This is a genomic window from uncultured Microscilla sp., assembly GCF_947493425.1.
In the GTDB taxonomy this organism is placed as follows: domain Bacteria; phylum Bacteroidota; class Bacteroidia; order Cytophagales; family Microscillaceae; genus Microscilla.
Genome location: NZ_CANLRP010000003.1, coordinates 1 through 57671, shown reverse-complemented (window position 1 = coordinate 57671; position 57671 = coordinate 1). Strand labels below are relative to the sequence as shown.

The following is a 57671-nucleotide window of genomic DNA, read 5'->3' as shown; positions in this document are numbered from 1 at the left end:
AAGTGCCGTACCTGCAATGCCCTGCCCTACAATCAAATAATCTACCTTCATTATATTTTCAAAAAACTACACGATGTTGTAAAAAGTTTAAAACTTATTGCTACAATTCCGCCATCAAGGGATGTATGCCAGTACAAGTTTTCGTTCGTTCAACAAAAGTACAATAAATAGAGTGAGTTGACAGCAATCACAAGATTAATTAAAGCAGGGCTACCCCTATTGTATAAAACACTGGCAACTTGCCAAGCTAGCAAAACCCCTGTTTTGTCTGACTCTATTTCCCTGATTCTATTTCTGTTGGTTTCATTTTTTGGGTTTCCACTTCTTTTTTTGTTTAAGGATGGCTCTCGACACAAACTCTGCTGAGGTACTTGCCGATTGTACTTCGCCATAATTCACCCCTTCGCCTTCGTTGTTGTACTGTGCCATGGTCTCAGAGGTAGCCCCTTTCGACATCGCATAAGTCGATGCTGTCCCTGTTTGTTTGGCTTCGCGGGTTTCGGTGCGTTGCAAATAAAAATGAGACAACATATGGTACACTACCCCATCGCCGTGGTTAAAGCGTACAATTACCGGATCATCGCCATATTTCTCGCCTAGTTCTTTCGACTTCATCAACACTTTTACTTTTTCTTTGTCCAATATTTTAATGGGGTAAGACGATCCTTCCAGCCACCATACCGGCTCGGTTTCTTCATCCAAAAAACCCGCAATCACAGGGTCTTCACGATCTAACAACTCAATGCGTACTACTTCGTCGCCAGTAGGTTTGCCATTGTAAGCTACCGTATTAGGGAACCCCACCTCCAGCACGTTTTTAAGCGCCCAATCGGTGGTAATCAATTGTCCTCCTTTTGCCACAAAAGTAGCCAGTTTACGCGCACCTTCTGGCGGAAAATCTGCGGCACAGTTTACAAATACAGTTTGATCTCCTTTGAGGTTTAGTTCCAAAAACTGCGAATGGTTCACTTCTATAAAAGGTAAGTTGAGGTGGGTAAGTACAAGGTGAATATGATCGTAGGTACCACTGACTACTACCACATCTGACTGGTCTATGTTTTCGAGCAACTCTTTTTCTTCGTTGTCCAAGCGGTCTTTGAGCAAACTTTTGGCAAGTTTATACGCCTTTTTCATTTTTTCGTCACCTGCCTTATTGTTTGGCTGGTCATTCATTTGGTTCTGAATCATTGGATGTAAGTTTTTGATTTAAAATTAAGATACAACAATCCAGTAAAAATCCCGATTACACTGTCAATTTTCACTGAATTAAAGAGGAGTTGTCACTAAATCCTATCCATCAAATGACCAAAACCAGGCTTTGGAGGATTGTAATCTAACGAACCTGTTATTATTTTTTAAACTTCTTTTCTCCTGCTTTTATGGCTATGTTTAGGTGGTTGACAGGGGGTGGAATGGGGCAGGAATAACTAGAGTTGTAAGCACAATAAGGGTTGTATGCTTTGTTAAAATCGATGATAAAACTGGAGGTGTTTTGAGTAGGAATGCGCAGGTCAAGGTAACGCCCCGCACTATAGGTATGCTGGCCGTTGGTTAAGTCAGTAAAAGGGGTAAACAAATACTTTTTGTATTGGGGTAATCGCATCAAGCGTTGGCTTTGGTATACAGGTAAGGTAAGTTTTTTGCCTTGTAGCTCAAAGTGCAAGATTCCATATTGACGATATTTTTGCTTTTTGCCATTGGAGGTCATCATATCAAAAAAATCGGTGTCAGGCGTCAACTTTATTTTGGCAAGTACTCGATAAGTAATATCTACCTTGTAGTATTTGAGCCGTTTAAACTTACGCCGATCAACCTTGCTTAAGGGCGATTGCTCCCCTTTTTTCATTTCTTTGTCCTTGGACTTTCGCTCGCGTTTAATTGCCTTTTTATATTTTTTGGGGTTAAAATCACCTTGCGCCTGGCTATATATGTGAAGACCTAGCAATAAGGTGAATACAAATAATAACTTATGCTTCATTGTATAAAAAAAATGAGTGGATATTGAATCTATTCAGGTTCAATATCCACTCATTTATGATAAATATCAAGCCGAAGTAAACCAAATAAATCAGGTTTCTACTACTAAATGAAATAAAGCCCCTACTGATTTGTTATGGGTTAAGCAGTGGCTAATGTAGGCTGTGACGTATTCTTTTTAGGTGTTTTTACACCTTTGATCAACAACCACAAGCACATCGAAAATTCGGCAATATCTACTGGCAAAGTAATGATGGGCGACAATGTTCTATAATTGTTTGGCAACAAAAAATAGATAAAAAAGTCGGTAAGGTAACTCACTGCACCTAGCATAAGCAAGATGCCTAATACTTTAGGGAAATAAGACGACTTGTAAGTCAAATATCCCAAAGGAAACAGCCAAGCTCCGTAAAATATTTGGGCAATCATGTAGCCGTTTTTATGCATATCTAAGAAAAACAACACTTGTTCTTCTCCTTGGCTGCCACTAAATGCTGCCATATAATTGCCCTTTGTCAGCATCAACAAAGGCGCCAAATGATTGAGCATATTCAGGCATAAAATAGCCGTGCTAATCACTACCAACAACAAAAACAGTAAAGAGAGGCTTTTGCTCAAACTCTTGAATAATACATAAAGGGTAAAAGCCAATAATAAAAAGGCAGATAACATCATTAAGTCACTCACAAAACCCAAACGAAACAAGTCAGGCGATGCCATAATGTTTTGAGTGGTGGCGGTGGCATTGCCTGAGACCATCAACTTGCCTCGAACAAAAAATTCGGCAAACACGCCACATACAATTACTGCTAAGTAAAACAGTCCAGCAACACGGGCAATGGTTTTTGGTGAATATCTTTTCATGGTTCTTTTTTTTTAAAAGTAGCAAGCCATTAGCTGCAAGTTGTCTTTTTGCATTACAAGCAACTAAAAGCTGTTTATCTACTGATGGTTATATGGTTTTTAAATTAATTGCCTCAAAAGGCGGACAGTTTCTAACAATTGATAAAAACTGGTTACTCATCAACAGGCTTTACCTGTAAGTACACAAACTCATTGTTTCTACCTGTAAAGCTGGCTTGTGGGCTAAGCCTTACCGCGAGCGAGTCTACTTTGAAGTTTTGCAGCACCACTGTGGTACCATTGGCAAGACGCAAGTACTTAAGTGTAGGCAAAGTAATACGTGCCTTTAATACTGGGCTGGCTTTTGTAACCTTGAGCCGAATGGTTTCCTGGGTATTTGTGATCACAGGGGGCACATCAGATTTAGCCAAACTAAGTTTTGCCTGGCTACCTTGCTGTATGGTCACTTGCCACCTACCCCTGAGCTCTAGTTGGGGTGCTTGGCTCAGGTCTATAGTTCGATATTGGTGTCGCTTTTGGGCAACCCTGGCTTTTACCTCAAGGCGTAGCATCCACCCACCTACTAAAGCAAACAGCCCCACAAAACCCACCACAATTAATAATATTTTATGACTTGTTTTCATGGGACGTCATCGGTTTGGTTATCGAGGTATTGTTGATAATACTGCCTAATGTCTTCGATGCTCAAATTGAGCAAGCTCATAGCCTTAAAAAAAGCGGGCAGCTCTTGAGTGATAAAGTCTTTCTTTTTCAATGCTTTAGTTTTTTCAAATCCATCATCCGCCACAAAATAGCCAATGCCTCGTTTATTGAATATAATACCTTGCTCTTGCAAATAGTTAAAAGTACGCATGACAGTATTCGGGTTTACTTCTATGTTTACCGCTGTTTCGCGCACCGAGGGAATGCGGTCGCCTGCCTCCCATTTTTTGAGCAATACATGTTCACAAAAATGATCGGCTATTTGCATATAAATGGGTTGGTTATCATTAAACTCCACGCTATACCTCCTTTTCTTTTAACCCAAAAAATGTAACTACCCAACACAAGGGGGCAAACAACCACCAAAATACCCATTGAACGCTTTGCCAAAACCCATAGAATAAAGTACCCGGCTTGTTTTCCAGATTAGTTAAGCACTCGTTTTCGGCATTGCTCAAACCCGAAATCATCAAATACCCTAAGCCTACACACAAGCTCCCAAACAGCACCAACACCAACAGTGTTTTAACAAATACGTAGCCCCTGAAATGCGCTGCGCCTACCAAAAATGCACCTTGCAATACTAAATAATAGTGAATGCTACGCAACGAAAAACTACCCAATGGTTGGTATGCCTCAAAGGTAACTTGTGGAAAAAGCAACTGCCCTAATGGGTTGGCAATGAGGGTATATACATAATACATCAATGAAAAGCTCAACACCCAGCCCAAAGTAGTGAGCAACCACATTGTGAGTAGCTTTTCGAGGGTAGACGCTGGCAACGCCAAGTAATGGTATTGCTTTAGATGGTTACCCAAATCGCTAAAAGCCAGGCTACTGAGGGCAAAACCACCCATAAACAAAGCCAAGGCATAGTTTTCCGGGTGTGCGTCATATACGGGGCTGGTGCTTACCAAAGGTTCTAGCCACAAGTTGAGCAACAATAAGCCAAACGTGATGGCAAAGGCCATGATGATTCCTCGCTTGCTTCGGTACAATTCTGCTTTCAAAAGCCACCCAAACCTCGCTATGTCAAAAAGTTTTTTCACGGGCTATTTATTAAATATTTGATTGATTTTTTCTTGATTATTAATCACTGCCTTAAACAATAGCTCAAGGCTAAGGTTGGTTTCGGCTTGTGTGGTATTTTCTTGTACTACAGTATAGCCCCCCAACCCCGACTCGGCATATATCAGGTGGTCGTCACTGGGCAAGTTTTTCTGCTTGCTCATAGTGAGCTTTTGTGCCATACACTCATAACTTTGATGAAACACCAGCTTGCCTTGCTCCAAAATAATAATGGGGTCTATCAAGGCTTCCATGTCTCTTATTTGGTGGGTCGAAATCACAAAACTACGTTGGTCATGAATGGCGCTTGCCAACACTTGCCTAAACTGGCTTTTGGCAGGAATGTCTAAACCATTGGTGGGTTCGTCTAAGATCAACCACTGGCAATCGGTAGCCAACCCAAAAGACAATAAAAACTTTTTCTTTTGCCCGTATGACAACCCTGTTAGCTTTTGGTTGGGCTGCAACCCAAACTCTTGTAAATAATTACTCAACGCCTCGTGGCTAAAGCGTGGATAAAAGGGGCTATACAACGCTACAAATTTTTGGATAGAAAAAGGGGGCAAATAGAACTCTTCAGTCACCAAATACACTTCGCGCAAAAATTGTGGTGCCCGTGCTTTTGGTGTTAAGCCACCCACATAGATATGCCCCTTTCGGGGAACAAGTAAGCCTGCCAATAGTTTGAGTAAGGTTGATTTACCCGCCCCGTTTTGCCCCAACAAACCATAAATATTGCCCAACGACAAACTAAGGTCAAATTGGTTGAACAGGGGGGCTTGCTTGCGTTTATACCCAAAAGAAAGTTGTTCTACTTTTATCATTGTTTGAGTAGTGATTTAGTGTACTACTTAACTAATACACTACAATACTACTCAAATGTTTCAAAAAATACAAGTTTTAAAAAAAATAGCGGGAGCAAATAACGGTTTATCGCTGTCTAGTGACCATATTTAAAAGATTAAGGGGTGACAAGACGGTGAAATAGGTGTTTATTTGTGGGTGGTAAAGTAAGCCAGGCATTTGATCAATTATTGGTGGCAATTCGTCAATTGCGTCAAACAAAACCATTGCTTTTTTATAAATTACACTTTATGATCAACATTGGCTCTATAGACTTCAATATACTGTTTTTTTCACTATAAAAATTACCACTTTCTTTTTTGGGGGTATATCATCTCAGGTTGGGGATTGTGCAGTACTCTACCCTACTATTTTTTCACCTCGGTTTGTGTCTTCACAAATCGCCTCATTACAGCGCCTGGGAACAGTGTTTTTCAAGGTTTCGATCAGCTCGTGGAGACACCATAGCCGTCAGACTAAGCAGAAAACCATAAAAACTAAGTGTTTCTTCTCTTTTACACAGAAATATTTGGAACTAAAAAAACAGCTTGCGCACGTCGTCCTCGCGTGTGCCATCGTAAAATTTGCTGGGCACGCGCGAGGACGCAGCGCGCCATCTTCAAACACTGATTAAAACATCAATATCTGGCCATGAAAGACAGATTAAATCACTAAAAAATATTAGCCTGACGGCTATGGTGGAGACACGAGCTGAAGCGATGAAGGTGCTTATTTTTAATTGAAGGCATTGTTTATCAAATACTTAAAGCCCTCAGTTAATACATTCATGGGGTAATCACGTTCCTAAATAAGTCTCCTATTGCATGAGTTTTTAGTTCAATACAGTTTCTTTCTTAAGCCACTCACGGGCTTCTTCAATAGAGGCGAAATGCCCACTAGAAAAGCTTCTCATACCAGACTCAACGCTTCTGACAAACTTTTGGCTATTAATATCTTCCGACTTTACAATAGCTGCCTTGGCAATGCCTGCCGCTATCCCCTTTGGAATCATCACATTTTTCATCCATTGTTGGTCTTCCATTGCTACTACACTTGCATTGGTCATATCCGACAACCAACCAGTCACATTATATTCTACAATTGCCTGATACGCTGTTTCTATAGCCTGGCGATATTGTCTACTCATGGCAAACTTTCTCCAGACTATCTCAATTATATTATGTTCTTCATCTAATTGTACAAGTACATAGTGTTCATCAAGTAGCTTTTTCATTGTGTGTGTGTTTAAATTTTTTAAGGTTTTTAGTGTGACAAGATGACAACAAAAACGCAAAGAAGGTAGATGTTGTTGCCAAAAAAGTGCTTTAAAAGCATAAAAAAGAAGGTTATTGGATAAGCCGATGGTGAGTTATGAATATAAAAGGCTCATTAAAAGGATAAACACGAATGTCGTGGTGCTTTTGCAAAAACTGCAAGTCAGCAAAACCACAAATCTTTATTTAATTATAATTAAAACCCTTCATTTTATCAAGAATATATAAGCTTTTTTTTGTTAAAAAAATATCATTACCTTTGCATTAACGAAACCTTTCAGTGCGCTTGTCGTAGTTTTGAAAGAAGAAGTTTAATTTTAAATTAGAAATGTCAAACCCTTACATACATAATCACATAGAAGCCATTGCTTCGGTACGCATTATCTGGATAGATAATGATGCACTCCGATTATGCCTAAAATTGTAAGGTTCAAATCAATAGATATCAAAACAACACACACACTATTGAAGCCTTTCCTTTTTTGGGAAAGGCTTTTTTTGTGTAAAAAAGACAAAATTATATATACCTCTAAAAAGTGGTTGTAGTTAACTGATGATGATTGAGTCAGTTCTACTTTTCGCTTATAGCGTATTACTGTTGTAAAACGCGTGAAAATACTGTATAAAATGATGTATCGACAATCTGTTCAAACGCTTATTCAGATAAGCAAATTACTTTTCATGACTTTGCCTCTTAGGGATTTACCCTCTAAGAACAGATGCCTATTGCCGATGCTAAACTGGTGATTCAACACACCTGTAAGTCATTGTCAAGAGCCTCTCTATTCTTAGGGAGGCTTTTTTTGTGCCCTTTCATCAGCTTTGCTATCAAATTTTAGTTCAATTTTTAAAATCAATTATCTTATGAAAAAGTTAAGTAACCTTCGTAACCTGGGTATAATGGCGCATGTAGACGCTGGAAAAACTACCACTACTGAACGCATATTGTACTACACTGGAATGATTCATAAAATGGGCGAAGTGCACCACGGTAACACTACCATGGACAGTGACCCACAAGAAGAAAAACGAGGCATTACTATTTCTTCTGCCGCCATTACTACCTTTTGGCAGCATCAGGGGCAAAAATATCAGTTCAACCTGATAGACACTCCAGGGCACGTAGACTTTACGGTAGAGGTAGAACGTTCACTACGAGTACTCGATGGAGCAGTCATGTTGTTTTGTGCTGCTTCGGGGGTAGAGCCCCAATCAGAAACTGTATGGCGACAAGCCGACCGTTATGGAGTACCAAGGTTGGCTTTTGTGAATAAAATGGATCGCAAAGGAGCTAATTTTTTGAGAGTAGTGGCTGAAATGAAGCAACGTTTGAAAACGAATGCTGTGCCTTTGCAGCTTCCAGTGGGGGCTGAAGACAACTTTAGGGGCGTAATTGATTTGTTAAATATGAATTTTATTGTCTGGAACGATGATGACGTAGGGCAAACCTTCCAACGACTTCCGGTTCCTGAAGAGTGGCAGGCAGAAGCGTTGCATTGGCGTGAACATTTGCTGGAACAGGTAGCTGAGTATGACCAGGTGTTGTTGAGCAAATATGTAGAAAATGCCGAAAGCATCACAATAGCTGACCTTATGCGCGCCATTAGACAAGCTACTTTGCAAATGCACATTACCCCTGTTTTGGCTGGTTCGGCATATAAAAACAAAGGAGTACAACCCTTACTTGATGCTGTCATTGACTACTTGCCTTCGCCTCAAGACAAAAGCGAAGTAGTGGGTATAAACCCTGAAACCGAACAAGAAGAAGTACGTCAAACAACCGTTAATGCGCCATTTTCAGGGCTGGTTTTCAAGGTGTTGGTAGACAAGTTTGTGGGTAAAATGGCGCTCGTAAGGGTATACTCTGGTGTCCTTAACCGGGGCGATTTTGTAAACAATATGCGTACAGGGCAAAAAGTCAGGGCAAGTCGTTTGCGGCAAATTTTGTCTGATAAATATGAAGGCATCGACCAAGCTTCGGCTGGTGATATTTGTGCTGTTGTGGGGCTCAAAGATGCCCGTACTGGGGATACTTTGACTGCCCAAGGGCAACCTATAGTGTTGGAAGCCATGCAGTTTCCTGAGCCAGTCATTGGATATGCTATAGAAGCTCAAAACCAAAAAGAAGCCGATAAATTAGGCAAAGCGCTTGAAAAAGTAAAAGAGGAAGACCCTTCGATAAAACTGGAGGTAAACCACCAAACCGGACAAACTATTTTGCGTGGAATGGGCGAATTGCACCTTGAGGTAGTGATAGATCGTATGCAAAACGATTTTGAGCTTAGTATCCGAAAAGGGGCGCCTCAAGTAGCTTATAAAGAAGTACTTACTCAGTCGGTAAAACATACCTATTTGCTTAAGCGACAAAACGGTGGCAGTGGTAGTTATGCCAAAATAGCCTTTGAATTATCGCCACGCGAAGATGGTAAACCTGGACTAGAGTTTATAAGCAACATCAAAGGAGGGGCAATTCCTCAGGAGTTTATTCCTTCGGTGAGAAAAGGCTTTGAGCTCGGCATGCAACAGGGTATATTAGCGGGTTACCCCATAGAATCGATGCAAGTACGTTTGTTTGATGGTGGTATTCATGAGAATGACTCTACTGCCCAAGATTTTGAACAAGCAGCACTAGAAGGATTCAAAGAGGCAGCACCCCTGGCAAAACCTTGTTTGCTTGAACCTGTGATGATGGTAGAAGCTACTACTCCTGAAGAATATACTGGGGTGATTAATGGCGACATTAACCGCCGTCGGGGTATGATTGTAGGCTTGGAAACCAAAGCCGGATCACAGATTGTCAAGGCAGAAGTACCTTTGAGCGAATTGTTTGGTTATGTACCTGCCATCCGTGGTTTATCTTCGGGGCGTGCGTCTGCCAGTTTGAGCTTTTTGCAATATGCCAAAGTGCCTAAACAACTTGAACAAAAAGTGTTGGAGCAATTGAGTATTATTGCCTAAATCAAAACCTCGTTTCTTGTACAGAAGCGGGGTTATTTTTTTGTGGTGAAGCTACAAATTTGCTATTACACTTCCCATATCTATTTTCCTTTGGGTAGATTTTTTGATTTTCTTCCCATATCTATATCCCTTTGGGTAGATTTTTTGATTTTCTTCCCATATCTATTTTCCTTTGAGTAAAATTTCCACTTTTATTCTAATATGAGTATTCAAAAACTACCATTACCATACGACTTAGAGACTAAACAAGTATTAAAAAAAGTAAATACTGCAAACAAAGCACTAGCTGAATTAAAAGGAGTAGTATCTAGTATCCCTAATGCAGCTATTTTAATTAATGCATTGGTACTGCAGGAGGCAAAAGATAGTAGTGCTATAGAAAACATTATCACTACACACGACGATTTATACAAAGCCGAATTAAGTTTAGAAGGTATTAAATCACTAGAAGCAAAAGAAGTTCAGAATTATATTGCGGCACTAAAACATGGATTTGATTTAATATCTACACACAAGGTTTTAACAGTTAATCAAATACAAAAAATACAGGAAACTCTTGAAAAAAATAATGCTGGGCTCAGAGCAAACCCTGGGACTACGCTCACAAATGCTACTACAGGTCAGGTAGTATATACGCCACCACAAAACGCCCAAGAAATACAAGAATTGATGACAAACCTAGAGAGGTTTATTAATGATGACGACTTATCAGATTTAGATCCATTAATAAAAATGGCTATAATACATCATCAATTTGAAAGTATTCACCCTTTTTATGATGGCAATGGACGGACTGGACGTATTATTAATGTGCTTTACCTAGTAATTAAAGACCTACTCGAATTACCCATTTTATACCTTAGCCGTTACATTATTGCAAATAAGGCTGAATACTATAGATTGTTGCAAGATGTAAGAGAAACAAACAACTGGGAACCTTGGCTTCTCTACATTATAACAGGCGTAGAAAATATTGCTAACGAAACAATTCAAGTAGTAAAAAATATACAACAATTAATGTCTGAGTACAAACATTCAATTAGAGCACAGTATAAAAAATTTTATAGTCAGGATTTATTAAATAACTTATTTAAACACCCATATACAAAAATTGAATTTATGGAAAAAGACTTAGGTGTTTCACGAAAGACTGCAGCCAATTATTTAAATACTTTAGCTAATGATGGTTTTCTCAAGAAAGCCAAACTAGGGCAAGCTAATTATTACATAAATGAACGCTTATACAATATATTGCTACTTTAAAATTTATACTATCAACCAATCACACATTTGTGGTATATGTGCCTTAGTTTGATACAACAAATATCCTTGTCTTTCTATCCACTCTACATGTATTTGCATTTGATCAAACCAACAGGCTTCGGGAGTAAATAAAAAAACACCTAAAGCTTTGCTCAAGAGCCGCTTTAGGTGTGGGACAAAAACTTATTGAATACTTCCTAATTCAAACAAGGAAGCGTTTAATGAATGATGTACTTTAGTCTGCCATGAGGCGAATAAACTCGTCGAACAAGTAGCGAGAATCGTGTGGACCCGGCGAAGACTCAGGGTGGTATTGTACCGAGAATGCTTTCTTGCCTTTAATCTTAATGCCTGCTACCGTATCATCGTTGAGGTTTACATGAGTAACAATGATGTCCTTGTTGCCCTCAACCGATTTGCGATCTACACCAAAACCGTGGTTTTGCGAAGTAATTTCACTCTTACCTGTAATGAGGTTTTTGACAGGGTGGTTCAAGCCACGGTGCCCATTATGCATTTTATAGGTTTTTACCCCCATTGCCAAGGCAATTACCTGGTGCCCCAAACAAATACCAAATACTGGAGTATTGGTTGCCAACATTTCTTTCACTGTTTCAACTGCATAAGGCATAGATGCCGGATCGCCAGGTCCATTAGAAATAAAGTAGCCATGAGGTTGAAACTCCTGCATTTCTTCCAAAGAAGCTTTTGCCGGAAACACCTTACAGTAACAATCACGCTCGTGGAAATTGTTCAGAATGTTGGTTTTAATCCCCAAGTCAAGCACTGCCACCCTAAACCTGGCACCTTCACTGCCCAAAAAATAAGGTTCCGCAGTAGTTACCTTAGAGGCAAGCTCCAGCCCAGCCATTGAAGGGGTTTCGGCCAATTTGGTTTTCAAAAATTCAAGGTCAGTATTTTCTGAAGAAATAACCGCGTTCATTGCTCCCTTGTGCCGAATGTGCTTTACCAATGCCCTGGTATCTATATCGCTTATGCCTACCAAGTTGGCAGCTTCCAGGTAATCTTGGAGCGAACTATCAGCAGTTTTGCGGGAATAAATGGGTGAGAAATAATTGCATACCATTCCGTTTATTTTCACACTATTCGACTCATTGTCTTCGTCGATGGTTCCGTAGTTACCAATGTGTGAGGTGGTATTGATGACGATTTGCCCAAAATAAGATGGGTCGGTGTATATCTCCTGGTATCCGGTCATACCAGTATTAAAACACAACTCGCCTGTAGTAGTACCAATTTTGCCCAAGGCTTTGCCTCGAAAAATGGTCTGATCTTCTAAAAGTAAAACAGCCTCCATATAATAATTTATATCTTCACTTTTAGATGCGCAAGTTAGTAGCTTGTGCATTGATATTATAATTTTTGCACTGTATTTTTTTGTTTTTCTTCTTCCCCCCTCCTCTCCCACCCCATCGTTCAGTACAGTTTGTACGCACGGGGCTACTTTGTTTGTCATTTTTTTAGAAAGAAGGCATAGCCTATAAATACAGTAAACCTACTCAAATACAGTAAGTTAAAATTTTTGCAGTAAAAACTAAAAAAAAACTTGCTTAATTAAGTACAATTTAGTATTTGATTACTTAATATAATTATAGATATTTGTACTATTAAAATACGAACCGCGTAGTTAAATTAAATATCAATGAAAAAAATCATCATTACTTACATGGCTTTACTGATCACTTCTTTTGCCATGGCTCAAACGGCTTACATTAAAGTAAGCAATTCCAATTTGTTTGAAAAACCTGCAGTATCTTCTGATGTTCAAGCAGTGTTGCACGCTGGCTGCGAGGTAATGAAGGTAGACTTGGTAAGCCTTGAAAAATCGTCTAACAGTATTTGGGCGTATGTAAATGTAAAACTCAAAGGCGAAGGGGAGTATGAGGGGTATGTATTAAAAAGTCACCTGATTAAAAGTCGAGTAGCAGTAAACACCCGCAACTATGTGTACAAACCCTCGCGTAGAGGCAGCAAACAACAAATCTACTGGTCGAGTGCCAAGCCTACAGTAAGACACCTCCAGGCAAACGCTCAGAAACCTTTTATTGGGCGAAAATTTAGCAAAAACAACAAAGGCATTTATTATTTGAATGACCGTGGACGTAAAATATATATTAGCAGAAATAAATAATCACCCACCGATAGATAAACTATAAAAAGCGTTGTCAATGGTTGCAAAATCATTGACAACGCTTTTTTTATACTCTGTAATGTTATAGATAAAACTTCTTTTCTTTGATATACAAATCTACCGACTCGGGCACCAGGTATCTGATAGATTTTTGTGCTTTGATGCTTTTGCGAATAAAAGTGGCTGAGATACTCATTAAAGGTGACTCTACAAAACTCACCTTTGGGTGTTTGTCTAAATCACTGGGGCGTGAATCGGGGCGCGGGTATACATACAACCTAAAGTATTCTAGAATTTGTTCGTAGTTTTTCCATTTATGAAAATGGCTCAGGTTGTCACCCCCCATGATCAAACCAAACTCATGAGCTGGGTGTTTTTCCTGTAACACTGTGAGCGTATCGATGGTGTAACTGGGACGAGGCAAATGAAACTCTACATCGCAGGTTTTGAGCTTATAATTATCCTGAATGGCTTTTTCTACCATATCCAGGCGGTCAAACTCGTGCAACAATGACTTTTGTTTCTTAAAAGGGTTTTGCGGCGAAACCACAAACCACACTTCTTCGAGGTGGGTGTTTTCTGCCATTGTATTGGCTATAATCAAGTGTCCAATATGGATGGGGTTGAAGGAACCGAAAAACAAACCTATTTTCATTGATTGTGAAATTAGTTAGTTTAAGTAATTTGATTGATTGATTTGGGGCTTATAAAGTCTTGGATGATTTCATCTACATTTACCAAAGTGTCTTTCAGGGTCTCATTTACTACAATAATATCAAACTTGTCCTGATCTTGTAGTTCTTTTTTTACTTTTGCCAATCGGCGCTGTAAACTTTCTTCAGTTTCGGTATTACGGGCACGCAAACGTTTTTCTAAGACTTCTAAAGAGGGTACTTTCACAAAAATAGACAAAGCATCGTTTTGGTAATAATTCTTAAGGTTGATACCTCCTTTAACGTCTACATCAAACAATACGTGTTTTCCAGTATTACGAATTTTTTCTACTTCTGCCTTGAGTGTACCATAAAAATTGTCTTTGTACACCTCCTCCCACTCTACAAATTCCTGTGCATCTATTTTTTGTTTAAACTCTTTCACAGTCAAAAAGTAATAATCTTTTCCATGGGTTTCGTGTGTGCGTTTATTGCGGGTGCAGGCAGATACAGAAAAACCGAATTGTGCTTTATTTTTTAATAAATGTTGTACTATAGTTGTTTTTCCAGAGCCAGATGGGGCTGAAAATATAATCACCTTTCCTTGGGTAGGAGTTGTTGTGGTGTGTTTTTGTTCCGAAAAATTGTTTTCCATGCACAAAAATGCGTACTAAACTACAAAATACAAAACAAAACCAGAGAATGATGTTTTAACTGCCTTCTTCTTTCAGTTTCGACTTGATACAATCAATCAAATCTTGTGGGACTGCTTTGCGCTCTATTTTATTATGCAATAAATCTTTCAGGCAACTGTTTTGCTCGTAGCAATCAGTACACATTTTACAGTCTTTTATTTGCTCCAGAATCTGGGCTGCTTTTTCAGGATCAGTTTCGTTGTCTACTACTAACTGTAGTTTATCCAGGCATATTTGAGGATCTTTACATTTTGATCCACAGTCGGGCTTGCTTCCTCCGAACGTAAATAGTTTTTTTATTGATGACCACATATCAATAACAGAAATAAAGGTTTAAATTTTTAATTAAAAAGGTGCTTTTAGAAGTTATAAGTCACAATAAGTCCTTAATTACCCATACACATTGGTGCAGTTAGTTATAAGCCCCGACAAGGTTCTAGGGACTAGGTGCAAGGTTCTAGGTACACCCTGTTCCACAGGTATCTACACTTTTGTATCACGTTAATTTTCAGTAACTTACAAAAAGCGTAGTTAAAAGCTACAGGCATACTAAGCATTATTTTTTGACTTGCGCTTGTCCTCATAACCCATTTTTTCGGCATAATCTTTTAATTTTTCTTTTAAAAGATTTCGAGCCCGGTGTAGTCTGGAGCGTACCGTACCTATAGGAATATCCAGTATTTTAGACATTTCTTCATACGTAAATCCTTCTATATCGCAGAGAATAATTACTGTACGAAAGTCTACTGCCAGTGCATTGAGCGCGTTGGCTATTTCATCGCCTATCATACTCTGGAGCACTTCTACCCTCAGATCTGCAGTAACATTGAGCTCGGTATCTTCAGAGTTGTAGATGCTTTCAACTTCCTGATAATCAACTTTGGCAGGTTCTTTTACTTTTTTACGGAAGTTATTAATAAAGTTGTTTTTCAATATTCTGAACAACCACGCTTTGGCATTAGTTCCTTTCTGAAAAGATTCTATAAAACGAAACGCACGCAAATAGGTATCTTGCACAAGATCTTTGGCGTTGTCTTCATTTAAGGTTAAATGAAAAGCGTAGTTGTACGCCGCATCGATATGAGGCATAAACTCCAGATTAAATATATTTTCTTTTTCTTGTTCCGAATATTTTTGAGGTGTTGTTTCCATTGCCAAACCTGGGGTTATCTTCCTGTAAACTTTCAAACAAAACTAATGCTTTATTCTTGATTTATGCAATAAACAAGGCTATGTTTTGCCATCTGTTACAGGTGCTACAACAAGCAGTGAATGAATAAGGTAAATTCTTATGAATAATGTTTAACTTTGTGACTGTTTGTAAATTCCCTAATGTCTGAGATAAATTTTATGCCTCAAATAAGCGTAGTTATCATTACTTATAACGAAGAGCAAAACATTGGACGCTGCATTGACTCGTTGCAAGGTGTGGCAGATGAAATTGTGATTGTAGATTCTTTTTCTACTGATGCTACAGAAGCTATATGTCGTAAGCGAGGAGTAAAGTTTGTACAACACAAGTTTGAAGGGCACATAGAACAAAAAAACTATGCCATTACCCAAGCTACTCACCCCTGTGTGTTGTCGCTGGATGCAGACGAGGCGTTGGATGATGAATTACGCCAATCTATTTTGGCAGTTAAAGAAAACTGGACAGCTGATGGTTATAAAATGAACCGGGTAACCAACTATTGTGGCAAATGGATGTGGTACGGAGGATGGTACCCTGACACCAAGTTACGCTTATGGAAAAGTAACAAAGGAGCCTGGGGAGGATTAAACCCGCACGACGAGTTTATAATGGAAGAAAGTGCCAAGGTTATCCAGCTCAAAGGCAATTTGCTACACTATAGCTACTACTCAGTAGAGGGACACGTAAGCCAAATGAATAAATTCTCATCTATTTCTGCCAAAAGTTATTACGACAAAGGTAAACGTTCCAATGTATTTTTGATTGTGACCAAACCCTTGATTGCTTTTTTGAAAGCTTATTTGTTAAAGCGTGGCTTTTTGAGTGGTTATTATGGTTTTGTTATTGGCATCATGGATGCCCAAACTACTTTTCTGAAATATGTAAAACTTAGGGAATATCAACAACAGCAAAAAAATAAATAAGCTTTTTTGAAAAGAATTAATATTGAGGAAACGGACGCCTATTCAAATATGAGCATTACAAAAAATAAGAAACAAAAAATATTAATCATCAGGTTTTCAGCAATTGGTGACATTGTGTGGACATCGCCTGTGGTGCGTGTACTCAAAAAACAACTTCCTAATGCCGAAATACACTTCTGTACCAAATATGTGTATAGAGAAATGGTGATAGCTAACCCCTATATAGACCAACTACATTTTTTAAAAGATAGCCTCAGTGAGCTGGTATCTGACCTCAAAAAAGAAAAGTTTGATGTTATCATCGACTTACACAAAAATGTACGCACACGCTTAATGCGTTTGCAACTTCGGCGTAAAACCTATAGCTATCATAAATTCACCTTACGTCGTTGGTTATTTGTAAAGTTTAAGGTAAAAACAATGCCCAATTTGCATGTGGCAGATCGGTATTTGCGAACCGTGCAACCATTGGGTGTACAGTATGACGGCAAAGGGTTAGATTTTTTTATACCTAAAGAGCAAGAAGTTGATATTCAACAGTTTTTACCATCCACCCACCACAAAGGATACGTGGCTTTTGTGATTGGAGCCAGCCAATTTACTAAAATATTACCCCTCAACCGTATGATGGAATTATGCAAAAAAATTAATCGTCCTTTAGTACTTATCGGAGGCAAAGAAGATAAAATAACCGGAGATAAAATAGTTGCTCATTTTGCCCATAAGCCTGCCAGTAACTTGACTATATTTAATGCCTGTAACCAACTAAGTATTAGTCAGTCAGCTTCTATAGTAAAACAAGCTGAACTTGTTTTTGGGCAAGACACTGGGCTTACGCATATCGCAGCCGCTTTTCAAAAACAAATCTATGCCATTTATGGTGGAACCTCTACCTTGGGTTTTTATCCATATGACACCCCTCATGTTATTTTAGAAAACAATGACCTCAATTGCCGTCCTTGCTCAAAATCTGGCAAAAACCATTGCCCCAAGGGGCATTTTAAGTGTATGCAAGACCTTAAATTTGACTTTGAATTGCCTGAGGTGTATAACTCTGACCCTACATAAGGGAACAAGCAAAAGAATGGTATCAGTATAACTTCTTCATCATTGAAAAAGCTGCCCGAAAGTATTATCATTAGCCGTACCGATAACCTGGGAGACGTCATGCTTACGCTTCCTATGACAGGGTATATCAAATCAATTGCTCCTACCACTAAGGTATATTTTTTGGGTAAATCTTATACCCGTGCAGTCATCGAATCCAGTAAGTTTGTCGACCAGTTCATTGACAAAGAAAGCGTGGTGCAAGATTCTGCTATTCTGGCAAGTTTACAGGCACAAGCCATTGTGTTTGCTGCCCCCGACAAGGAAGTAGCAAAAGCCGCCAAACAAGCTCGTATACCTCTAAGGATTGGTACGAGTCACCGTTGGTATCATTGGCTTTATTGCAACCAAAAAGTAAATTTTACCCGCAAGCAATCTGAGCTGCACGAGGCACAACTCAATTTTAAGCTGTTTGCTCCACTAGGATTGCTTACTAAGCCAACTCTGGAACAAATAAAGCAATGGTATGGGCTAGAGCCCAACCAACAGACAATGCCTAACAACGATGTTATTCAATGGCTTTCGCCTGATAAGTTTAACCTGATTATTCACCCTAAGTCGAAGGGTAGCGCCAAAGAATGGGGGCTCGACAATTATACACAATTGGTCAAGGCATTGCCTGTCAACAAGTTTCAAGTGTTAATTACAGGCATCAAAGCTGAAGGTGACCTCATCAAACAACAAGCACCTGAAATTTTTAAGTTTCCCCATGTACACGACCTTACTGGTAAGTTGAGCCTGTCTGAGCTGGTAGCACTGACCAGCAAGGCCAATGGTTTTTTGGCAGGTAGTACTGGTCCTTTGCATATAGCTTCTGCGGTGGGTATTCACACCTTGGGTATTTATCCCCCCATACGTCCTATGCACCCTGGCAGATGGCAACCAGTAGGCAAGCAGGCGCACTACCTTGGGTTGGATAAAAAATGTAATGATTGTCGCAAAAGCAATGTTTGTGCTTGTGTCAGGGCTATTAGTGTCGATCAGGTAAAACAAACCATTGAAGGCTTTCTAAACCGTTAATTACTTCCTTATTTTTAAAGATACTATTGTGCTGAACGTAAAACTAGACTTGTCTACAATAGACTATGCCGAAATTACTGGTATAGGGGTGTATATTAAAAATTTATCGCAGCAATTGCTCAAGCAAAATCAACTTCATGTGACAGGGGTATATAAAGCTTCACGATTTAGAAAGACCCACTTTATGCGTCAGCATGTTCCAGGCATTGCCCTTGAGCCTTACCTGCCACTCAAACAGTTTACCTTGCTCAAAGAATGTGATGTTTTCCACGGCCCCGATTTTATAATACCTGCCCTTAAAAAAATAAAAAAGGTAGTAACAGTACACGACATGATTGTGTTTCAAGAGGATATTGTAACACCTGAGTTTGCAGCTTGGGGCAAGGCAAGGTTTGACAAAATGGTGTACGAAGGACAACCCGATCATGTAATTACTGTGTCGAAGTTTGCCAAAGAAGAGTTTCTAAGGTATTACCCCAGGTTTGAAGGCAAGGTTACCAGCATTTATCATGGGGTTGATCATCTGAATACCGACGATAAGGGAGCAATTTATGACTTTCCTTATTTTTTATCAGTAGGTAGCCTCGAAAAACGAAAAAATGTGTGGCAACTGGTGCAAGCTTTTGAACAAATACACGAACAATACCCTGACTTTAGGTTGGTGATTGTGGGGGGCAAAGGGGGCAATCACGAATTTGCCCAGGAATTGATTGATTATATGCAAAATAGTCCGGCAAGTGCTCAAATTTTGTATCTAGGATTTGTAGACAACCTCACCCTTGCCTCCTTGTACAAACACGCATTTAGTTTTGTGTTTCCGTCGGCATACGAGGGGTTTGGTATTCCTATACTAGAGGCTATGCAAAAGCGGTGTCCGGTGATTACCAGCAACCTGGGAGCTACATTGGAAGTAAGCGGTGACGCTGCCCTGCATACCAACCCTTACCAACCTGAAGCCATTGCCGAAGCAATGACCCGTTTGATTGATGATGAAACCTTACGCCAGTCGTTGATTGATCAAGGGCAAGCCCGTTACAATGATTTTACCTGGCAACGCTGTGCCGCTCAGACCTTAGGGGTATACCAACAAGTGGCTAATATTTGATGAATTACAAGCGGCAAGTACAGATACTTGCCGCTTGTGGCTAACTGCTTGTTACTTATGCACGCCAAGCCCATACAAAATCATCGCCTCTGGTGCGGATTTGGTAGCCCAATTCGGTTAAAAACTTTTTCAAATCATTTAAGTTTTCACGAGGTACATCACCATTATGCACCTCCATTGTCATCATTCCTATTTTGTCAAATAAATGGGTGGGCGTGTTATACAAAATATCATACTCTGCCCCTTCGCAATCCAGTTTAAGTAAATCAATCTTGTCTAAGTTGTACTCATCCATGATTTGTTCTACTGTCACTGCCTCTACTTCTGTTTTTTGCACATTTTTGTTATCAAACGATGCCGAGGTAGACGCCAATGGGGTGAGCGTTTTGTCAGGGTTGTAATACAAGGTGATGGAACCTGGTTTGCCCGAAACAGCTTGGTTTTTAGCCACCATTTGTCGATCTGGGTTCAACGCACAGTTTTGCTTAAGTTGGGTAAAATTGGTGAGTAAAGGCTCGAAAGCATAGATGCTTGACTGGGGAAAATGATCTGCCATAAAAGTAGCAAAAAAGCCCACATTTGCCCCAATATCTACAATTTTAGGGTCTTTGGGTAGGTGTTCTTTCAAGAAAGATAAGGTGTACAAATCTTCCATGTATATTTCCTTAAAAATGGCAATAATTTCGCGGGGTACTTCCAGCTTTACATTGTTTTTTCCCACAAAATGAATAGGCTCCTGTTTTTTGTCTAAGTATTTAGCGTAAAAATAATTAGGCCAGTTTTTAGTAAACCTCATCAAATTGACATACTTCTTCATAATCTAAAACCAAATGTTGAGCAAACAGATGACCTTCAGCTCTGTTTGAATTATTTTGAGATGCCAAAACTACTACTTTTTTATAGTTTATAATATCTTTGTGCCATATACTTAGTTTTATAGAAAAAATGAGGATAATAAGCTTATGGTTTATGATTGTTTTGTGTTTTTCAATGAACTAGATTTGTTGGAAATCAGGCTGAATGAGTTGAACGATGTGGTAGATAAATTTGTATTGGTAGAAGCCACACGAACTTTTCAGAAAAAAGAAAAACCATTGCATTTTGAGCAAAATAAAGCACGTTTTGCGCCTTTTTTAGATAAAATTATTCACATCGTGGTAGATCAATACCCTGGTTTTTTTGCCAAATTTAGGGTACCTACCACTTGGGACTACGAAAACTACCAGCGAGAACAAATCAAGCAAGGCTTGGTCAATTGCCAACCCAACGATGTAGTGATTATATCTGACATAGACGAAATACCCCACCCGGCAAAAGTAGCCACTCATAAAGACAAATCAGGTATTAAAGTATTTGAACAAAGGCTGTTTTTTTATTACCTCAATGGCTTATGTACCTATTACGATACAGGTGACAAACCCCGAATAGCCCAGCCCAACAAAAACGGTTTAGGTTATTGGCGAGGCACAGTGATGTGTCATTACAAAGCATTGAAAACAGTGAAGAAAGCTCGCTTGTGGCGTGAATTTGAAAACGCCCACACTACAGTAATAGAAGAAGGGGGTTGGCACTTTAGCTATTTGGGAGGTACCAAAAAAATCATTCAAAAACTAGAAGCTTATGCTCATGCCGAATTTAACGCCGATTATTATAAAGATGAAAAAAGGGTGGAGGAGATTATATCTAAAGGCAAAGATTTGTTTGACACTAATACCTCGTTTAAATTTATTGATTTGGATAATACAATGCCCCAGTACATTCAAAGCAACCCCAATAAATACCCACATTTGATCAAAAAATAACTTTTGGTAGCAGTGGTGTAGGGTGGTGACAACACCACCTTGAGTTTTGGCTTAAATCTTTTTTAATCCTATGCCTTTTTCAGCAAGTTTCAGGGTCAAAATGGTCTCGCTAGTCCAGGGGCGGGCAAGGTCTGAATGGGTTTTGAGCGGAACTTCAGACTTATAACGTAGCTTTTGCCAAAAGCCAGGGCGCAAAATTACCAATTGATCTTTCGGTGCTTTTTTGTAATTATCCTCAGTGACCCAATGTATTTGCTCTGCGTTTATTTTGGCAATAAACTCGTCTGAAAACAAGCTTTTATCTGCCAATATGTACACTGCTTTTACAGGAGCCTGCTCAAACACATCGTTTGCTTCTTCAATGCGTGTTTTCATCAAAGAAGGATGGGTACCAAAGTAAGGCAACAACTTCAGGGTGCGCTCACTGGTGCGTTTTTCAAATTTTCGTTTTGAGCGGGCAATGGCCTTTTCAGACGTGTGCCACCATTTATGAAATTCTTTGTATTTTTCTTCGTACCCCTCATCGCTACGGGCGTGCCCATAATGATAAATAAAAGCGTCACTGTCATACACCTTTTCAAAGCCCTCGAAGCCTTGGGCATCCAAACAACTTTTTATATTACTCTTTAGGCGTACAGCTCTTATCTCTTGTGGGTACCACTGAAAGTCAATGGCTATTTTGTTATGACTAGACCAAAAGTGGAGGTAACGAAAACGCACCGCGTCATAGCCGTGTTCGTTGGCATACGCAATGTCCTGTTTCATTTTTTCATACTCTTCTTCATTGATCACTTCGTCGGCCTGTAGGTAAAAACCCCAGGTGCCGGGTTCCTGGTCAAAATCTTTACGCAAAGCGTCTAGGGCGATGTTGGTTTGTTGCGACAAAATAAGCCCACTTTTACGTATATTGTGGTCCCATACGGTAGGTATGATGTGCAAAAAATCATACTGTTGCAGCACTTCTTCGGTGTTGTCTTCTCCCTCACCCAACGCCAGGTATATTTTTTCTGTGATGCCACTCAAAGAAGTCAAACTCTCGTGAAAACTATAATCATACTTGACTCCATTACGCAAAAGCGAAAACCCAAATAACCTCATTGTCTACAATCTTGTTTTCTGATAGCCTTAGCTACAGGCTTAAGAAATATGAAAATAAAACGACAAAGTAACCATCTTTTTTTATGATTTCATATAATTTTGCGCTCTAATTTGCTGTACTGAACAAGGGGAAAAGATATGATAAAAACAGGGATTTTATGTAGTTCTGATGCCTGGGGAGGGTTAGAGATCAATATTTTAAATTTGGCAAAATGGCTTACTGAACGGGGGCATCAAATCAGTATTTTTTGCCGTGATGGCTCTACTATTTCCAACAAAGCCAAAGAAGCAGGTGTAGCAACGCACCATTATGTATGTAAAGGCAAACATTTCAAATTTGGGGCAGCCCGACGTTTGGCACGTTTGCTCGACAAGGCACAAATACCTACTTTGCTTATAGGACACTACGAGCATTTTTATATAGGCATTATGAGCAAAAGCTACTCAAAACAACCCCTCAAAGCAGTGTATTTGCAGCAAATGCAGATGAAACACCGCAAACGTGATTTGTATCACAGGTATTTTTATAAACGCCTGGATGCCTGGATAGTACCGCTTGATTTGCTCAAAAAACAATTGCTACAGAACACAGGTATTGCAGAACAAAAAGTACACGTAATACCGCTTACCATAGAGGTAGACCGTTTTGCCGATGCAATGAAACACCGGGAAGAGTCACGCAAGGCATTTAAGATTCCACCCAATGCTTTTGTCGCAGGTATTATTGGGCGTATAGACAAAGAAAAAGGACAAGAATACCTGATAAAAGCCGTAGAGATACTAGAGCACCAAGACTTGCACATATATGGTTTGTGTATAGGTGCCGAAACAGTAGGCGGTGAGAAGGGACATTTGCGTTACCTTGAAAAAATGGCAGTAGAACGACATTTGATGGATTTGATTCACTTTAGACCATTTGTAGAGGATGCTCCTAAGGCTTTTGCGGCATTAGATGTGTTTGTCATGGCTTCGCGTTCTGAACCTTTTGGCATGGTAACGGTAGAGGCGATGGCGTCGGGCTTGCCCGTGATTGGTACAGATGCTGGCGGTACTACCGAACTGCTCGATTATGGCAAAGCGGGTATTCTGATTCCCCCTGAAAACGAACAAGCAATGGCAGAAGCGTTGAAAAAAATCTATCATGACAATCAATTACGTGAACAACTCATTGAGATTGGGCGAAAACGTGCCAAAGAAAACTACTCCCACACCACACAATGCGCCAAAATAGAAGCGTTGTTTGAGCGTTTATAAGCAGTAATGGGATAAAGTAATTTTATCAAGGCTTTTGGTTAACCACAGTACGCAATGTATGCGTTAATAACCAAGTAATTGCTTCGCAACTAAAGACAAACTATGATGAGAAAACTAATAATAATGATGGTGCTGGGGGGGCTTTCAGCCGCTGGATGGGCACAAAAAGATGTCTCGGCAATAAAATTTGCCCAAACCATTACTCAAGAAGACTTATCGCGGCATTTGCACATAGTGGCTGCTGATAGCATGGAAGGGCGACGTACTGGAACCCGTGGGCAGAAAAAAGCTGCCAAATACATTGCCAGCCATTTTAAAAAACTAGGGTTACAAGCTCCAGTAAAAACATCTGCCGGGATGAGTTACTTCCAAAAGTTTGCTATGAAAAGTACCAAATGGAAAGATGTGTCAGTAGAAGCCAACGGTAAAAAATACCAGTTTTTACGAGATGTGTTTGCCATAGGTACATCAACCCAAAAAAAACCGCTTACCTGCCAGGCAGTGTATGCTGGTGAGGGCACGGCTCAAGAAATGAAACAAGCCAATGTGCCAGGTAAAGGAGTGGTGTTTTTTGCTAAAAACCATGCAGAGGCTATGAAAAAGGGAGAGGTAGCGCTCAAATTAGGGGCAAAAGCATTGTTTGTATTACGTGCCAATACTCAAGTCGGTTTTAAGGAGTTGGTAAACTTCAACGCCTACTATATCAAACGTTGGGTGGGTCCTCACTTGAGTAAACCCAATGAAACTGGCAAAATGGTGTTTTACGTATCGCCTGCTTTGGCCACTGCTTTGCTCAACACCGACAAAGCAACCTTGATTGGCAAAAAGCTACCTATAGGTACATCGGGCAAAACAATCACGGCCAAAGCTACGCAACAACAAAAAATAACGCTCAAGTCGGAGAATGTATTGGGTTTGCTGGAAGGTACTGATAAGAAAGATGAAATATTGGTAATTTCGGCGCATTATGACCATATAGGCATGGGTAGTAATGGCAAGGTAAACAATGGAGCCGATGACGATGGTTCGGGCACGGTGGCTGTAATGGAGCTTGCCGAAGCATTTACCAAAGCAAAGCAGGCAGGAAAAGGCCCACGTCGCAGTATTTTGTTTATTACGGTGGCAGGCGAAGAAATAGGCTTGTATGGTTCTCAGTTTTATACTGATGTAGACCCAGTATTTCCGCTAAAAAATACGGTAGCCAATCTAAACATTGACATGATAGGGCGTATTGATACCCGCTACAGAACCGACCCTGACTATATTTATTTGATAGGAGCCGATAAGCTATCTACTGAACTGCATCAGCTGAGCGAAGCTGCTAACAAAACATACACCCGCCTGAAACTAGACTACACCTACAATGATAAAAACGACCCCAATCGTTTTTATTACCGCTCAGACCATTACAACTTTGCCAAAAACCGTATTCCTGTAATTTTTTATTTCAACGGTACCCATGCCGACTACCACCGCCCTACTGATACTGTAGACAAAATTCATTTTCCTAAGATGGAAAAAATTACCCGATTGGTTTTTCATACTGCGTGGAAAGTAGCCAACCGTGATAAACGCCTGGTGGTAGATAAATAAAATCTAAAATAAGCAGCGTAGCATTTTGAAAAACCATTTGATAAGCCTGAAAATTTATTAAATGGTTTTTTAGTGGCATAGTACCTATGATTCTTCGTAAGAATGGTTATATTAAATACTCAAAACAACTGTGCAGACGTTTGTTGCGCTGACATGTATCTTTTACCTATCCAACAATATATATGGACACCAGGCAATACTTCAGGTTTTTAACCATTATGCTATGGCTTTTGGCAGGAACTGCTGTGTTATGCGCCCAAGATACTACCACTACCCTCAAAACCTCTCCATTAAACATAGAGCAATTGCTTGCCCAAGGGCAACACTTGCTGGATAGTAGCCCTGACCAAACCAAGCACCTCGCCCACCGTGCGTTGCGCATTGCTTATCAAAAAAAGGACCTTCAGGCACAAGCTAAAGCCCATGGGCTAATGGGGCAAGCATTGATGGCACAAACAGTGCACGAGCGAGCACTGGATCATTTCCTCAAACAATTGAGCATTTATCAACAATTGAATAACTGGCTGGGCATCACCCATACCTACAACTACATTGCCCTGTTGTATCGCCGACAACTAAATACGTCGAAAACTCATCAATACTCTGACCTGGCACTCGACCTGGCCGAAAAATTTGGCTTCAAAGAAGAGATTGCCCTGGCTTATAACAACATTGGAGTAGCGTATTTTTATACCAAAGACTATGACAAAGCCTTGCAGTATTTTGGCAATTCTATACAACACAGAGAAGAACTTCAACTCACCAAAGGGTTGGTGGCTTCTTACAATAATATGGGGCTGGTGTTTGCCAGAATGAAAAAGTATGCAGAAGCGCTGAAATGGTACGAAAAATCGCTCGTTATCAACCAGAAAGAAGCTGAGACAAAACACATGAAAGCGGCTACTTTGGACAATATGGGCGACTTACTGGCAGAAAAGGGACAACTTACCGAAGCAAAGGCCTTGTACGACAGGGCGCTAAAAATAGCTCAGGATGCTGGAGCAAATATGCGTATTATAGAAACTTACGAAAGTTTGTATGTGCTGGCTACCAAACAAAGAAAACACAAAGAAGCGCTTGAATATCATTTGTTATATACCAGGCTCCGCGACAGTTTGATGAGTGTAAATGCGAGTGTACAAATAGCGGCACTACAGCAACAGTTTGAAATGGTCACTGAAAGAAAAGAGAGGGTGTTGCTCGAAAAAGACCTGGACTTAAAAAAGGCGACTATTCGTCGACATAAAATTATTTCTTATAGTACTATCATTGGGTTGGGGCTAATGCTCTTACTGGCTTTTGTGCTTTACCGCAGTAGTCGCAAAGACCGAAAAGCACGAAAACTCATGGGGCAACAATCGACAAAAATCAATGAAGTTAACCGTTTACTGGTACGTAGCCGCGAAAAACTCCTCACCAAAACCGAAATGCTGACACTGCGTAACCAGCAAGTAACCAATAGTATAAGGGCAGCAAAGTTGATTCAATCGGCCATATTGCCTTTTGACAAGAGGATGCAAGACATATTGGGTGAGTATTTTTTGTTGTACTTGCCTAAAGACATTGTTTCGGGTGATTTTTATTGGATGTATCAAATAGGTAAGGTGCGCTATATGGCTGTAGCCGATTGCACAGGACACGGGGTAGCGGGATCGTTAATGTCTATGTTGGGCTACGCCTTGCTCAACGAAATAGTCAATAAAAAGATAGGTACCCCTGCTTTGATGCTGGAAGAACTCAATACTATGCTCACGGCTTCTTTGCGGCAAGAAGTCACCAAAAACCAAGCAGGCATGGACATTATTCTCTGCAAAATAACCGATATAGAGGAAAACGAAGAAACTTGTACTTGCTTTAAGGTGACTTATGCAGGGTCGCGTCGACCATTGTATTATACTCAAGGGGACAAATTGATAAAAGTAAAGAGCGATAAACAGTTTATTGGGGGATATTTCTCTCACTACGCCCCTCGCCCGTTTAAAGAAAATGAAGTAGTTCTTGCCAAAGGGGAGCAGCTTTACCTCACTTCCGATGGTTTTGCCGACACGCCTAATCGCGCACGTGAGTCTTTTAGTAGTCGTCGCTTGTTTAAGCTCATTGAAAGTAACATCCACTTGTCTCTTTCCGATCAAAAAGAGGTGCTGGAGCATACACTAGAAACATATCAAAAAGGTGCTGAACAACGCGATGACATTACTATTTTGGGTTTTAAACTCTAGCAGGGAACAATATAACACAATATGGTATTTGGCACGATTAGCAACAGAATACACTCCTCTCTCCTCTACAAATGTACTTTCAATAAAGTATGGTATGCCCCATTATCAGCCACCGTGTCAAACTCATACTGCCCCGGATACATAAATTCAAGACGCTTGCGGGTATTACTTAAGCCTATTCCTCCTTCTTCGGGGCGTTTTACCCTGTTTTGCTGGAAGATTTGGTTTTGGGTACTAAAAATCAATTGGTTATCTGCCACTTTCAAGTCAATATCAATCACTGAAGGGTCTTTGGCACTTACACCGTATTTAAAAGCGTTTTCTACCAGTGGCAACAGCAGCATTGGGGCGATTTGCTTGCCTATATAATCGCCACAAAGGTTAAAGTGAACTTCGGTATGGCGCAGACGTAGCTTGTTAAGGTCTATGAAGTTTTGGATGTAGGTAATCTCTTTTTGCAAAGATACTTTTTCGGCGTTGGCTTCATACAACATATATCGCATAATGTCTGACAGTTTAAGAATGGCTTCGGGTGCCTGAGGGCGTTGCTGAAAGGCAAGGGCGTAGATATTATTGAGGGTATTGAACAAAAAATGGGGGCTTACCTGTAGTTTGAGCATAGACAACTCTGCCTTGAGGCGTTGATTTTCCAGCTCTTTTTGTACTTCGGCGCTGCGAAACCAATCTATCATAATGCGAATTTGGGTGCTCGACCAGAGGTAAAAAAAACTAATAAATGTGGCACCAATAATACGGTTAGTCCATACCTTGGTGGTCCAGGGGCGGTGTTTATCACCCATGGTAAAATTCAAACCTGCATACCACAAGTAGCTGTCTACCACAAGGCATGCAATGCCAACCATCCAAAGTAAAAAAATATAAAAGGCAAATTTTTTGAACCTGCGCGCTCTGAAGTGGCGGGCAACTATATACTTATAGTTGACATAAAACATAGTCATGACCACTGCCAGGTGGGTAAACGAACCCAACAACATATACCCCATGCTATAGCTCTTAAATCGGTCGTAGTACTGATAGTCGCGAAATAGCAACAAAATAATGAGCACACCCCAAAAGAGTAAGTGAAGGGTAATATTAGCGGTTTTACCCGCATTTTTTACTTTAAATGTTTTCAATGTTGTTCAAATAAAAAAGGGTGTTGTGTCACCAACACTATTATATATCTACAAATAACTAAAAACTTGACTAATGTCCTATTGAAATATACTTGAAAGGGTAAAGCATAGACTAAATGAATAATTTTACCGACTAATCCCCAAGTACCTACCGGAGGCATAGCACCCTTCACAAATACTTTTCAGTTTTTACTTTTGACTTGTAAGAAAACTACTACCTTTGCTACTAATACATTGTATTACATAGTACTGTGTGATAACGATTAATTAATATTCATATAACCGATTGATAAATTTATGCAAGAAAATATTATAGAAACCCACCAACTGGACTTTAGCTTTGGTAAGTTTAAAGTGCTGCACAATCTGAGCCTAAAGGTTCCCCAGGCCAGCATTTATGGTTTTTTAGGTCCCAATGGAGCTGGTAAAACTACCACCATCAGAATTTTACTTGGCTTGATCAAAACCACCAAAGGTAAGGTATCCCTGTTTAACCAAGACTTGAACAACCACCGGGTAGAGATTTTACGCAAAATTGGGGCTTTGGTCGAAATGCCTTCGTTATACCCACACTTAAGCGGACGCAAAAACCTGGAGATTACCCGTACACTTATTGGTAATATTGACAAAAAAAGAATAGATGAAGTACTTGAGATTGTAGGTTTGAGTAATGACGCTCATCGTAGGGTAAAGCAATACTCGCTGGGCATGAAGCAACGCCTGGGGTTGGCGCTTAGTTTTTTAAACGATCCTGATTTGCTCATTTTAGATGAACCTACCAACGGGCTTGACCCCAATGGAATCAAAGAAATCAGAGAGTTGATTATCAGGCTAAACCAAGAGTTTCAGAAAACCATATTTGTGTCGAGCCACCTGCTGAGCGAAGTAGAGAAAGTGGCCACGCATGTGGGCATTATTCACCAAGGAAAATTGCATTTTGAGGGCAGCATTGGCGAGCTACGCGAGCAACAAAAACCTTCGACCCTGCTAGAGGTAAACGACAGCGACAAAGCAGCCAAAATATTGACCGATCAGCATATACCAATCATAGGGCGGCAAAATGGTACGCTTAAGATAGAAGCCCACGAACACGCGGTCATTCATCAGGTGAACAGTAGCTTGCTCAAGGCTGGGCTTGAAGTATACCAACTTTCTCCGCAGGAGTCATCGCTGGAAGATTTATTCATGGACATTACCCAAAACCCTCGATAGTATGCTACATTTAATAAGAGAGCTCAAAGCCGAATTTATCAAATACCGGGGCACCTTGGTGTACTGGCTCATGATTCTTTGCCCTTTTGCCATTGCATTTTTGTTGTTTTTAGGAATGAGCATGGGCACCAGCAAATTGGTGGCAAACGCTGTGGCTAAAGGTAAAAACCCCTGGGAGGTATGGATTATGGTACACTACCGTGTACTTGGCATATTCTTTTTGCCATTATATATAGCAATGGTCAATGGAATGATTTACGCCCGCGAACATCGCCACAATACGTGGAAACATCTTTATACACTACCCATACCAGGCTGGAGCATAGAGTTAAGCAAAAATATATTTAGCTTGTTGATCAACTTTACCACGGTGCTGATTTTTGCTCTCTACATTTTTTTGTCGGGCTATATTATTTCGTTGATCAAGCCCCACATGAACTTTATGGATTACAACCCCATGATTGCTTTCAATTTATTGATGGCGCTCAAAATATTTTTAGCTTCTTTTTCTATTTGGGTATTACACAATTGGCTGGCACGTCGCTTTAGCAACTTTGGGCTCAACATAGGGGTAGCACTGCTGGGGGTAGTAAGTGCAGGATTGATGCTACAGGGCTGGAAGCATGTCCAGTACTTTTTGTATGCCTTGCCCATAGTAAGTGTAATAGATGCCAAAAACATGCACACGCTGTTTACTCATCCAGTGTTGCTTAGTATTATTTCTGGATCGGTTGTCTGGGTAATTAGTTTTTGGGAAGTACAACGACGCAAAGTAAAGGCTTAAAAATATTAAAACCATGAATTATCTTCTAAGAGGCTTACGAGCCGAATACCTCAAAACTCACCGCACTATAGTCTATTGGCTACTGTTGCTTTGTCCGCTGGCACTTAATATACTGGTGGTACTTATTATCCATGAAGAATCGGACACAGGGCGAATCATTCGTAAAGGCATGAACCCTTGGATAGCCATCTATAATATTAATTTTAGCCTGCTTACGGGTGTTTTTATCATCTTGTTTGTGGCCATCATCAATAGCCTACTCAACAATATTGAACACAAAAGTAACTCCTGGAAACATTTATATGCTATAGCACAACCCCGTTGGGCGGTATATTTTCACAAGAGTCTGTTTAGTATAGGGGCATTGCTGTTTGCTATGCTTGTATTTTCGTTGATGCAACCTTTATCAGGCATGTTATTGAACGCCATGCACCCTGACTTAAAGATGGGTGACTACCCTATGGAGTTTACACATAGTATAAAGTTACTCATGAAGGCGTTTATCTCTACCTTGGGCATCTGGAGCATTCACCAATGGATTACGTTTAGGTACCGTAACTTTGCCTTGTCTGTTGGCATTGGCATCATTGCTTTGGTTTCCGTAGAAATCATCGATGGTTTTTTTGACTGGATAAATTACATACCTTATGCCTTGCCTGGTCAGAACGTAGGCGGCGATCCACGCAAAGTCACTTCAGTCACAGTGTTTACTCAAGAAGTATGGCTAGGTTTAGGCTGGGGCATGGCTATTTGGCTCATGGGCTTTTGGGATGCCAAACGACGAGACGTAGTGTAATTCTTTAGGTTTACCATAAACCAGAAGCAGTCAGCAACAAAAGTAAAACCCCCATTCAATATTTTGAGTGGGGGTTTTGGTTTATTGGGCTTTGAGTGCTTTGATGAGCCCAAGCTCATTGCGTAAATGCTGCACCTTGTAGGCGGCTAACTCCAGAAAAGCTTCCAGGGCTTCTAAGTTTTGACTTTGGTAATAATCAAGCGAATCGTCAGCGTCTAAAGCAAAGGCCTCTAACCTGGTTTGAAACCCCTTCTCGAACAACTCAACATTTACATCTGCCAATACCTGTGATTGACTACTCAATTTTAATTCCTTAACTTGCATTGTTAAATTATTTTAATTTAGCTAAAAGCCCTTGAGGGAAGTCTCCAAACTTAGACCTCTTGGGCTATCTTTTTACCGTAAAAAGATCAAGTAAATATAGCTAAAATGATGGCAATACACAAGCAAAACAAAGGTTAATTTACTGAAAATCAAATTCTTACATAAAAACCACTACTTCTTCACCCTTGACCTAAACACCGAACGTGCCGTAGCCCCCTGATTGTTGGTAATGCTTTGATCTGCTCCTTTTTTTATCAAAAAATCCATCACTCCTACCCTACCCTTGGTGGCCGCCATAATTAATGCTGTATTACCTACCATGTCTTGTTGGTTGATGTCTGCACCTGAAGCAAGCAACAGGTTGACCATCGCTTCTACGTCTGGAGGCAGCCTGTGGCGGTCGCGCCGAGCGGTGGAGGCTGCATGCATGATGACAGGCTTTTTGTATCGCCCCAACTGGTTAGGGTTGGCTCCTTTACTCAAAAAATACTTGGCAACTCCAAGGTTTTTATAAAATACTGCTACCGCAAAAGGAGTTTCTTCTTCTTTGTTTCGAATTTTCATATCAGCCCCTTTTGCCATCAACTTTTTTATCAGCTCCAGATTGCCATTAAGTGCTGCATGGTGCAAGGCTGTCATGCCATAGTTGGTTTCTCTATAATTTACCTTTTCGCCTTTTGCTATCAAATAGAGTACTACTTCAGAGTGGTTTTTCTTGGCAGCAAGTGTAATAGGGTTTTCTTTGCCGCTATTGCCTTTGCTAATGTTGGCGCCTTTTTCTATCAAAAACTTTACGGCATTTAAGTGCCCATTTTTAGCCGCTTTCATCAAGGGGGTTTGCTCCAATGACAATATACCTGGGCTTTGATAGTTGATGTCTGCCCCTTGATCCAAGCATTTTTTCATTGCCTCTATATCTCCACTGGTAGCCGCCTTTAGTAGTTTGTCGCCTGGAGTATTGCCACTACAGGCATAGAGTAGAAAGCCAATAAATATAAAAGTAAATTGACGTATCCTTACTTTTGTTCTTTGAAAGTGTTTGTTCGTAACCATAAACATTGTTTTGATTGGATGGTGTGAATACTATAATTTACAAATTTATGGGCAAAACTGAAGTAGTATCGACGTAAAAAAAGCGCGATACTAAGCATATACGCGCTTTAGGGGTTATTTAGAAAAACTTACTAACCATCACTCCAATATAAGCTTTCCGGTTTTTTGTGCACCTTCTGTAGTAATTCTGTAATAATACAAGCCTGAAGGGTATTTAGAAAGGTCTACCGAAAAACGATCGGAACTGTAGGCGTCACTGTATACCACTTTGCCCTGGGCATTGTACAGCTTGAAATAAATGCGTTGATCCTGAAAGTTTTTACTAAATATATTCAAAGGCTGATCGCGGGTAACTGGATTCGGGAAAAAGATAAACTGTTCTTTATCCAGGTAATGTATTTGCGCTACTTCTGTCAAAATCTCCTGTCCATTATTAAACAGTATACGAGCACGGTAAGAGTTTAAACGCGGAAAAGGGGTAGAGTCGGTTTGGGTCAATTTGGTTGTGCTGCCAGGCATCACTGTAGCTATTGCTTCATACACGTTTCCGTTTTTTCTTTCATATACGATTGATTTTACTCCATAAGTGGTGGCAAGGGTAAGGTTCAACACAATGCCTGTATCTACCTTTGATTGAGCAAAAAAGCTCTCGATATAACAGGCTACTTTGTTACGATAGTCATAACCTATGGCTTGAATACCGCTTTTGTTGGCGTTAAAATTAGGCACAACAGTAAACGATGTATCTGCCAACTGGCTTTTATAAAAAATAAAAATAGTATCGGTGGTTTCGGTCAGTTTTCTCAAAAACCTGGCACCAGGAGCGTATACAGTATAAGATTGAATGCTAGGCACCTTTTTCCATTGAATCATGACCGAGTCGCCACAATTAAACCCTACTGATACCTCCAAAGGTTTAGACAAAGTAAAAGTTTCGGTGGCAAATGCTTGCGTGTTGATTGTCATACGTGCCATTGCCAATGCAAAGGTATCTTTTGCCTCTTCCCACCGGTAAGCCCCCTCACTAAGGTCTACATTCGCGGCTATCACCTCCCAGGTTTGTCCGTTGTCCAGGCTTAGTTCAAGTTTTCCCGTTTGTCCAGCCGCAAAGGTAGACTCCCACCTAAAATAATCAATCCTTTCGCTTTGGTCGTGCATATGATCGCTGGCTGTAGGAAAAGTCCAGACAAATTTATCTTTCTCCTCCCACTGGTAAGCCACATAAAAATCTTGATTGCCCACTGCCAGGTTGTGCCCCTTTACCCGAATGGTATAAGTACCCGCCACAGGATTTTCTACAGTTACCTGTTCTATGGTGTTCAGGTGGTCTTCGCCACGAGTAGCAGGCAGAGCCAATACATTGGTATCTGCGGTGGTTTTGAGCACCCAAGGCAACCAAGTGTTGGCGGCTTGGGTCACGCTTAAATCCAGGTCATTTACCAGAGCTTTACTGGCGTTGACCGTTGCCGCCGGATCATTCCAAACCAAGGTTATTTTTAGATGAGTAGCATTGGCAGGTACATTAATATCAAAACTTGCGGTATTGCCTTGGGTAGCAGTACCAGTTACATATTGTTCTGCAATTAGGTTTTGGTGTGCCCTGTATACGTTTATATTTCCGTAGCCAGTCTTAAAGTCTACCCCTGTAGTGGCTACATCTTCTGCACTGTTTATAAGCACTGCCCTGAGCAACGTTGCCGAAGGATACTGCCCCTTTTGCTGTTGATAGGCTTGCTGTAGCAAAGTAACCATTCCTGTAGTAATAGCCGCAGCATTAGATGTTCCGCTAAAATCTCCGCCGTCTCCTCCATAGGCCACCAACTCTGGCTTTATCCTGCCATCATAAGCGGGTCCTTTAGAGCTAAAAGGTAAAAGTTGTTTATTGGCAGATATAGCCCCCACGTGTAAAATATTTTTTGCCATCTTAAAACTCCCTGATAAGTTAGCATACCCCACCACTCCTTTGTAGTTGCCTTCAGTAGGGCCTATTGTTCCATCATTGCCCGACGATACCACGTGTAACAACTGATCATTGTTGTTGGCACTTAGGTCAAAAGCACGGGCTTTACCATCATACACGTTGTTTACCTGCCCCTTCAGCCCATAAGAATGGTTTTGTGCTACAATGCCCGCATTTTGATAATAAGCGTCGCTTTCGGGCAAGGTATCCGCATTGTTCGATGAGGTCAGGTTGGTCTTCCAGGCTACTCCTTTGCCCCTTGACGATGAGTTACCCGCCCCCGCAATAAAAGTAGCCATATTGGTGGGGTGGTCTGCCTTGGCAAAATCATATACTGCTGCTGTGCCCTTAGATACAAACCTTCCCCGCAGGTCTATGTCGTTGGTATTAAACAATGGCTCGTGCAACGACACCAACATTCCTTCGCCTGTCAAGGCTGGAAATTCATTTTGCAAACGATTGATTTGGTTGACAGTGAAATTATGTTCCTTTTGTATACTTTTGGTGCGTGCTATACTTGAGGGTATTTCCTTAAAAGAGTGTACCTGACGATTAGACTGAATGTACTTTTTGAAAACCTGAGGGCTGGCTTCTACAGTCACAGTTTGAGTTGCTTTATTGTAGTCTATAATGCTTATAACAGCTTTGTAAGCTTGCATATCTTGTACAAACCTGGCATAGTTGTTTACCTTTAAGACCATTTGTTTGGTGGTTGCCCCAGTTGTCTTGGCAGCCAACCTACCAGGCGATTGCTGGGCTAAGGTGATCAATGGGATGAGGTTCAATAGTATGATTAACCTTAATAGCAGGTGTTGGTTCCTATACATTTTAATCTATTTTTAAGTGCTTGGTAAAACTACAAAAATAACCTACTCCACAAAACAGTGTCTTTGGCGGATGGGCTTCTTCAAAAAATAGTTCCATAGCTTTGGCTATGCAAAGATTTTTTTCATCGCCCACCCACAAAATACTTTGTTCTCTTGGAATACTTTATTTTTTCCGTTTTACTTGTGTAATATAATTTTATGCTAATCTACTAAAATTTAGCTAAAGCGTAGGCCACCTTTTTGGATTTTAGCAATCACCAATTTGTGTAAACACCAATAAAAAAGCCCTTGTCTTTGAAACGACAAGGGCTTTTTTATTGGTTAGAAAGTAAATTTAATGTTTTACCAGTTTACTTTTCAAGGAGCTACCATCAGACGAAGTCAGTTCTACATAATATACCCCTTCTGACCATTGGCGAGTATCAATCACTACTCCCTGTTTGCCTTGTGCTACAGTGCCCGAAGCTACTACTTTGCCCAGTTGATCATAGACTATGTAAGGGGTGTTTTCGGTAAAACTCAATGATTTATACCCTACATATACCTGTGTAACAGCTGGGTTGGGGTATACCACAAAGTCGTGTTTTTGATTATCGGCAATACCAGTGACTTGCTTGTCGTCATTGCTTTGGTTGCTACCATTGGTTCTGAGCAAACTTGAGGGATCGCCAATGGCAGCCTGATACACTTCCTTCGTTTCATCGTCTTGCACAAACACTACTACTCCTAGTTGTTTGTTATCGTACACATTGACAAGTTCCCAGCTTTGGGTAATCACTTCGCTGGTTTTGCCTGCAGTCCAATCTATCAAGGTACCTGCAGCACTTGGCAACATTTTCTTCACCACATTTTTAAATACCAACCCAGTGCTTCCTACACCTGCAATTTCTCTTTCTATAACTGCCACTTGTACAATCAATGGACGCTCTACAGTATTGAGCGCATTTACAGTAGCCTTTACATTTAAAGTAGTAGGAGTGCTACCACTAAAGTCAAGGTTAATACTAAATGGAGCAGCCTCTAAAGTACGGCGACTGTAGTCATCTTGTCCATATAACGAAAATACCGAGTCACGGGTAGAGCCATCCAATGCGGTTCTTGGAGTAACTGCCACTCCATAATACAACGCACGTGCACTAGGTGCGGCGTTATTGTCATTATTCAATGGATCATCGCCCGGAAACTTGGTGTGGTACTGAATATTGACCACTTCGGGGGTGCGTCCCTCAGTAAAAGTGTTGATAAAGTCATTTTCGGTATTGGCAGCAGCGTTAGAGCTATTGGTGAAGTGTTCTAACAAAGCTACCCGGTTTCTTTCTCCAATCAACACATTGTCAAAAGCAAAGCCATCCAAATTAGAACCAATAGGGTTACTGGCGTCGCTCCCAAAAGCTATGCGGAAACGAATCGTTTTTAAATTATCAGTAGCACTGGCGTCTAGGCGGGCTTTTAATTCATCCAAAGGAAACTTAGCCACATTCCAGGTAGTATCAGTATCACCTGCCCAACCTATAATATTACCATTCCAGCTTGGCTGGGCAGCACTTTGTGTACCAGGGTTGCCCAAAATTCCTGTTTTATTGTACCAGGCAATGCCCGACCCTACTTTGCCTACCACTTCCCAGGTTACGCCATCGTCAAGCGTAGCAAGTAGCACCGCTCCATCAAAATTAACATCTGTATTAACCCAATACCTGAAATTGATCACCGGACGCAACATCTGATCAATATTAAAACAAGGACTTTCTACATAAGACACTTCATTGTTGTTATAAGCTCCACTCAGGTTGGTAGCCCAAACCCCACTACTGGTGGCGTCAAAAGTGCTACCCGAAGGTGTACCGTGTTGCCAGCTTGAATTAGTTCCGGCAGGAATCCAGCCCCCATTGTTGGCGTCAAAAGTCTCAAAATAGTTTTGGGTATTAGACACTGTTACATAAGGGAAAATATATACTGTTTTGGTGATTTGATCAACACAATTACTTATGCTACCCTGAGTTTCCACTCTTAAAGTAACCACATAAGTACCTGCCGCAGCATACATATGGGTAGGGTTTTGTAAAGTAGAGGTGGTGCCATCGCCAAAATCCCAATTCCATTTTACAATATTGCCTGGTTGTGACACTGTAGACTGATCGGTAAATTGGGTAGTGCCTCCCAAACAGAAACCAGCCGAGCCAAAGTCAGCCGTAGGTACTGGTGTCACTGTTACAGTTTTGGTAATAGTAAACTGACAGCCATGTTGGTTGGTGGCAGTCAGGGTTACCTGAAAACCAGCAAAAGTAGGGTATTTATGGCTAGGGTTTTGAACGTTAGAAGTTCCTCCATCACCAAATGTCCATTCCCACTTCCAACCCGTAGTAATGCCTGTAGCAGTGGCGTTGAATGTTACATTGTCGCCAAAGCAGGTGTTGTTGAAGGTAAAGTCCAAGTCACTGGGAGAGAAAAATACTTCAAACTGTTGCGATCCAGAGATGTTAGCACAAGCCAAACCATCGGTATAATCATAGCGAACCCAGTAAACCCCAGGCGTAAGTTTGGTGGGATCTAAAATATGAGTATTAGGGTCAATAGCTGAGTTGGCCGAAAAGTTGACATTATCGGTGCTTATTTTAAAAGCCCCACTGGGTGGTGCCAACACAGTTCCATTGTTAAATGCCCTTAGTTGTACCGAGTTTATATCATTACAATAAGTGGCGTCCAGTCCAGTAAAAGTAAGGGTAGGCAGTTTAAGTATCTCAAAAGTAACAAGTGTGCTTGAGGTAGCCACACAACTGTTGCCATCGGTATAAGTATACTTTATTTTATGAACACCTACCGGAATCAGGCTTGGGTTGAGTGTTACAGTGTTGCTGCCAATGTGAGGGGTAATGCTTCCGGCAGGTGGCGTCGTAAACGTGCCCGATTGGTTCAAGTCTACCGTAAACACCACATTGATAGCACTTATATTAATATCGGTACTTCCATCTTTTAGGGTCAGTGTAGCCGATGTTTCACTTTCACAATAACCCGTAGCATCTATGCCATTGATTACTGGCGAAGGCAATTCATGGATAGTGATTGTCAACGTATTAGAAGTAGCCACGCAAGTATTGGCATTGGTGTATACATAGCGAATATCATGAACACCTACGCCCAATACCGCCGGGTTAAGCAGCACTTGGTTGGTAGCAGGCAAAATACTTATTTCTCCATTATTGTTGGCATAAGTACCTGTTTGCCCTTTGTCAATCTGAAAAACCACTCGGCCTAACTCTCCTCCAGCATTATTGTTCAATGTTGTGCCAGTGGTAGCATCAGTCAGGGTAAGTGCTGGGCTGGCTGCATCGCGGCAATATGCTGTGACATTACCCGCAATGGTAAAATTAGGCTGAGGCAACGCGTGAATTACAGTAGTTTCGGGGGTAGAGGTTTGCACACAACCATTGCCATCGGTATAAGTAAAGCGGATGAGGTGAGTACCCGCACCAGCGGTTGCCGGGTTAAAGGTGACCGTGTTGGCACCCACATTTACATTGATAGAACCAGGGTTGTTTACCCAACCGCCCCCATTGGTGTTCATAGCGTAAGTAACATTACCCAAGGCATTGATCACCGTGGTTCCGTTTCTGGGTACAAAAGTTACCGTGCCATTGTCTACACAATATTGGGCACTTAGCCCCGTAAAGTTAGGATCAGGCAAAGCATGTACAACTACTGCTACCGCAGTTGAGGTTTGCACACAAGTATTGTCATCAGTATAAGTAAAGCGCAATTCGTGATTTCCTACGCCTATTTTATCAGGGTGAATAGATACCGCTGCTCCAGCAATGCTTACTTCTCCGTTGGTGGGGGCAGCAAAACTACCAGAATTCTTTTTGACCTCAAAAGTGACCCTGCCTCCGCTCAACTGAGCCGCGGTCAAGGCAGTTAAATTGTCTCGTAAGTTGATAGTAGCCGTAGTCAAATCTACACAATAGCCAGTAGTCACTACCCCCGTAATGTTGGGCTGGGGCAAGGGATTAATAGTAATAGCCATAAATGCCGAAGTTTGCACACAAGTATTGCCATCGGTATAAACGTAACGAATGTTGTGGATACCCACGCCCAACACTGCCGGATTAAGCAACACCTGATTGTTGGCTACATCCACACTTATTTCTCCACTATTGGCTACATAAGTACCTGTTTGCCCCTTGTCCACCTGAAAGGTCACATTGTTTAACTGGGCAGCGGTAAGGGTGGTTGTGTTGTCTCTGAGTGTAAGCAAGGGGCTGACAGCATCTATACAATAAGTAGTAACATTGCCCGCAATGGTAAAGTTAGGCTGGGGCAAGGCGTGAATTACAGTAGTTTCGGGGGTAGAGGTTTGCACACAACCATTGCCATCGGTATAAGTAAAGCGGATGAGGTGAGTACCCGCACCAGCGGTTGCCGGGTTAAAGGTGACCGTGTTGGCACCCACATTTACATTGATGGCACCAGGGTTGTTTACCCAACCGCCCCCATTGGTGTTCATAGCGTAAGTAACATTACCCAAGGCATTGATCACCGTGGTTCCGTTTCTGGGTACAAAAGTTACTGTGCCATTGTCTACACAATATTGGGCACTTAGCCCCGTAAAGTTAGGATCAGGCAAAGCGTGTACAACTACTGCTACCGCAGTTGAGGTTTGCACACAAGTATTGTCATCAGTATAAGTAAAACGCAATTCGTGATTTCCTACGCCTATTTTATCAGGGTGAATAGATACCGCTGCTCCAGCAATGCTTACTTCTCCGTTGGTGGGGGCGGCAAAACTACCAGAATTCTTTTTGACCTCAAAAGTGACCCTGCCTCCGCTCAACTGAGCCGCAGTCAAGGCAGTTAAATTGTCCCGTAAGTTGATAGTAGCCGTAGTCAAATCTACACAATAGCCCGCCGAAACTACCCCAGTAATATTGGGTTGAGGTAAGGGGTTAACCGTAATATTTAAGTGAGTAGAGGTAAGCTTACACCCATTGGCTTTGGTATAAGTAAACCGTATTTTGTGAGGAGTACCCGCAGAAACCCCTAATATACTGGGCACTATATAAGCTTTGCCATTGGTCAAATCAACATTTACTTCCCCATTGTTAGCTGTATAGCCAGCTCCTTTATCTATTTCAAACACTGCATTGGCAAGCTCTGCTGCACTCAATGTAGCCGTTGCATCGCGTATCACCAGCTCTTGCTGGGTAGCATCTACACAGTATATAAAAGGGGCCGACCCGCTTGCCAATGTAAAGTTAGGCGCAGGCAAAGCATTGACCGTGACACTTAATGTAGCAGAAGTTTTCTGACAACTGTTGCCATCGGTATAAGTAAAGCGAATCAGGTGTGGATTGCCCGCCAAAGAAGCTCCTAATAACTGGGGATTAAGTGTGACACTCGAAGCAGGTATATTTTTGGTAATGCTTCCGGGCGGTGGTGGAGCAAAAGCACCTGAGGAGTTTTTATCAATTTCTATATTCGCGTTATTTAATTGGGTCGTAATCAAGTTATTGGTTCCATCTCTCAAGGTCAATGTAGCACTGGTTACATCGGCACAATACACCAGGTTAGACTCAGCAAAGTTGGGGTCAGGTAAAGGCAGAACAGTAATAGTAGTAGGAGCTGAAGTTGCTACACACCCATTGCCATTGGTATAAGTAAAACGGATTTGATGGGTACCTACTCCCAACGCACTAGGGTCAAAGGTGACATCACCCGCAGTTTGATTTGCAAATGCTCCTGTAGAGTTTTGATCTATAGCAAATATTACATTGTTCAGATTTGCTCCCACAATGTTCACCCCTCCATCGCGTGGCACCATAGTAACAGAAGTTACGTCTACACAATAACTACCGCTGCCTCCCACAGTAAAATTAGGCACAGGCAGGGCGTATACAGTAAGTACTTGATCGCCGGTAGTCACTGTACATCCATTGCTATTGGTATACTTCATTCTTACATTATGATCTCCCACTCCGTAAACCGAAGGGTTAATATTGGTTACACCAGCTCCTAGCTGAGCATAAGCTCCAGTTTGGTTTTTTTGTATTTCAAATATTAATCCGCCCAGGTTAGCACCCGTAATGATGGTTCCTCCATCTCTTGGTACCATTGCCAGACTGGTTACATCTACACAATGGGTATTGTCACTGGCCGGAAAGGCAAACGAAGGAACGGGCACATCATAAATGTTAAAAAATGAGGAGGACGAAGTGTTAGAACAACCCGTAGAAGGGTCGGTATAATCAAAAAAGATTTCGTAGTTGCCTGCTCCCAAAGTAGCAGGGTTAAAGTTTTTTACATTGGCAGCAAAAGAGTTGACGGTAGCACTGCCGTTTTTCTTATATTTTACTGTAAACCCACTAGATACACTATTACCATTGGCCCGTAAGTCAAGATTTACTGAAGCTACGTCTGTACAATACTGGCTTGCCAACCCTCCAAGTACTAAGGTGGGCAAGAGCGAAACGGTCACCCCTACCCGAACCTCTTTCTCAATATACGAGCTCCCCACAGACGGAGATCCTGAACTACGGTTATAACGTACTTTTATAGTAATATCATAACTGCCTAATGTAACAGGGTTAAATCGGTAAGGACCACTACCTACAACACCTGTACCTTGAACAGTAAAAGAGGTTGTTTTCTCATAAGTAATGTTAACAGATATGAACCCGAGTTTAACTTTCTTCTTTATCTGGTTCGGAAAAATAGAAGTGTTGGGGCTAGGGGTCAGGTTGCCAGTTTGGGCATCACCCATACAGTAAGAGGTGTTCAAGCCTACTATAGCGCCATTAGGGTTAAACACATTGTAGGTAAAAGTGGTACTATTGGAGCATCCTGTAGCAGGGTCTGTATAGGTATAAGTAATCAAATGGTCACCGTCACCCGCTACATCAGGGTAAAAATTAGTGCCTACTACGCCCGGCCCTGAGTAGGTACCCACTGTAGTGGCTACGATGTTTCCTCCTACTGTGCCACCATAAGTAGGCGTAGTTTCATCGCCATCGCTTAAAGGCACGGCCGCTGTTTGATTATTAGGAAAACTACTATTGATAGATTCAATGTATCCTACATCTGGCAACCCATTGACAGTAAGAGCAATGGCAGCAGAAGTAGTCGTACAACCATTGACTGTTACCTCTACTGTAATGTTTCCAGAGGTAAACGTATTGCTTGAATAAGTATTGCTTCCTGAATTTTGTAAAACAGTTGTTCCATTCCTAAAGATATAATTAGCCCCGGCACTAGGGGTTGATATAGCAGTAAAAGTGACCGTTTCGCCTTCGCATATTACATTGTCAGCATCGCTACTTACCAACGATGCTACAGGCTTAGTATCAATCGTAACAGTGACTGTAGCAGACGCACTTTCACAGGTACCATCACTACGCGTAACATAATAGGTAGTAGTGCCCACATTCGCACTTGATGCGCCCAGGTTACTTACTAAATTTGGCGTGGCTCCTGTGTACAACACATTGGCCAAAGCGGCATTGTCGTACCAGGTATAGGTGCCTCCTCCAATTGCCGTCACTGTTTGGGCATTGATATTGGTATTTTGGCAAAAAGTAAACGCCGTATTGCTTAAGGTAGGAGCCGTAGGACGGTTTGGAGAGTTTAATACCGCATGTATTGTTCCGTTACTATTGCCTTGTTGCACTGCCGACCCTGTTCCGTTATTGGTGATATTGCCCGCTCCGGCATTGTCGGCTCTTATCTTAAGCCCACTGATCACAATTGAGTTGATGTTGGTACCTCCTGTTATATCATATTGTACCGTAATGAGGTTGGCAGTCACGCTTATACTGGAATTACTTATTTCTGCCCCAGTTACAATCACCGATCCTGTACCTCCCTGCATTGTATAGTTAGAAGGCACCGTTAAAACCAAAGTTTGGGTAGCGCCCGTAGCAAACGAAGAAGCTGATCCCTCAGTGATTACAATAGGATCAATGTCGACAAAACCACCTCCCACACAGGCGTTTACTGTAGGGGAAGTAATACTTACCCCACCTACAGTGGTAAATGTCCAATTGCCAGCCGTGACTCCATTTATTTCGGCTTGTGCCTGAGTGGCCGCCTTGAGCGCTCCATCATCAACAGTGATTTGGTACTCGGTGTTGGGGTTAAAATCAGGCAAGGTGATCAACAATTCATTGCCATTTTGTACAGTAATGCTTCCATCGGTGATTGGGAGAACAGTAGCGGCACCTGCTGGGTTAATTGGGGTAATGGTGACATTACCTGTAGTATTTTTCTGAATGTCAGCCGAGTAGGTAATCAAAGGGTTCGTATTCAACGCTACATTATTGGCATTGTCAGCAGGCGTAGTAGGGGTACCCGTAATGCCCGAGGTAGTAGTAAAACGCCAATTGCCTGTAGTAACGCCTGTCACATCACTGTTGGGGGCAGTAGCATCTTTCAATACGCCATTCACAAAAGTTACCTCGTACAGCGTATTCGCATTTAAGCTTACATTGGGTACCGTAACTTTTGCCCCGGCAATGGTCACCAATGTATTCACATCAAAGTTTTGTGCGGCTCCTGCTGGAGTAATTGGGGTTACTACAATATTACCTGTACCTGCCTGCACATTGCCCGAAAAATCAATGACCAAATTTGCCACCGTAGCTACATTGATGCCGTTATGCGTAGGAGTCAACGTGTTTATGCTGATTGCCGAACTGGTAGTAAACCTCCAGTTGCCCGCAATAAGGGCAGGTACTGGAGCATTGGCACCCGTGGCGGCCACAAACCCTCCTGCCGGAATCGTTACTTCGTACAGTTTGTTAGCAGTAAGTCCACTAGGAGGGGTAATGGTCACAGTGGCGCCAGCAATACTTACATTACCTCCTGTTACATCGATATTTTCAAAACTTCCATCAGTCAAATTAGTCAATACAATGTTGCCCGTGCCTGCTTGTACAGTTGCCGAATAGGTAAGGCTCAGGTTGGTAGCTCCAGGGGTTATGTTTATTGCCCCATTGGTTGGGTTCAATGTATTGGGGCTTATACCTGATACTGTAGTAAAAACCCACTCACCCGTAGATACCACTGGCACTGTAGACCCAGCCCCTCCACTCGCATTGATTCTACCTGCTGCCCAACGTAGCTCATATTGGGTATTAGGGTTTAAGGTAGGGGTAATGGTCACGGTGTTTCCGGCAAATGCCAATGCACTTACATTGATATTGGTGGTGCCACCATTGGTGAGGTCGGCTAACCTGATATTGCCCGTACCCGCCGTTACATCTGCGTCAAAGGTGATTACAAAAGAAGCATTGGTAGCTATATTAGTACTTCCATTGGTTGGGCTAATGCTTACAATGGTAATGGCTGTACCAAAATTCAAATCTCCACTTGCCAAGGCAGGAGCCGCCGTATTATCAGAAGCACGGCGTACCACATCGGCAACCATAGTTACTTCATAATCTTTATTGGCGTTGAGGTCAGTGGCAGGGTCAATCGTCAATACATTATTGGTAATGCTTACCTGGGTGCCGTCGGTAATGCTAATGGTATGCTCATCTACCCCATCGGTCGTGTTTCTAATGACAATGTTACCCGTGTTGGCTACTATAGAAGCATTGTAGGTAATCGTAATGTTAGCATTTTTTGCCACATCGGTAGCGCCATCTACTGGGTTAAATGTGGTAGTAGCAAAGGCAGGCAATGCAGCAGTAGTAAAGTTCCAGTCAGTTACAGCAATGCCAGCGGCGTTCATTCCATCAGCAGATTTGAGCAATGTACCTGCTGTCATGGTCACTTCATAATCTTTGCTTGGGTTTAGGTCAGTAGCAGGGTCAATCGTCAATACATTATTGGTAATGCTTATTTGGGTGCCGTCGGTAATGCTAATGGTGTGCTCATCTACTCCATCGGTGGTGTTTCTAATCACAATGTTACCTGTGTTGGCAGTCACATTGTCCGAAAAAGTGACCTGAAGGTTTGAAAACACATCAATTCCTGTTGCTCCATCTATTGGTGAAAAACCTGTAATAGTGGCCCCACCAGTAGTAAACTGCCAATTGCCAGGTGCAATGCCTGCCAATGCACTATTGGAAGTGGTGCGAAACACATCATCGACAAAGAATATTTCGTATTGAGTACCTGGGTTCAGGTCTGCAGTAGGGTTAATAGTGACCACATCGTTTACAATACTTACTTGGGCATCTCCTACCGGAATGGTGATATCAGTACCTGCCGGGCTCAATGGGCGAATGGTAATATTACCAGTATTGGCCTGCACATTGGTGCCACCAAAATTGAGGGTAAAGTTAGCATTGGGGTTTACATTGGTGGTGCTGTGGAGGGGCGCTAAGGTAACGGCAGTGACATTGTTGGTAACCGCCTGTGCAGCAAAAGCGGCTAATTGATTTCCTGAGGTGTTTTCTCTTGTATCGCCAGAGTCATCGTATTCAATGGTAACAGTTTGTCCAAACTTCACTGGAGAAGACAACCTAAACCATAATTGATTAGTAGGCACACCAGCTAATCCTGTATACTCAAATTGAGCAATTGTAGCGGTAACGCTATTTACTCTAATTGTAAAACCAGTGCCTCCATCATTGCTGGTCATGTTGTCACTGGTATTAAATGTGACCAATACCCAACCAGGAAAATTGGCTTGTATTTCGGCACTATTGAAGGTAGGCTGTGCCCAAACTCCCAACGTGGTGATGATTAGTGTAAGCGAGAGTATAACACGTAAAGTAAATGGCTTAATTTTCGGTATTATTCTAAACATGACATTCATTCGTAATTATTTTTCCAGTGTTGTAAATGGGACTTGTGCAAGTGAGCCAACACTCCCAATGTGTGTTTATTAAGGTTGTATGTTTGTAAGGAAATAGTCTGTTCCTATAACTTATAAAAGGGTTTTTTACTCATTTTGTACTCTTTTACATGTACTTTTCTGTAGCGATTTTGCTGTTTTAGTTTGATATTCAAAGAAACAACTCAATTACAGACAGTCTTTTCCCAAGGATGTTTTTATAAAAGTTATAGGTGTTTATTTGCTTTGTGTGTAAAAGGTAAGCGTTGATGATGGGCTTGAAAACTTAGTATAATTGTCAGATAAAGTTTTGTTTCAAAAAGTCGAGTATATAAAGTATACCTTTATACTATGTCCTGACAGGTTTAAGAGCAAAAAAGTTGTCTTAAGGCTTCTTTTTTTTGCTAAAAACCAATCGTGTAAATCTACTCCTCCTATTTTTTTGGGCTTTTGGCTATTTTTTGCAAGGTAAACTCCATCACCTTGTCTTCTTTGTTTACCCTCTCCATGATAGAAGGCTGCACCACATAATGCGGAATAATTCCTCGGTTTAGGTGAGGATAGTTTTGAGGAATCTTTACCCATTTTTCCAAAGGTACTACCAGATTGAGGTAAGTGTGAGGCAAGGTTACATCCAAAAATGTACCCCCGTTCAAGCCTTGCGCGCCTCCTCCGGCTTCTTCGCCTATAAAGGTAGCCCGCTCGGTAGAGTACAACAATGACGCAAACAGACAGGTAGCCGAATAGCTTTTGCGGTTCATCAATACATACACATTGCCTTTAAACACCCGCTTGCGTCGTGGATACTGAATCTCTAGAAAATCATAATAATTGGTCTTTACTACATAATTTACCCCGTCTTTTTTTATTGTTGAGTCTTGCGCTTGCTCTTCCAGGTATTTGGTATCATGAATATCAATCTTATCCCAATTGGTATACTTCAAAAAATCTAACGGCTTATTGGTGGCTACCTCTATACGGTCAAGAAACATGTAAGGCTCGCCATACAAGTAGGCAAACAAACCGTTGGCATACAGCATTTCTCCACCAGCATTGTTTCTTAAGTCTATGATGAGGTTTTGAATTTTGTGGCGGTGTATTTTCTTAAAACTACGCCTGAGGTAGCGCGAAAAACGTTGCCCACCTTCTTTGATTTCGGTAGGATAAAATGAGGTGATTTTCATTACAGCAGTACTCAACGAGTCTATTTCTTTGTAACGCAGTGGGTAAGTTCCAACCTCTATGGCTGAGCGTTTGTGATAGCGTTTCAGCATGGGGTCGTCAGAAGCGGCCACTTTGGTGGTAAATATTTTGCCTTGTGGCGAACGACACTTTAGTAAAAAAGTATCTGGCTTGCCAATAAACAGGTCATAATAGTTTTGAAAATCTTCTTCCAGAGTTCCATACTTAAATATTTCGTTGTTTGCATCAGAGCTAATTGTAGGCAGTAGTTTCGCTACAATTTTTTTGATGGGCTGTCCTTCAATCTCCAATAACTCCGACCCCATCTGCAAAGTAGAGTCTTCGCTATAGTTATGCAATAAATATACTTTATCGTTTACAAACTTAATATCTAGTGGAAAGCGTTTGCCTTGATTTTGGTATTCCTCAGAAGGGTCGAGTACAGTATGGCCACAGTTGGCAAGGGCAACCAAAGGCGAAAGAAAACGATAAAACTCTACTTCGGTCATTGCCCGGTTGAGCTGAAGATATGCACTGTCAAATTTTTGCTTAAAAACCTCAGGTTTGGTATACCAATACACCCCAGGATGGGCTTGTTGCAATACTTTACGCACCAACTTAAAATCTTCTTTGAGCTCTGCCACACTATAGCGATGAGCCACATCGTAAGTCTCTTCACTTTGCGCCCATAATGGAGCAAAACCTGCAATGAATAAACAGCTATTGATATGTATAACAGCCCAAAAAAGCCTATACACGAATACTTTAGATAATTTTGTGCGAATCATACAAGCAAAAGAATTTGAAATTCACGTAATTGCCATTTTTACAACAAATCAGACATACCCATAGAAATATGCAAGACTTATTTAGTTTAAAAGGTTGTGTTGCCATTGTAACTGGTGCTGGTCGAGGTAATGGTTTCGGAATAGCTAAAGGATTACACAAATTTGGTGCTGAAATATACAGCATAGATTTACAACATAAAGAGAACGTAGAAGCAGAAGGTTTCCATCAAATAGTGGGTGATGTAACCGACGAAAAACTTCAGGAAGAGGTGTGCGCCAAGGCTTACGCCAATTGCGAAAAGACACCTATTTTGGTAAACAATGCCGGAGTTACCCATGTAGAAGAAGGCAAGTACCCACGCGATGCCTGGGACAAAACCATTGAGGTAAACCTTACAGCTGCCTTTGGCTGGACCAGAGAAGCAGCCGAACACATGAAAAAAATGGAACGAGGTAGTATTATCAGCATTAGTAGTTTAGGTGCAAGCCTGGGGTTTCCTGCCAACCCAGCGTATGTAGCGTCTAAAGGAGGTATTCGTTTAATGACCAAAGCTTTTGCCCGTGACTTGGGTAAGTATGGAGTAAGAGCCAACAATATAGCCCCTGGATACATCAAAACAGAAATGACGATTGGTAGCTTTAATGACCCCGAAAAACGTAAAGCCCGCGAAGCCCACATGATGATCAAGCGTTGGGGAACCCCTGAAGACCTGGCCGGGGCTGCCATATTTCTAGCGTCTGATGCTTCGGTATACATCACCGGACAAGATATTAACGTAGACGGGGGATGGACTGCCAACGGACTGATGTAGGTAAGCAGCCTCAAGCTTTTTGGTTACAAGTAACAAGTATATAGTTGCTTGAAAAGTTACTAACGATTTCGTAGAACATTGATTTTTAACTACTTACAAAACCAACAAACAGGGTTTATCCATTTTTTAAAAAGATCAAAAATAATAGTTTTACATGACAAAAATACTAGGAATTATTCCTTCCCGCTATGGATCGCAACGTCTGCGTGGCAAGGCTTTGATAGATATAGGCGGCAAAACAATGGTACAAAGGGTTTTTGAGCAAGCAAGCAAAGCACAAAAACTTGACAAGGTAATAGTAGCCACCGATGATGAGCGAATCTTTACACACGTAAAAGATTTTGGCGGTGAGGCCATTATGACCTCACTCAACCACCCTACAGGCACCGACCGATGTGCTGAGGTTGCGCTCAGGTTTCAAAAAGAATACGATGTGTGTATCAATATTCAGGGAGATGAGCCATTTATCAACCCAGACCAAATAGATGAATTGGCGCGCTTGTTCAATGATCCTAAAACCGAGATTGGAACTTTGGTAAGTCGAATTGAAGACTATGACGAGTTGTTTGACCACAAGGAAGCAAAGGTAGTATTTAATGCCAAAACTTTTGAGGCAATGTATATCAGCCGAAGCCCTATTCCTTATTATAAGGATAAGATTCAACCTCAATGGCTAAAACTACATCCCTATTATAAAAACCTGGGAATTTATGGTTTTAAAACCAACATATTGGCCAATATATCGCAGTTGCCTATGTCAGCCCTTGAAATAGCCGAAGGACTAGAGCAAGTACGTTGGCTGGAGCACTATCGTATCAAAGTAGGCATTAGCAAGATGAGTACCTTGTCGATAGACACGGCTGATGATCTTGCCAAAGCGTCTAAATTTGTATAAGTTTGACTATTTTGGGCAAAAATACCAACACTCCTATTACTAAAGCTGTGATAGCAGCCAACAATACGGCTCCGGCGGCTATATCTTTTACAATGCCTGCCTGCTTGTGATAATCGGGAGACACAAAATTGACCAACTCTTCAAGAGCAGTATTGGTAGCTTCGGCTACCAATACTAATCCTATAGCTACTACAATTGCCAACCAGTCGGTTCTGGCAATGTCAAACCCAATGCCCAATACTATTGCTATGAGCGCCATCACGGTATGTATTTTGGCATGTGGTTGGGTCACAAAAAAAAACCTGATCCCCTTGCCTGCGTACCCAAAACTTTTCAATCTCTTTTTTATCATTGCAATTTTGTCAAACAATCATTCTACGTAGTGAGTTTTAGTTTTTGGTAATGTAACAATTCACTCATCTTTTTTAATTTTTATTTTAATAAAACTTTTGTAATTATTAGGTTGCATTCAGGCATTTTTATTAATTAGCTATCTGATAATAAATAGCATATAAAGAAAAAATAAAGTTTATCACTACAATGAACTTATGTTGTATAAGTGTATATTTAGAAGCCTTTGACCAAAAGCATTGCAAAAGTTTGTTTTTTTATTATTTCCAATTTGTCACCACATAATCTTATTGGTATAGCTACAACATCAGAAAAAAACTGATGCTTATTTATTATTTTATAAAACAAAATGTATCTTATTGATTATTATTGCTTATGTAATTTCCTAAATTAAATTTTCAACTATGGCACGACTTTTTACATAACCTATCAACGAAACAATCGTACCTTACTAAATTCTTAGAATTCATTAACTTATTTTGTGAGTCATCCATTTTACAATGCTAAAGTTATTTCGTAATCTAAATATAAGCATAAAGTTAGCGCTGCCAGTGATAGTACTATTGGTCTTATCTGTGGCTACTTATGTCATTTTATCTGACAAATACGCTACTGATGCTTTATATGATCAGGCAAAAAGAAAATCTAAAAGTGAAATTAAAAATGAAGCAACCCAAGTAGAGCAATTTTTTCAAAGTGCCCAAACCGACTTATTATTCTTGAGTCGCTTATCGCAATTGAACAAACTATCAGCTGATACCACCACCAAAGGCGGTACTTCAGAATCGCTTCATACTTTAACTCAAACTTTTCAACAACTTGCCCGCACCCGAAAAGTATTTAGCCAGATTCGTTTTATAGATCAAAACGGACAAGAGTTGATCAAGGTAGACTACAAAAACGGCAACGCAAATAGCACCGAACGTCAGGCATTGAAAAACTGCAAAGGAGAAGAGTTTTTTGTGAAAACCAGACAACTTCAGGAAGGGCAATTTTATCATACAACCCCTTACCTAAAAAAAGACCACAAACAAGCTCCCGATATTAGCCAACCTACCTTAACTTATGCAACTCCGGTAATGGACAAAAATGACCAAAAATCAGGAATGATTGTGGTTGACCTTGACCTAAACCTTTTGCTAGAAAACTTAAGAGCCTGGGAAAAAAATGACAATAAAGTTATCAAAAACAAATCTCATACAAACTTGTCGTTGCTTACCTCTGAGGGCTACTACGTATACCATACCAACAATACTTTATTATGGGGCAAAGACTTGAAAATGCCTACCCATAATATTTCGGAGAGAGCCCCTGACCAGGTACAAAAGCTATTGTCTACTCATTACAACGAACCTGTAATTGTCGATGGTCACCTTTATACCTCAAGTAAGATTGTACCCAATAAAGACGCTGCTAACAATTACCTGGTGCTGCTTTATAAAATACCTAAAGGCCAACTCAATGTCACCAGTAGCTTACGTATTAACCTGGTGTTGGTAGGGCTCACGTTTATATTGATTACAGTGTTTTTAATTGTTGGTATATCAAGCCGCAGAATCGTGAATCGTTTGTCTACGCTCCGCAATAATGTAAAACAGTTGATGAAGGGTAATATCCCTGAAATAATTGAAACTAAATCGGACGATGAGATTGGCGAAATTACCCATGAAATTAATGAGCTTACCATCAACATTAGCCAAATGGTAAACTTTGCTGACAAGGTAGGTACAGGCGATTACTCGGCAAAAACCAAATTTAAACCCGACATTGTATTAGGCAATACCCTCATTAAAATGCGGGATAACCTTCAGCGAAGTGCCACTATTCAGGATCGGAATAATTGGGTGAGCGACGGTTTGGCTAAATTTTCGGAAGTACTGCGTTCACAAGAAGACTTACTGAAAGTAGGAGATGAAGTGATTATAGGTGTGGTAGAGTACATGAGCGCCAACCAGGGTGCCCTGTATATGTTGTCAGAAGACAAAGAGGATGAACTGAGCTTATTGGCTCACTATGGCATAGATAAAGACGCTACCCAACAAACTATCAAAATTGACCACGGACTCGCCGGACAAGCGTTCAGACAGGGCAAAACAATTCATATCTCAGACATACCTAAAGATTATGGTTATATTGGCTCTATCACTGGTAAAGCTGCCCCTAACAATGTACTAATTGTACCCTTGACCATACAAGAAACTGTAGAAGGAGTGCTGGAGATTTCATCTTTTAAAGTTTTTGAAGATTTTGAAGTCACTTTTGTAGAACACCTTGCCGAGGCCATTGCCATCACCATATCAAGTGTTAAGTCGAATCATAAAACCAAAAGCCTGCTTCAAAAGTCCAGAGAGTCGGAAAAACAGCTACAACTGCGAGAAGAGGAGTTGAACAAAAACATGCAGAAGCTCATTGCTGCACAAGATGAGGTAGAAAACAAAACAGCTCAGATAGAAGAACAGAAGAAGCAGATAGAAAAATCGCTGGAAGAAAAAACTGAACAAACAGAAATGCTGCTGGCACAAGAAGAAGAAATGCGCCAGAATATGGAAGAGCTCCAGGCTACTCAGGAGGCAATGAGCGAAAAACAACGAGAACTTGAAAAAGCCAAGAAAAAACTGGAAGTAAACGAACAAGTACTCAAAAAAGCCTATAAAAAAGCCAGAGACCGTGAACTGGAAATCAAACAGAAAAACGAAGAACTTAAAGCCCAAGAAGAAGAAATACGCCAAAATATGGAGGAGCTAAAAGCTACTCAAGAGGCAATGGAGCGTAAACAAATAGAAATTGAAGGTGCCAACAAAAAACTAGCCGCCAACGAGAAAGTACTGAAACTGGCGTATGAGCAAGTAAAAGAAAGTGAAAGCGAAATTCGCAAGAAAAACGAAGAAATTGTGAAGCAATCGCAAATACTGGAAGACGCCAAAGATGAGCTTGAACGCAAAAATAAGAAAATGGCTGCCAACGAACGGGTACTCAAAAAAGCTTATGAAAAAATACAGGCACAAGAACAAGGCTTAAAAGATACGATTAACCAACTGCAAACCACTGAGGAAGAGCTAAGGCAAAACATGGAAGAGCTGCAAACTACCCAGGAGGCATTGCAAGAAAAAAGTAAAAGTCTTGAAGTAAAAAATAAGTTGATTACCAATAGTATCAACTATGCAAAGAATATTCAGACCGCCATTTTGCCTAAAAAAGAAGAAATGGACACTTCGTTTGCTGACTATTATGTATTGTACATGCCCAAAGACATTGTTTCGGGCGATTTCTACTGGTTCCGCCAGGTATCAGACAAAATGATTTACCTTGCCATTGTTGACTGTACTGGTCATGGAGTACCAGGTGCATTGATGTCCATGATTGGTAGTAGTATTTTGAACCGTACCCTGAGCGAACATAAGATATTGGAACCAGGCAAAATTCTTGAACACTTGCACATTGGTATCAGGGCTCGACTACGCCAAAAAGAGGCCAACACCGGAGACGGAATGGTGGTAAGTATGGCAAGAATAGAAGAGTTGCCTAATGGAGAATTTGACATTATATTCTCAGCCGCCAAACAAAACATCTATTATATAGAAGAAGACGGAGAAATGAAGGTAATCAAAGGGGATAGAAAGTCGATAGGTGGATGGCAACGCGAAAACTACCGTACATTCTCTAACCAACCAGTAAGACTCAAGAAAGGAACAAAAATATATTTTACAACAGATGGTATTTTAGATAACCCCAACCCACGACGTAAGCGTTTTGGCGAGAAATACCTCAAACATATCATACACGAAAATTATAATTTGCCTTTTGAAACACAAAAGCAAATCTTACACGAAAAACTCATTGCGCATCAACAAGATGCCGACCAACGAGATGATATTACAGTAATTGGTATTCAGTTATAGTAGCCGATTACACCAAGCAATCCTCAGTAACTATTCATTCCCAAGGGCATAAGGTTACTGAGTTTTTTTTGTCTTTCTCATGCCTCCCATCATGTCATCATTCTAAAGTAAAAAAGGCTACCTTACAATCAATTGTAAAGATAGCCCCCTTATATGCAATCAGTTTTTAAAATAACCTTTATTCTTGCTCACTTAGAGTTGTCTACTGTTTCGCGCTTTACCATTACTTCGGTTTGGCTACGGATAGACTCTACGTGAATGAGTTTATAAATCTCAGAGATAAAGTCTCCTTTTAGATTCATTTTTTGTGCCCACTCAGAGCGGCTTCTAAAAATGTCGTTCCAGCGTTCTACCTGAAAAATCGTTACATTGTTCTGTAGCTTGTATTCGCAGGCTTTTTCTACCAGATTCATTCGGCTCTTCAAAATCTCAATCAACTCACGGTCTACATTGTCAATTTGCTTGCGTAGCTCTTCCAGCTGATTCAAAAACACGGCATCTTGGTTTTCGCCTCTGGAAATACGGGTTTGCAAACCACCTAAAATGTTTCTGAGCGAATCGGGTGTTACCTGCTGTTTGGCATCACTCAAAGCATTGTCAGGATCAATATGAGATTCAATCATGAGCCCGTCATAGTTCAAATCCAGCGATTTTTGCGATACTTCCTGTAGTAAGTCTCTGCGTCCGGCAATATGGCTAGGGTCGCCAATGATGGGCATATTGGGCAAAATAGTTTTTAACTCAATGGGTATTTGCCAGGTAGGTTCGTTGCGGTATTTTGATTTTTGGAAAGTAGAGAAGCCTCTATGAATCACGGCTAGTTTGCGAATGCCTGCATTGTAGATACGCTCAATGGCTCCAATCCATAACGCCAAATCGGGGTTGATTGGGTTTTTGATCATCACCGGAACATCTACGCCTTTCAAGGCATCGGCTATCTCTTGTACATTAAAAGGGTTTACCGTAGTACGTGCACCTAACCACAAAATATCAACATCGTGCTTAAGGGCTAACTCTATGTGCTGCGGAGTGGCCACCTCAATGGCTACTGGTAATTCCACCTCTTTTTTGGCAGTTTGCAACCATTTTAGGGCTTGTTCGCCGTAGCCTTCAAAACTATTGGGGCGCGTGCGTGGTTTCCACACACCAGCTCTTAATATGTTGATACCCAATGGTTTCAATTGTTTAGCAGTGTTTACGAGCTGTTCTTCAGACTCGGCACTACAAGGACCAGAAATAATCAAGGGCTTGTCCTGATGCGGAATCCAGCTCTGTAATGGGTGAATATCTAATTCTAGTTTCATAGGAAAATTAATTTAGGAGTTTTATATATATGTTTAGTTTTTTTGTTTAAAACTAACAGTGTACAAATACAAGTATTGTAATAAGGAATTTCTTAAAGAAAATCGGGTCGGAATGGGCTGCCTGGTGGCAATGTGTGTATGAGAGAATATAAATTAACGCCACCAATAGCAGAAGCTAAATCGGCAATAATAATAAAATCGGGGCGATATGTTATGCTTAATATTCTCCATTATGAGATGAAAAGCGAAATGCTTTGTACAATTATAAAGAGTTTGTTTTATAAAAGCAACACAATAAAGAATAACTTTGTTTGATTGTCAAAAAAATTATATCTGAAATCAATATAGTATCAGCAAACCGTGCAAAAGCTTTAATTAATGATACTATGCTTGACAAAATCCGATAAAAGGTAAGCTCCTTATTAGTTAATATATCAATATACTATCTCAATATTATGATACACTATTCCTCTTTTTACCAGCCATTATTACAGCATTGCCAAAGAGGGCAACTGTGGTCATAAATAAAGCAAGGGACTGAAAAACAGGGGGTTGATAAACTTATCCTGATGTAATTTTTTGGGTAAAAACATAGGTACGAAAGTAGGATAAGGCAAGGTTGTCGGTCCAGAAAACGAATGCAAAATACAAAACAAAATAGTCACAAAAAGAGTTAAAGCGAAAAGAGTATCTTTTATTATTGTATAATATTCAACCTATAAAGCTTGTTTACTTGGCATATTAGCGTGTTTTATTGATTAATAAACCGTTTTGTCCAAATAAAATTTCAACCTAATACACCAGTTATGTTCCCTCCTACGCCATTGTTTCGAGGCAAAGTTTCGGATAAACATACATTGCCAAAATAAGTAGCAATCACGGTAGCTATACTGGTCATTTTTAGTGAAATTTGAGCTTTCAAACCCAAAACAAACAAAAATGACAAAACTAACAACCACTTGCTTTGTATTAGTACTCAGCCTGCTAAGTTATGCTTGCTATGCCCAAAAAATCAAAGTAAAGAAACTGGAAAAAAATGTGTATGTGCATATCTCATACAAAAAAATGGGCAACACTATGGTTCCATCCAATGGCCTGATTGTAAAAACAAACAAAGGAGTATGGATCGTTGACACTGCCTGGGACGACGACCAAGCCAAGCAAATAATTGGTTGGGTAAAAAACAACCTTAAAAAGCCAATCAAACAAGTAATCATTACCCAGGCCCGTGATGGTCGTGCGGGAGGAATCCAGGCTTTTTTGGATGAAAAAATCCCAGTGATTTCTACCCAGCTTACCGCCAAACGTAGCGTAAAATCGGGGCTACCTTCGCCACAACCTGTATTAAAGAAAACTCAGGTAATTGACTGTGGAAATAATAACCTTGAGATTTTCTCGCCTGGTTGGGGGCACACGCCTGACAATATTGTGGTATACCTTACCAGACAAAAGGTATTGTTTGGAGGAGGATTCATTAAAAGCACCGACACCCGCAAGTTGGGCAACACCAAAGATGCCCACCTCAAACTTTGGAAAAAGGGATTGCTCAAAGTACAGAGCAAATTTAAAGAAGTAGAAACTGTAGTACCTGGACACCAGGGTTGGGGAGATGGTAAACTCATTACCCATACTATGGATCTTTTGGATGTTTCTTTGCATAGATAAGCATAACAATAGTCCATAGTATTTAGTCCATAGTCCGTAGCTGATTCGAGTAAATATCTGCCTTATTAAGCCCTATAAAGTCGAGTAGGTAAGGGGATTTTCACCCCGAACCTCTCACAGAACCGTGCGTGATAGTCTCCCATCACACGGCTC

42 protein-coding genes (1 of these 42 running past the window's edge) are annotated in these 57671 nt (G+C 40.9%); 18 read left to right on the top strand and 24 right to left on the bottom strand.

Going from position 1 to position 57671, the window contains the following annotated elements:
* From Q0954_RS01770 to Q0954_RS01730, 9 genes are all read right to left on the bottom strand, one after another.
* Positions 1-51, bottom strand: the start of a protein-coding gene (locus tag Q0954_RS01770) for an FAD-binding oxidoreductase (RefSeq protein WP_299452832.1). 1026 nt of this gene lie to the left of the window's left edge; only the first 51 of its 1077 coding nucleotides appear in the window; the start codon lies at positions 49-51; its stop codon lies beyond the left edge, outside the window.
* 252 nt (positions 52-303) lie between these two features.
* Positions 304-1188, bottom strand: coding sequence for a hypothetical protein (locus Q0954_RS01765; RefSeq protein WP_299452830.1), 885 nt, complete (start codon positions 1186-1188; stop codon positions 304-306).
* 160 nt (positions 1189-1348) lie between these two features.
* The gene (locus Q0954_RS01760) at positions 1349-1978 is read right to left on the bottom strand and encodes a DUF1684 domain-containing protein (protein WP_299452828.1); all 630 of its coding nucleotides are present in this window, start codon (positions 1976-1978) and stop codon (positions 1349-1351) included.
* Positions 1979-2118: 140 nt separating this feature from the next.
* The gene (locus Q0954_RS01755; RefSeq protein WP_299452825.1) at positions 2119-2841 is read right to left on the bottom strand and encodes a DUF4386 domain-containing protein; all 723 of its coding nucleotides are present in this window, start codon (positions 2839-2841) and stop codon (positions 2119-2121) included.
* A 152-nt stretch (positions 2842-2993) separates the two neighbouring features.
* The gene (locus Q0954_RS01750; protein ID WP_299452823.1) at positions 2994-3464 is read right to left on the bottom strand and encodes a hypothetical protein; all 471 of its coding nucleotides are present in this window, start codon (positions 3462-3464) and stop codon (positions 2994-2996) included.
* Positions 3461-3811 (bottom strand): GntR family transcriptional regulator, encoded by a 351-nt coding sequence (locus Q0954_RS01745; RefSeq protein ID WP_299452820.1) that lies wholly within the window; start codon positions 3809-3811, stop codon positions 3461-3463. The genes Q0954_RS01750 and Q0954_RS01745 overlap by 4 nt, the downstream gene beginning before the upstream one ends.
* A 31-nt stretch (positions 3812-3842) precedes the next feature.
* Positions 3843-4592, bottom strand: coding sequence for a hypothetical protein (locus tag Q0954_RS01740; protein WP_299452817.1), 750 nt, complete (start codon positions 4590-4592; stop codon positions 3843-3845).
* Positions 4593-4595: 3 nt separating this feature from the next.
* Complete coding sequence (locus tag Q0954_RS01735; RefSeq protein ID WP_299452815.1) at positions 4596-5435, bottom strand: ATP-binding cassette domain-containing protein; 840 nt, start codon at positions 5433-5435, stop codon at positions 4596-4598.
* Positions 5436-6286: 851 nt separating this feature from the next.
* Positions 6287-6688, bottom strand: coding sequence for a hypothetical protein (locus tag Q0954_RS01730; protein WP_299452812.1), 402 nt, complete (start codon positions 6686-6688; stop codon positions 6287-6289).
* Positions 6689-7592: 904 nt separating this feature from the next.
* Between Q0954_RS01730 and fusA the strand changes: the two genes are divergently transcribed.
* Positions 7593-9686, top strand: a complete 2094-nt coding sequence (gene fusA, locus Q0954_RS01725; protein ID WP_299452810.1) for an elongation factor G — start codon at positions 7593-7595, stop codon at positions 9684-9686.
* 201 nt (positions 9687-9887) lie between these two features.
* On the top strand, positions 9888-10949 hold the full coding sequence (locus Q0954_RS01720) for a Fic family protein (protein WP_299452807.1): 1062 nt from the start codon (positions 9888-9890) through the stop codon (positions 10947-10949).
* A gap of 235 nt (positions 10950-11184) precedes the next feature.
* On the opposite strand, the gene carA is transcribed toward Q0954_RS01720, so the two are convergent.
* A complete protein-coding gene (gene carA, locus Q0954_RS01715; protein ID WP_299452805.1) occupies positions 11185-12318 on the bottom strand; it encodes a glutamine-hydrolyzing carbamoyl-phosphate synthase small subunit in 1134 nt (377 codons plus the stop codon).
* Positions 12319-12612: 294 nt separating this feature from the next.
* Between carA and Q0954_RS01710 the strand changes: the two genes are divergently transcribed.
* Complete coding sequence (locus Q0954_RS01710) at positions 12613-13101, top strand: hypothetical protein (RefSeq protein WP_299452803.1); 489 nt, start codon at positions 12613-12615, stop codon at positions 13099-13101.
* A gap of 82 nt (positions 13102-13183) precedes the next feature.
* Here Q0954_RS01710 and nadD read toward each other — a convergent pair whose 3' ends face one another.
* The 4 genes from nadD to Q0954_RS01690 all read right to left on the bottom strand — a co-directional run bounded on the left by nadD (position 13184) and on the right by Q0954_RS01690 (position 15601).
* Entirely contained in the window at positions 13184-13756 is a 573-nt protein-coding gene (gene nadD, locus Q0954_RS01705; protein WP_299452801.1) for a nicotinate (nicotinamide) nucleotide adenylyltransferase, read from the bottom strand.
* Between the two features lie 20 nt (positions 13757-13776).
* Positions 13777-14409 (bottom strand): guanylate kinase, encoded by a 633-nt coding sequence (gene gmk / locus Q0954_RS01700; RefSeq protein ID WP_299452799.1) that lies wholly within the window; start codon positions 14407-14409, stop codon positions 13777-13779.
* 55 nt (positions 14410-14464) lie between these two features.
* Positions 14465-14761: a hypothetical protein gene (locus tag Q0954_RS01695; RefSeq protein WP_299452797.1), complete on the bottom strand. Its 297-nt coding sequence runs from the start codon at positions 14759-14761 to the stop codon at positions 14465-14467.
* A 237-nt stretch (positions 14762-14998) separates the two neighbouring features.
* On the bottom strand, positions 14999-15601 hold the full coding sequence (locus Q0954_RS01690) for a sigma-70 family RNA polymerase sigma factor (protein WP_045114100.1): 603 nt from the start codon (positions 15599-15601) through the stop codon (positions 14999-15001).
* 180 nt (positions 15602-15781) lie between these two features.
* On the opposite strand from Q0954_RS01690, the gene Q0954_RS01685 reads away from it, so the two are divergent.
* Genes Q0954_RS01685 through Q0954_RS01670 form a run of 4 tightly spaced genes read left to right on the top strand, consistent with a single transcriptional unit; the run spans position 15782 to position 19796 of the window.
* Positions 15782-16564, top strand: a complete 783-nt coding sequence (locus Q0954_RS01685; RefSeq protein ID WP_299452791.1) for a glycosyltransferase family 2 protein — start codon at positions 15782-15784, stop codon at positions 16562-16564.
* Positions 16565-16612: 48 nt separating this feature from the next.
* Positions 16613-17632, top strand: coding sequence for a glycosyltransferase family 9 protein (locus Q0954_RS01680; protein ID WP_299452788.1), 1020 nt, complete (start codon positions 16613-16615; stop codon positions 17630-17632).
* Positions 17633-17674: 42 nt separating this feature from the next.
* Positions 17675-18691 carry a glycosyltransferase family 9 protein gene (locus tag Q0954_RS01675; protein WP_299452785.1) on the top strand — a complete coding sequence of 339 codons (1017 nt, stop codon included), beginning with the start codon at positions 17675-17677 and terminating at the stop codon, positions 18689-18691.
* A 28-nt stretch (positions 18692-18719) separates the two neighbouring features.
* Positions 18720-19796 (top strand): glycosyltransferase family 1 protein, encoded by a 1077-nt coding sequence (locus Q0954_RS01670; protein ID WP_299452782.1) that lies wholly within the window; start codon positions 18720-18722, stop codon positions 19794-19796.
* A gap of 55 nt (positions 19797-19851) precedes the next feature.
* Here the strand turns inward: Q0954_RS01670 and Q0954_RS01665 are convergent, their stop codons facing one another.
* A complete protein-coding gene (locus Q0954_RS01665) occupies positions 19852-20613 on the bottom strand; it encodes an FkbM family methyltransferase (RefSeq protein ID WP_299452779.1) in 762 nt (253 codons plus the stop codon).
* Between the two features lie 145 nt (positions 20614-20758).
* Here Q0954_RS01665 and Q0954_RS01660 point away from each other — a divergent pair, with 145 nt between their 5' ends.
* Complete coding sequence (locus Q0954_RS01660) at positions 20759-21598, top strand: hypothetical protein (protein ID WP_299452776.1); 840 nt, start codon at positions 20759-20761, stop codon at positions 21596-21598.
* Positions 21599-21649: 51 nt separating this feature from the next.
* Here Q0954_RS01660 and Q0954_RS01655 read toward each other — a convergent pair whose 3' ends face one another.
* A complete protein-coding gene (locus Q0954_RS01655; RefSeq protein ID WP_299452772.1) occupies positions 21650-22696 on the bottom strand; it encodes a hypothetical protein in 1047 nt (348 codons plus the stop codon).
* A 138-nt stretch (positions 22697-22834) separates the two neighbouring features.
* Here Q0954_RS01655 and Q0954_RS01650 point away from each other — a divergent pair, with 138 nt between their 5' ends.
* The 3 genes from Q0954_RS01650 to Q0954_RS01640 all read left to right on the top strand — a co-directional run bounded on the left by Q0954_RS01650 (position 22835) and on the right by Q0954_RS01640 (position 27762).
* Positions 22835-23950, top strand: a complete 1116-nt coding sequence (locus tag Q0954_RS01650) for a glycosyltransferase family 4 protein (protein WP_299452769.1) — start codon at positions 22835-22837, stop codon at positions 23948-23950.
* Positions 23951-24052: 102 nt separating this feature from the next.
* Positions 24053-25543, top strand: a complete 1491-nt coding sequence (locus Q0954_RS01645; protein ID WP_299452766.1) for a M28 family peptidase — start codon at positions 24053-24055, stop codon at positions 25541-25543.
* Positions 25544-25725: 182 nt separating this feature from the next.
* A complete protein-coding gene (locus tag Q0954_RS01640; protein ID WP_299452763.1) occupies positions 25726-27762 on the top strand; it encodes a tetratricopeptide repeat protein in 2037 nt (678 codons plus the stop codon).
* Between the two features lie 65 nt (positions 27763-27827).
* Here the strand turns inward: Q0954_RS01640 and Q0954_RS01635 are convergent, their stop codons facing one another.
* Positions 27828-28898, bottom strand: a complete 1071-nt coding sequence (locus tag Q0954_RS01635) for a sensor histidine kinase (RefSeq protein WP_299452760.1) — start codon at positions 28896-28898, stop codon at positions 27828-27830.
* Between the two features lie 297 nt (positions 28899-29195).
* Here Q0954_RS01635 and Q0954_RS01630 point away from each other — a divergent pair, with 297 nt between their 5' ends.
* The 3 genes from Q0954_RS01630 to Q0954_RS01620 are packed head-to-tail and all read left to right on the top strand — an operon-like array spanning position 29196 to position 31690.
* Positions 29196-30110: an ATP-binding cassette domain-containing protein gene (locus tag Q0954_RS01630; protein ID WP_299452757.1), complete on the top strand. Its 915-nt coding sequence runs from the start codon at positions 29196-29198 to the stop codon at positions 30108-30110.
* A 1-nt stretch (position 30111) separates the two neighbouring features.
* A complete protein-coding gene (locus Q0954_RS01625) occupies positions 30112-30894 on the top strand; it encodes an ABC transporter permease (protein WP_299452754.1) in 783 nt (260 codons plus the stop codon).
* A 13-nt stretch (positions 30895-30907) separates the two neighbouring features.
* Entirely contained in the window at positions 30908-31690 is a 783-nt protein-coding gene (locus Q0954_RS01620) for an ABC transporter permease (protein WP_299452750.1), read from the top strand.
* A gap of 81 nt (positions 31691-31771) precedes the next feature.
* On the opposite strand, the gene Q0954_RS01615 is transcribed toward Q0954_RS01620, so the two are convergent.
* From Q0954_RS01615 to Q0954_RS01595, 5 genes are all read right to left on the bottom strand, one after another.
* Positions 31772-32014, bottom strand: a complete 243-nt coding sequence (locus Q0954_RS01615; RefSeq protein WP_299452747.1) for a hypothetical protein — start codon at positions 32012-32014, stop codon at positions 31772-31774.
* Between the two features lie 171 nt (positions 32015-32185).
* Complete coding sequence (locus tag Q0954_RS01610) at positions 32186-33073, bottom strand: ankyrin repeat domain-containing protein (RefSeq protein WP_299452745.1); 888 nt, start codon at positions 33071-33073, stop codon at positions 32186-32188.
* Positions 33074-33205: 132 nt separating this feature from the next.
* Positions 33206-35854, bottom strand: a complete 2649-nt coding sequence (locus Q0954_RS01605; RefSeq protein WP_299452743.1) for a S8 family serine peptidase — start codon at positions 35852-35854, stop codon at positions 33206-33208.
* A gap of 334 nt (positions 35855-36188) precedes the next feature.
* Positions 36189-46595: an Ig-like domain-containing protein gene (locus Q0954_RS01600; protein WP_299452742.1), complete on the bottom strand. Its 10407-nt coding sequence runs from the start codon at positions 46593-46595 to the stop codon at positions 36189-36191.
* Positions 46596-47056: 461 nt separating this feature from the next.
* Positions 47057-48592, bottom strand: coding sequence for a S41 family peptidase (locus Q0954_RS01595; protein ID WP_299452739.1), 1536 nt, complete (start codon positions 48590-48592; stop codon positions 47057-47059).
* 68 nt (positions 48593-48660) lie between these two features.
* On the opposite strand from Q0954_RS01595, the gene Q0954_RS01590 reads away from it, so the two are divergent.
* Together Q0954_RS01590 and kdsB are read left to right on the top strand one after the other, a co-directional pair.
* Positions 48661-49404, top strand: a complete 744-nt coding sequence (locus Q0954_RS01590) for an SDR family oxidoreductase (protein ID WP_004156199.1) — start codon at positions 48661-48663, stop codon at positions 49402-49404.
* A 154-nt stretch (positions 49405-49558) separates the two neighbouring features.
* Entirely contained in the window at positions 49559-50299 is a 741-nt protein-coding gene (gene kdsB / locus Q0954_RS01585) for a 3-deoxy-manno-octulosonate cytidylyltransferase (protein WP_299452734.1), read from the top strand.
* Here the strand turns inward: kdsB and Q0954_RS01580 are convergent.
* Entirely contained in the window at positions 50286-50651 is a 366-nt protein-coding gene (locus tag Q0954_RS01580) for a diacylglycerol kinase family protein (RefSeq protein ID WP_299452732.1), read from the bottom strand. The two genes, kdsB and Q0954_RS01580, sit on opposite strands and share 14 nt — an antisense overlap.
* A 499-nt stretch (positions 50652-51150) precedes the next feature.
* Here Q0954_RS01580 and Q0954_RS01575 point away from each other — a divergent pair, with 499 nt between their 5' ends.
* Positions 51151-54549 (top strand): SpoIIE family protein phosphatase, encoded by a 3399-nt coding sequence (locus Q0954_RS01575; RefSeq protein ID WP_299452730.1) that lies wholly within the window; start codon positions 51151-51153, stop codon positions 54547-54549.
* 188 nt (positions 54550-54737) lie between these two features.
* On the opposite strand, the gene Q0954_RS01570 is transcribed toward Q0954_RS01575, so the two are convergent.
* Positions 54738-55853 carry a bifunctional 3-deoxy-7-phosphoheptulonate synthase/chorismate mutase type II gene (locus Q0954_RS01570; protein WP_004156191.1) on the bottom strand — a complete coding sequence of 372 codons (1116 nt, stop codon included), beginning with the start codon at positions 55851-55853 and terminating at the stop codon, positions 54738-54740.
* Between the two features lie 939 nt (positions 55854-56792).
* Between Q0954_RS01570 and bla the strand changes: the two genes are divergently transcribed.
* A complete protein-coding gene (bla, locus tag Q0954_RS01565; protein WP_299452726.1) occupies positions 56793-57518 on the top strand; it encodes a subclass B1 metallo-beta-lactamase in 726 nt (241 codons plus the stop codon).
* Positions 57519-57671: the final 153 nt, after the last annotated feature.

Excerpts from the sequence above, each read along its gene's own strand:
- Q0954_RS01630 (WP_299452757.1), top strand. The coding sequence starts at position 29,196 with ATGCAAGAAAATATTATAGAAACCCACCAACTGGACTTTAGCTTTGGT.
- Q0954_RS01660 (WP_299452776.1), top strand. The coding sequence starts at position 20,759 with ATGGTTTATGATTGTTTTGTGTTTTTCAATGAACTAGATTTGTTGGAA.
- Q0954_RS01655 (WP_299452772.1), bottom strand. The coding sequence starts at position 22,696 with ATGAGGTTATTTGGGTTTTCGCTTTTGCGTAATGGAGTCAAGTATGAT.
- Q0954_RS01760 (WP_299452828.1), bottom strand. The coding sequence starts at position 1,978 with ATGAAGCATAAGTTATTATTTGTATTCACCTTATTGCTAGGTCTTCAC.
- Q0954_RS01690 (WP_045114100.1), bottom strand. The coding sequence starts at position 15,601 with ATGGAAACAACACCTCAAAAATATTCGGAACAAGAAAAAGAAAATATA.
- carA (WP_299452805.1), bottom strand. The coding sequence starts at position 12,318 with ATGCACAAGCTACTAACTTGCGCATCTAAAAGTGAAGATATAAATTAT.
- Q0954_RS01640 (WP_299452763.1), top strand. The coding sequence starts at position 25,726 with ATGGACACCAGGCAATACTTCAGGTTTTTAACCATTATGCTATGGCTT.
- Q0954_RS01765 (WP_299452830.1), bottom strand. The coding sequence starts at position 1,188 with ATGATTCAGAACCAAATGAATGACCAGCCAAACAATAAGGCAGGTGAC.
- kdsB (WP_299452734.1), top strand. The coding sequence starts at position 49,559 with ATGACAAAAATACTAGGAATTATTCCTTCCCGCTATGGATCGCAACGT.
- Q0954_RS01695 (WP_299452797.1), bottom strand. The coding sequence starts at position 14,761 with ATGTGGTCATCAATAAAAAAACTATTTACGTTCGGAGGAAGCAAGCCC.
- bla (WP_299452726.1), top strand. The coding sequence starts at position 56,793 with ATGACAAAACTAACAACCACTTGCTTTGTATTAGTACTCAGCCTGCTA.
- Q0954_RS01720 (WP_299452807.1), top strand. The coding sequence starts at position 9,888 with ATGAGTATTCAAAAACTACCATTACCATACGACTTAGAGACTAAACAA.
- Q0954_RS01650 (WP_299452769.1), top strand. The coding sequence starts at position 22,835 with ATGATAAAAACAGGGATTTTATGTAGTTCTGATGCCTGGGGAGGGTTA.
- Q0954_RS01755 (WP_299452825.1), bottom strand. The coding sequence starts at position 2,841 with ATGAAAAGATATTCACCAAAAACCATTGCCCGTGTTGCTGGACTGTTT.
- Q0954_RS01710 (WP_299452803.1), top strand. The coding sequence starts at position 12,613 with ATGAAAAAAATCATCATTACTTACATGGCTTTACTGATCACTTCTTTT.
- Q0954_RS01685 (WP_299452791.1), top strand. The coding sequence starts at position 15,782 with ATGTCTGAGATAAATTTTATGCCTCAAATAAGCGTAGTTATCATTACT.
- gmk (WP_299452799.1), bottom strand. The coding sequence starts at position 14,409 with ATGGAAAACAATTTTTCGGAACAAAAACACACCACAACAACTCCTACC.
- Q0954_RS01645 (WP_299452766.1), top strand. The coding sequence starts at position 24,053 with ATGATGAGAAAACTAATAATAATGATGGTGCTGGGGGGGCTTTCAGCC.
- nadD (WP_299452801.1), bottom strand. The coding sequence starts at position 13,756 with ATGAAAATAGGTTTGTTTTTCGGTTCCTTCAACCCCATCCATATTGGA.
- Q0954_RS01615 (WP_299452747.1), bottom strand. The coding sequence starts at position 32,014 with ATGCAAGTTAAGGAATTAAAATTGAGTAGTCAATCACAGGTATTGGCA.
- Q0954_RS01605 (WP_299452743.1), bottom strand. The coding sequence starts at position 35,854 with ATGTATAGGAACCAACACCTGCTATTAAGGTTAATCATACTATTGAAC.
- Q0954_RS01735 (WP_299452815.1), bottom strand. The coding sequence starts at position 5,435 with ATGATAAAAGTAGAACAACTTTCTTTTGGGTATAAACGCAAGCAAGCC.
- Q0954_RS01575 (WP_299452730.1), top strand. The coding sequence starts at position 51,151 with ATGCTAAAGTTATTTCGTAATCTAAATATAAGCATAAAGTTAGCGCTG.
- Q0954_RS01600 (WP_299452742.1), bottom strand. The coding sequence starts at position 46,595 with ATGTTTAGAATAATACCGAAAATTAAGCCATTTACTTTACGTGTTATA.
- Q0954_RS01595 (WP_299452739.1), bottom strand. The coding sequence starts at position 48,592 with ATGATTCGCACAAAATTATCTAAAGTATTCGTGTATAGGCTTTTTTGG.
- Q0954_RS01620 (WP_299452750.1), top strand. The coding sequence starts at position 30,908 with ATGAATTATCTTCTAAGAGGCTTACGAGCCGAATACCTCAAAACTCAC.
- Q0954_RS01750 (WP_299452823.1), bottom strand. The coding sequence starts at position 3,464 with ATGAAAACAAGTCATAAAATATTATTAATTGTGGTGGGTTTTGTGGGG.
- fusA (WP_299452810.1), top strand. The coding sequence starts at position 7,593 with ATGAAAAAGTTAAGTAACCTTCGTAACCTGGGTATAATGGCGCATGTA.
- Q0954_RS01580 (WP_299452732.1), bottom strand. The coding sequence starts at position 50,651 with ATGATAAAAAAGAGATTGAAAAGTTTTGGGTACGCAGGCAAGGGGATC.
- Q0954_RS01730 (WP_299452812.1), bottom strand. The coding sequence starts at position 6,688 with ATGAAAAAGCTACTTGATGAACACTATGTACTTGTACAATTAGATGAA.
- Q0954_RS01680 (WP_299452788.1), top strand. The coding sequence starts at position 16,613 with ATGAGCATTACAAAAAATAAGAAACAAAAAATATTAATCATCAGGTTT.
- Q0954_RS01665 (WP_299452779.1), bottom strand. The coding sequence starts at position 20,613 with ATGAAGAAGTATGTCAATTTGATGAGGTTTACTAAAAACTGGCCTAAT.
- Q0954_RS01610 (WP_299452745.1), bottom strand. The coding sequence starts at position 33,073 with ATGTTTATGGTTACGAACAAACACTTTCAAAGAACAAAAGTAAGGATA.
- Q0954_RS01590 (WP_004156199.1), top strand. The coding sequence starts at position 48,661 with ATGCAAGACTTATTTAGTTTAAAAGGTTGTGTTGCCATTGTAACTGGT.
- Q0954_RS01745 (WP_299452820.1), bottom strand. The coding sequence starts at position 3,811 with ATGCAAATAGCCGATCATTTTTGTGAACATGTATTGCTCAAAAAATGG.
- Q0954_RS01625 (WP_299452754.1), top strand. The coding sequence starts at position 30,112 with ATGCTACATTTAATAAGAGAGCTCAAAGCCGAATTTATCAAATACCGG.
- Q0954_RS01570 (WP_004156191.1), bottom strand. The coding sequence starts at position 55,853 with ATGAAACTAGAATTAGATATTCACCCATTACAGAGCTGGATTCCGCAT.